This is a genomic window from Brevibacillus ruminantium (genome assembly GCF_023746555.1).
GTDB classification, from domain to species: Bacteria; Bacillota; Bacilli; order Brevibacillales; family Brevibacillaceae; genus Brevibacillus; species Brevibacillus ruminantium.
The window spans coordinates 2,604,583-2,661,862 of the sequence record NZ_CP098755.1 but is presented as its reverse complement, the minus strand read 5'-3'; the positions used below and the strand labels follow the sequence as shown (position 1 = coordinate 2,661,862).

The window sequence follows — 57,280 nt, the reverse complement described above, 5'->3', positions numbered from 1 at the left end:
CTTTGCATTTTTTCTTTGCATAAAACAAATCGATGAAATAAAATACAATTAGAGTAATTACTCATAGTGAGTATACTCACTTTTGATTTTACAATACTGAGTATACTCATTATTTTTTTTGATGTCAAGGAGGATGATTTATGGCGGATTCGAATACACCATTTACCGAGGAAATCCCTTCTGCGGATGATTTATTTAAAGCATTAACCAAAACAACTCATTTTCTTCACCGTCAATTCGAGATGCAATTATCCTCATTTGACGTGCCAGAATATTTGACAGGACCCAGGTTACGCGTACTTATTGCTGTTTCAGAATCAGGTAAAATAAGGATGAGCGATTTAGCGTCTAAATTAGGCATTAAAGCACGTACAGTTACCCAATTTGTTGATGCACTTGAGCAAAAAAATCTTCTTATCAGGCTTCCTGATCCTAATGACCGCCGCGCTACGTTCTTGCAGGTCACAGATATTGCTGCACCTCTTATAAAAAATGCCCGTTCAGCAACAAATGAGGTGACAGAAAAACTGTTTGAGCCTTTACCGATGGAGCTTCGCATTCAACTGCTCAATATTCTCTCTCGTCTTGTCGATTATAGGAATGTTTGCATATTCGACGATAAGGAACAGTAGAAAGATAATCCTCAAGCTGTCCAGAGCGATTTGAACAAGAATTTTCATCTCAAAAACGATTGTTTTTGAGATTTTTTATATTGAACTGAATTGTCATCTCGCCCCTTGTTTTTGGTTGATTAGGAAAACTGATGGGAACCTTTGAGTGATCAGCCCAGTCATTGTCACTTGCTCCAACATACAATGTTCAGGAAGTAAAAGGTAAAAGGAGTGAAATCAAATGGCATTTCGTCCACCTTCGGGACTGTTTCCGGGAACTCCTTCGAGACCATTTCCGGGAGCTCCTCCTGGACCGCAGCAATTCCAGCCACCAACATTTTCTCCCCCACCATTCATACCCGCACAGCCTGCTCCATTTGCTATTGATCCCGGTGCAATTGCTGGTTGTTTGTTTCGCCTGACGTATGTTTGGCTTGCAAATGGTGAACAATTCTGGTTTTTCCCTGTTTTTTTAGGTCCTAGATCCGTTGCAGGTTTTCGGTGGAGCGGTAGATTTTGGAGATATACCGGATTTGATTTACGATTCATTCTTTCATTTTCCTGCTTTTAAAAATTGGGCTCTCAAAGAACTTAAAACGGTTATCTCATGAACTTTAAAGAAAGATAAGGACTAGCATGGTCTTTGATCCCCTTATCAGCCATTGAAAAATGGCTGTTTTACATACGGTCAAATTTTCAATGCCCCTATCATTTACGTCTGCTCTGGCAACGAGTGGGTACCCACGTCTATTTTTGCGGTCCTGAGGCAACGGTGCAGCAGTTTCAGGAAGCTGCTAGGAACTTTGGGCACCCTGAGCAGAACATTCACTTTTAATTATTCACGCCACCCGACCCCATGCTGCGTGAACCCTTTGTCGCAGAGCTTTGGCAAAACAAGCGCACAAATTCGGCTGGCCGCGACCAATGCTTTGCTGGCCGCTGGCATTAAGGCTCCGTACCCTCGTCGAGTCGGCAGATGTGGTTCCTGCGCTATGCAGAGAATCGTTTGAAACGAATAGTTGTGGATTCTCGTTATTTTCATCGCTATTTCTTGTGAGCTTCGGTCAAACACCCATTTAACGGGAAAGCCGATTACGGGCAATTGAACCGCACCCCTTGGCTGGTTTGGGAACAGTTATATCCGATGTTTTCGCAAGGGGTGATGTATGAGCAGAATACTAGATTTTTAGGCTCACCTCTTTTTTAACTATCAAATATTGTAAGACGCGCTCAAAAGCAGTCCGATTAATCAACAGAATTGTTGTAGTAAAAACGGTGTTTGCTACATTTACAGGCTGTCTGCTCAGTGTCGGAAGAACTGGTTTTCGCGTTCAGGTATTCACTGGTAGCGATCAGACGTTCACCATCATTACCATTCCGATCAATATCGTTATAGACATTTTTCGTTTCCCGTGCAATTGCAACTATGCTAGGTCACCGGCCCCTGTTCAACGGGGCCTATCCATATTCCTCTGTAGTCAGCTATCGAGCAGTCTCCTTGAACAATTTCTCAAATCCCTGCCCAGTACATAAACCCCGATTCTCTCACCCCTTTTGGTGTTGATGCCGCTTTGGACAGATTTCCCTGCTCTTTTTTTACTTGCAAAAGACAACATTATCGATTTACGTTCGTCAAATTAGAACAGCCAGTTGGAGGTGAATACCCTTGTGGATGAAACTATCTTCTGTCCTTTTGAACATTCTCCTCGGTATTGCAGGATTCTATGTTTTCATGTTTGTTGTAATAACTGGTGGTGCTCTTGATGGTAGCCGGCCTCCAAGTCCCTCACTCCTAGGTTATTTGGTCATCCTGGTATACTTAATCATTTGTTTAGGAAGCAACTTTCCTTTTGCCCGAAGGTCCGCTGGAATCTGGACGTATTGCCTGACAAGTCTCTTCGTATGGCTCGTTTCATTTTTCATTACTATTCTTTTATAGGTGCCTGTCTAACAGTTTTGATATACTAATATTGTTTGTTTAACCTCCATTCATAAAGGACTGATTTATGCCCAGATAGGATAGTAGATTCCTTCCATTCAATTAAGTACTTAGGAGGTCGCTAGTAAACATGAATCAAATTACAACGGAGCGATTATTATTAAGACCGATGCAACTTGATGATGCTCCCTTTTTATTTGAATTTTGGTCTGATCCTATGGTCTCAAAACATATGAACATCGAAACATTTAGGGATGTTTCGCAGGCTGAACAAATGATTGGATTGCTCCAGGGACTTTCCAAAGAAAATAAAGCAATCCGCTGGACAATCCTCTCGAGACTCTCAAATGAGATTATAGGGTCGTGCGGCTTTAATTATCTAGATTATGAAAATGAACGTGCAGAAATAGGCTATGACCTGGGGTATCCTTATTGGGGGAAAGGATATGCTCCTGAAGCGCTAAGAGCTATCATTCGCTTTGGTTTTGAACACTACCGTCTAAATAGAGTGGAAGCAAAAGTTGAACCTGAGAATCTCAATTCGATAAAGGTCTTAAAAAAATTAAGATTTGTCGAAGAAGGAACCCTCAGACAATATGAAAAGTCTAAAGGAGAATTTGTAGATCTACTGATGTTTTCCTTGTTGCGATCCGACTGGACAGAAGAATAACTCCAGCAAACTGGTATTATTCTTTATGATAAATTCGTTTATGGTTTTGGCGGCCGGGTAATTCCTGGCCCCCTTTTTTTAGTTCCGGGATACGTCCATAAAATAAATTTCTGCTAGATTGAAAATACCGATCTTTTGATTCACTCAACTTGGAGGAGGATCCAAAATGAACAATACGAACACATTACGAGGACTGAGTACCGTTAGTTTTTGGGCTGCTGATCTTGCGGCAGCAAAGAAGTGGTACACAGAGCTGCTGGGCATTGAGCCATACTTTGAACGACCAGGATATTTTGAGTTTCGTCTTGGTGACTTCCAACATGAGTTGGGTGTTATTGATAGCCGCTACGCACCCAATATCTCGGCAACAAACCCAGCCGGCGCTATTGGGTATTGGCACGTCGATGATGTGAAAGCAGTTTTCGAAAAGCTTCTTTCTATGGGAGCAACGAAGTATGAGGAACCTACAGAACGCGGTCCAGGGTTTATCACTGCTTCCGTGGTTGATCCTTTTGGGAATATCCTTGGCATTATGTACAATTCGCACTTTTTAGAGGTTTTAGGATCAACCAAAAAACCATGACCCAGCATCCTCGTACGGGTTCTACTTTTGTCCAAATGCACATTTTGTACAGTTGAATCCTAATTTTTTGTTAAAATGATGAAAATCATGTACGGATCTGGATCTGAGGTGAAAATATGCTTCCCCCTGTAAAAATCCTTATCGTCTTTCTCTGCTTTTTCCTAATCACTCGACTTATGAGTATTTTGAGATACAAAAGAAGTCCACATGCAAATAGTAGTTGGAAGGAAGACATCACTACAGCACTGTTACAAACAATTGTCTTCATTTTGGTAAGTTACTTTTTCACATAGAGTATTTTTACATACATATGTCAGAAAACCTGACATCTTCTTATGAAAACGGACATCTCTTCATGTTATAGTAGTAGCAAAGAACGGCAATATCCGAGGTAGCGATATGCCGTCACAAGAAGGGAGTCTTGCACCGTGCTGGTAATCGAAAGAACCTCATCAGAAAATTCGGATTTTCGCATGTTGGTCACCCTATTGGACCAAGATTTTCAATTTAGAGTTCAACATATTGAGAATGAACGAAAGCAATTGAGGTCGTGTTCTTTCCTCCTGTCGTTCTAGCTGGTAATATTCGGTTAATGAAGGAGGATTGACACGATGTATAAAAATTGGTTCTCCGTTCTAGGTTTCCTGATCGGCCTACTCGGTTCATTGATTTCATTAGTTGTTTGTTATGACTATATTTATGGTGAATCCTATAAAGGTCTCGACTTTTTATTATATTTGCTGATTATGCTTCCAGCACTCATCGCTTTTATTACATCTTTTGTAACCGCACCAATAATCTTGATACCATTTATTTGGTCGTTACCGTTCAGTACGTATTTGTTACTAGCATCAGATACAAAATGGTTTGCAATTTCCTGCGTGACCTATCTTCTTTCTGCTTTTTTCAAATTTCAAGGTACCGAAAACCGAATCAATTTAACAAAATGATCCTTTCGATTTATCTAAAGCGTGTCATATACTGTAATCAAAGGATGTGAAGCCAGATGGAATTCGTTTGTTATTGCAAACAATGTAACAAAGCCATATATTGCACTGGTGGATTCTTGGAAGGGGTAATCCTGGAAGATAAAACGATTATTTGTTTAAAATGCAATGAACAAAATACGATTAATCAGAAGCCGGAGGATTCGATCCATCGTTATCCACCTGCTCACAATTCTCTTTTGTAAAATCAATTTGACCCTTCGTTTTCTATAAAATGGTTCCATTGTTCTTGAATGAAATGAATCTTAAAATTGACTTTATTTATGATGTCATCGCCTGTTTCTTCGCTCAATGTCATTTTTTCGATTTCCCATCCTAACATCATCAATGTTATATCAATAGCCCAGATTGCCAAATCTCGCATGTAATCTTCTTCAGAAACATGTAACACTGTTTCAGTTATTAATTCGTAGTACCTACTTACTACATACCTCAGCAAGTCTAGATTATAGATATCTTGAAGAATGAAAGTTACATCTCGGATAGGTGACGTGACCCCCGCCCATTCCCAATCAATGAACTTGACCTGTTTATCACGCAGGAAAACATTGTCCAAGTGGGGATCTCCGTGTGCAATCGTTGCTACTTTAGGTTTATAGTTAGTTGTCATCGAGTAGAATTTATTGGCGATTCATTCAATTGTCATGAGTTCGTTAATGTCGCCCCCTCTAGTTGGCTTAGATTTTTGATAGCCCAATCCATGATAAGCCTCTTCACCGCTGTTTTCCTAGTCATGAACATGATAGGCTTTCATATTTCCCCCTCTCATTTAGCAAATCGTGTGTTACTGTAATGATTTGAATCATCTTTTCTTTCGATTAAAGGACTACATGCTATTCGCGTAAGAAATTTAATACATGGTGTAACCACACCTTTCATTTAGATTTTTTGGAGGACATAGCCCACACGGGAGGTATCGCAAGTAGATTGCAAAGCAATCTACTGAGAACTTCTTTTCATATTTTCTTTTTAGGCTTAAACTACAAAGTGCCAATGTATTTCTTAACACAACGTGGGCACTCCTTTTGGATGGAGTGTTTTTGGCAAGTAAGAAATGTAGCAAATGGCAATTAAAAATGTACCACTTGCCAACCCCTAAATTATTTACCGTGTAATAGCGATTCTTTGTATCGATGGCTTTCGCCATTGAAGACGATCAAATGAGAGTGATGAATCAAGCGATCAATAACTGCCTCTGTTAAAATTGGATCACCAAATATATGATTCCATTGGCCAAACTGTAGATTGGTCGTGATAATAATACTTTTTCTTTCGTAGCACATGGAGATAATCTGAAATAGCAGTTCTGCACCTTGTTTATGCAGAGGAATATACCCCAGTTCGTCGAGTATTAACAGATCTAGCTTCTCAATATGGTTAAAGAATCGGCTCAACGAGCCAGTCTCGTGAGCGTCTAGCAGCCGATTGACTAATCCAGCGACAGTAAAGAACTTTATCTTTTTCCCTTGCTGCTGAATGGCATTTAAGCCAATCAGAGTGGATAAGTACGTTTTCCCCGTTCCCACACCGCCATAAAAGATCAGATTTTCTTTCTCCTCTATAAATCCACCATGAAGGATATGATCCTGCGTGAGACCTTGTCCCATCTGAATATGACCCCATTCAAATGGCTTTCCTGTTATTCTTGGCAAGGAAGATTGTTTAAAGAGCAGATTGATTTTCCGTACTTCTCGTTGTTGTATCTCGTTTTCTAGTATTTTGAGTAAGTACTCTTCATTTGTAGTAGCTTCAACCTCATGGAAATGTTGCCGAACCCAACTCAACTTGAGACGCTTTGAATATTCTTTTATCAATGCATCCACTAGTGATGACCTCCCGTTCCCTTAAAAAATTCATTGTAATGGGCTAATCCTCTAGTGGCTGTTGGAACGGCAGGAACAAAACCTTTCGGTTGGATGGTATCCCTTTGTCCACGGCCATTCATGAGTTGATAATAGATCTGCTTAATAGAATCAACGGCTGGGTGACCATTCTCAGAGGCAAGCTGCAAAGCTTGCGTGGGTATTTTCATATCATCGTTTTTTAAAATGACGGATAGTAGCTGGAGAGCTTCTTGCTTCTCTGGGACCGTGCAATTCGAGAGATAGACTTGCCATTCGATTGGCAATTGTTCATAAAAACTTGTGTATTTAATAGCAGTTGGCCGTTTTGCCATCAATATCAAATATGGCTGCCAAATCACTGATTTTGGCTCTTTGCCATACAGCCTGGGATGCTGTACGATCAGCTCATATTCTTCAGTTAAAATATCGACTCGGTCAAATGAGATCTTTGCCAAAACCATACATTTGGCAAAACGGGGAGACGTTGAGTAGAGTTTATTTTCGACTCGGATATATCCGTATTTATCCGCTTTTACTCGTTCATATCGGATACAATCAAACTCTTTGGCAGGTAATTGAAGAAGGTGTTCCTTGTCTGCCAAATATAGTTCGGAAAGCATGGTTTCTTTCACATAATGAGGTCTCTCCCGATCTTTCTCGGCTTTTTTCCAAAGGGTTTCGTTTAGCTGATCAAGATTGTGTATCTGCAACTCAGGTAGCAGGAAGTTGTTGCGAACGTACTTGACCATCGCCTCTACGTGCCCTTTTTCATTGCCACTACCGGGATTGCAAAACTCGTATTCAAAGTCATAATGAAAAACGAAGTTTTGAAATTCCTCCGTCAGTTCACGCTGACCATTTGGCATGATCTTTTTCACCGCTGGTGATAAATTATCAAATCGAATGACCTTTGGAACTCCACCTATATAGTGAAAGATACGCTTTAATCCCTCCAGAAAGCATTCTCGATTCTGAGACTGGAAAACTTGAAAGTAGAACGTGTTGCTATAAGGAAACGAGAGAACGAGGAATGGCAAGGTAACACTTTCTCCCTGATATTTGAATGGTGCTTCTCCAAAATCAACTTGAGCTGATCCAGGTCTCGTTTCCAATGGCAATGCCGCAGCATCACTTGTCTCCGCTAACTGGTGCTTACGTTGGGAAACATATTGTCTGACAGAGCGAGATGATCCTGTAAATTGGTATTCCTCCACTAATTGCGTGAACAAGCGTTGTGCTGTTCTTCGGAACTTCTTTTTCTTGTTCAAGTCCTCTTTGATCCATTGATCAAGAATAGGTTTAACGGGCTCCATGACTCTAGCTTTTCGAATTTGCTTGGGCTTTTCTTGTAGATTGAAATCATCCATTTCTGCATACTTCTGAACCGTCCTTGAATCACGATTCATTTGTTTGGCAATCTTGCTATAAGCTCGCCCTTTTTTGTTTGCCTCATGCCTGATATAATTAATTTCTGCCACTGCTAACATCTCCTAACTTTATACCTCCCGTCGTCTGTAATGCCCAACAGGAGTGTATTTTGATAAGGGGATGTTGGCAAGTGGTTTTTTAATTTATGCAGCCCCTACGGGTCTGCATAAATTAACTGCCATAACCTACATTTTTAGTCTGCCATAAACAGGATGGAGCTCTGTCGTGTGTTTGGGAACATTGGTTTTTTTGCAGGAGTAACTCCTTTTTTAGAGAATGTTTGTATACCAATGTATTCCTGATTACAATGTGGGCACTTCAGATGGATGGAGCTCTAGTAACTATTTGGGAACATTGGTCTTGCAGGAATGAACTCGTTCTTTAACGAATCCATACTATGTGCAGTGACCTTTCATGGTTTTTCCGACCATAATAGGATTGGGGCTGTTAGATTACAGACCTCTGATATAACACTGGGGCACTCCACGTGTTTAGGCACTGCACAACTTAAGTAGCCATAACCCGTTTTTACGGGTTTTTTTATTTTCCAGAAATTCCTTAAAATGCAGGAGGGATTCAACCAGTTATATCGTATTTAGTTTTTAAAGGTCTATATAACAGTAATCTTCACCTTATATAAACTTAAGCAGTCAAAACCCTTTAAACGTTTGGGGCTAACTTGCGTTAGACCTCTTGAGACAATTTGGGGACAGATCACCTGGCGCTATATTCCTAACATGCTACATTGGGCAAATGAAGCTCTCACAGTAACTTGGAAAGTCAGGTGTATTACATGCTGCTTTGATAATAAAAAGGAGAACTCAGCTTATGACGGTAACTGAGCTAATGACATTTAGTGTTAGTCAAACCAATGGGCAACGAGAATCTGAAAGGCTCTTTTACCCAATCTACGTTGGTGTCGATATTGGAGCTGATTTTCATGTGGCTACCTGTATTTCTCCTGAACAGTTTCGTGATGGAAAATGGAAAAGGGCCAAAACAATGAAATTTGATGCCGACAGCTTGGGTATTTCTAACTTCTTGAACGCCCTTCAAGTTGTACAAGAGCAGTTAGGATTAAAACCAACCGACTTTTTTGTTCTAATGGAACCGACAGGTGGCCACTATTCCTTTCTCCTTCAACAAATATTAATAAACGCTGGATACTCACTTCACATGGTTGAAAATGCCTCTGTTAAAAAATTTCGTGAAGAAACACTAGGTATCCAAGAGAAATCTGATGCTATTGATGCTAGAACGATGGCTTATATGGGATGGCATAAATCTTTACATCCCGATATGAAATCTGTCCGATTGGCGAGTCCCGCCTCGTTGTCACAGTCAATTTTTCGTACGCTCATACGGGATCGCTGGTTGCTTACTACTACCTTGACACGCCGGAAAAACCAGGTGCAGCAACTATTTCGGATCACTCACCCTGATCTAAAAAGAGCGTTTAAAAAGCTGTCTAATCCTTCTGTATTACGCCTAGTCTTAAAGTATCCTACAGCATTGGATATGAAGGATTTGTCCGAAGATGAGATTCGAGAAGCCATTGTTAAAAGTGGAGCTAAGACTGTTGCAAAAAAGGCAGCTACTGAATTAGTTAAAATACTACCTAATACAGTCGCCCTTCCATTGGTTCATGTTGTTGATCGTCAAAATTGGCTTATCCAGGAAGCCTTACGGCTTCAAGAAAGTTTAGAGCGTATTGACGAAAATATTCATGAGCTCTTGCATGGTAATGTCGAGAAAGGAACTACACCACACCCCTATACACAGTTGCTTTATTCATTACCTGTCATGAGTGATGGATGGGCATGTACCCTTATCGCAATCATTGGTGATATTCAACGTTTCAGTACATATAAAGAATTTAAAAAGTATCTTGGTGTATCTGCGGAAAATAAACAGTCCGGTACTTCCGTCAAAGGAACTCATCAAACATTTAGTGGCGTTCGAGATACTCGCAGGATTCTATTTCAAATGGCGTTAATACTTATTGCACAAAGAGCTGGCCCTAATGTTTTTGCGGTGTACTACGAGCGACTGGTAGAACGTCAAATGCCCAAGAGAAAAGCCATTGGACATATGTGTGGCAAAGTTGCAAAGATTATTTACAGCGTTTTGAAAACAGGTGTCCCATACGATCCTAAAAGGCACGCAGCAGCTTGTGGTATTCCATGGAATGCGCAGTATAAGGAAAAGCCTTTAGATATCGATGTAGAGCCATTTGAAGCTGAAGCAAAAATGCTTGCTGGAATCTCAAATGAATCAGACGATATTGAGATTGATGAAGAATAGTGCAACTCATGTGCTATTCTTCTTACCATTCAGTCTCTCAATGCTTTAATTCCGCCAAATTGCAGGCTATTTACGAGAAATGGATCAATTTGAATCGGCTACACTGAATTGGACAGTTCTCTTAAGGTCTAGTAGATTAGAAACAAATCGAAAAAGGACGGAGAGAATGTCATGGCTAAACGTGAGCGTCGAGCATTTACAGATGAGTTCAAGCAGCAAATGGTTCAACTTTATGAGAACGGCAAACCACGTGCAGATATTTTGAGAGAATACGATCTGAGTGCATCTGCATTTGATCGTTGGGTAAAACAGAGTAGAACCACCGGTTCCTTCAAAGAAAGCGATAACCGTACAGATGAACAAAACGAGCTACTTCAGCTACGTAAGGAAAATCAACGACTGAAGATGGAGAACGATATTTTAAAGCAAGCGGCGCTGATCTTCGGACGAAAATAATGGTAATCCAGCAAAACGCTCATAAGTATTCCGTATTGGCCATGTGCAAGATCCTCCAGGTCAATCGGAGTACCTACTACTACGAGAGTAAAGAGCCATCATCTATCGATGATGATGAGGTGGAACAAGCAATTATCCGTATTTTTGAAGAGAATCAGCGCGTTTATGGAGCAAGAAAGATCAAAGCAAAACTTCACAAAGATGGACTGACGGTTTCCAGACGGCGCATTGGACGTTTGATGAAGAAAAACGCTCTGGTTTCGGTCTACACGGTTGCACAGTATAAACCGAATGTGTCGTCATGTAACGAATCGCCAATCCAGAACGAACTGAATCGCGAGTTTGTGAAAGAAGCACCTCTCGAAGCTGTTGTGAGTGACTTGACCTACGTTCGAGTCGCAAACAAATGGCACTATATTTGCTTGCTTGTGGACTTGTTTAATCGGGAGATTATTGGTCACAGCTGCGGAAAATTCAAAGATGCCGCACTCGTCTATCAAGCATTTGCAAGCGTAAAAGGAGATCTGCGCCAAATTCAGCTTTTTCACTCGGATCGTGGCAGTGAGTTTAAAAATCTTACGATTGATGATGTGATCAATACGTTCAATATCAAACGCTCACTAAGTATGAAAGGCTGCCCCTATGATAATGCAGTGGCAGAGGCAACCTTTAAGCTGATCAAAGCGGAGTTCGTGAGAAATCGTCAGTTTGAATCGTTAGCTCAGTTAAAAAAGGAGCTGGGAATCTATATAAAATGGTTTAACGAAACAAGGATTCATTCCACATTAGGTTATCTGAGTCCTATAGCGTACAAAGAAGTTGCACTTAAGAAATCTGTCTAGTTTGGTGTTGACAATCCAATTTGTTATAGAAAACCTGACGGTTTTTTTGTGTTAAGCATTACGCTACATTGTGTATCTTGTCATAGTCTTGTTCAGTCTCAATTTTGTCTCAATCCTTCTACCCAATAGATTTTTTGCCGACCATTCGTCGTACAATAGAATTGCCCATTGTAAACAACTTCTTATCCGTTGATGGAACGCCGTGTGCGATGAAAGTCGCCCGCACGGTGTAGGTTCGTTATAAAACCGAGAGATATAGAAGGTATAAGACGAGAATAGCAATGTAAAAAACGGAACAATCGGACAAGGTGAAGACAAACGAGTTGGAACAATTACTGTTCCTGATGGAAGTAGCCTCATACGAGTTGAAGCACAATTTGCAAGTGTAGATGATTATGATTTTCCAGATGTGTATTTGAGATCTCCTTCAAACATACGATCTAATTCAAGTAATCCCAGTGCAAATCCTGAGGTCGTAGAGGTTAATAATCCAGAAACTGGTGTTTGGCAGGTTTGGATTGTTAATAATATTGAGATCTCTACCACTTACTCTGTAACATCTAACTTGCCTATGAAGTGAACTACCCATCACTTAAAACCCTACGGTTTTTGAAGTGGGGGCTTCTCGACTTATCGTTGCTTTTAGTAGCCAACGAAAACTGACCGAGCTATCCCTCTCGTTCCAAGAGTTCTTTTTGCTATACCAACGCTAATAAGCGTAATCCTTCACGTTTGATGTTGATAGAAGCATTCCAATCTCTGTCTGCCACAAAACCACAATCACAGTGGAATTTACGCTCAGAAAGGGATAGAGACTCTTTTACTTGACCACAACATGAGCAAGTTTTGGATGATGGAAACCATTTATCTATTTTGATAAGCTTTTTCCCTTGCTCTTCTAACTTGTACCCAAGAAATGTCGTGAACATGCCCCAGGCATGATCAGCAACGCTTTTCCCGAAATGGAGTGCTTGTGACATTCCTTTCATGTTGAGGTCTTCGATAACCACGCAGTCATACAGTTTCACTAATTTGTGCGATTCCTTATGGAGAAAGTCCTTTCGTTGGTTCGCAATTTTTTCATGTAGCTTCGCTACTTTCAGACGTTGTTTGTGCCAACGACTAGAGCCTTTCTTTCTACGTGATAAAATACGCTGTTCCTTCGCTAATTTTTCCAAGGCTTGGCGATAGAAACGAGGGTAATTGGCTGTCTCACCTTCTTCACTATCGACAAATAAGCCATTCATGGAAAAATCTAAGCCAACAACAGCTTGCACTTCTTTTTGTACAGGTTGATGTTCGTATTCAGTGAGAATAGAAACATAGTATTTTCCTGTTTTTGTTCGAGAAACCGTACAAGACTTGACAATATGAAGCGACGGAATTTCCCGATGTTGCTTCATTTTCACAAGTTTCAGTTTCGGCAATTTGATATAGCCATCCAAAAGCATAATGTTTCCGTTTACCACATTGGTTGTGTAGGATTGTCCTGCCTTACGGTTTTTGAACTTCGGAAATTCAGCACGACCAGAGAAGAAGTTTTTGTATGCCTTCTGCAAATTCAGTTGGGCGTTCGCCAATGCGAGACTATCTACTTCTTTGAGCCATGCAAACTCCTCCTTATACTTAGCAGGAGTAGGAAACTTTTGTTTCTTTAGCGCTTCTTTGTCACCCTTAAATTGTTCATATGTTTCCTTTCGTTCAGCTAACATTTTGTTGTAGACGAAACGAACACAACCGAAGGTTTTGGCAAGGAGTTTCTCTTGTTCTTGCGTTGGATACAGACGGAACTTATATGCTTTGTTTGCCATATCGAATCACCTCACTTTACACCTTGATTTTCTATATATTTTTTTATCACTTCAATGGGAGCACCACCTGCCCCCACTTTCACTGGTGCTAAAAGCACCTTCACGTTTAGAAGTGGGAGACTTCTTTCGGAGGAAAGTTAAAAGTAATACCTATATTCGGATTTCAATTCCGAACCCCATGATTCCGATATGCCTTGGTACTGTTAAGCTGACACTTCTTTTTGGAGTGCAACGAAACCACTACTCTTTATCTTCAAAAAGTATACGTATTGAATCACTGCAAAAACAACGGTCGTGCTTATAGCGGCAAGGCTTCAAACCCTGTCGGCCTCTGAGATCAATAGTTTTCTCATTGACTCTAGAACGCAGACAAACACCCATTTCTCAGGATTTCCATATCTGTCATATTCACCTGAAGGAAGAAAATCATATCCTATCTGGAAAGTCGGACACTTCGGCCAACCTGTTCAGACACATATGCGTGAAACAGCTTAGAAAAGGAGTTGAGAAGTTGAATCGTTCAGCGAAAAGCACCTTCAACAGCTCTATCAAAATTGATGTCCTGATCCCAGCTATTGAGAAAGACCTTGGCACGCTTCCCTATGTCATTGACAGTATCCGTAAGCAAGTGAAGCATCCCGTCGGCAAGATCATGGTTGTATCGCCACCAAGCAAGCGAATCCAAGCCCTTTGCCGACGTAAAAACTGCACCTTCATCAATGAAAAACGCGTCCTACCGATTACAAAAAAAGACATTCACTACCAAACCAAACGCACCAATCGCTCGGGCTGGATGCTCCAACAATTGTTGAAGCTGGCGGGAGGAAACTTGACCAAGCAAAGGTATTATCTTGTGATTGACGCTGACACCATTCTCATCCGCCCTCACGTCTTTCTCGTCAACGGGAAAACCGTTTTTTACTGCCGAAACTGGAGTCGTCCTGAGTATTTTCGCACCTATAAGAAATTACTGGGAACCAGGCCAACTGCCTCGCGCTCTTTCGTTGCCCACTATATGCTGTTCGACAAATCGAAGCTCTCCCAACTGAAGCGTAAAATTGAGGCCAGGCATAAGACCAGGTGGTACTGGGCGATTATCAAGAAAACCAACAAACAGAGTTATGCCGGCTTCTCCGAGTTCGAAACTTACGGTAACTTCGTGAAAGCTCACTACCCCGGTAATCTGATTGTAAGAAGTTCCCTTAACAAAAGCCTCTCTTCAAAACCGGCATCACTTTCTCGTAAACGAATCATCAGACTGGCCCAAAATTATAGGTCCATCTCCTTTCATAAACGCCGGTGGTATATCCGGAAGAAGGGTGTGAGTAAATGAAGAGCTGCCGAGCCCTTCTTGTGATGTAAGATAGTCTCCAAACCTTGGATGAATGTGTCTGCGGTAATCTTGGACTCCATCTCCACTTTCCCAAGGCCCTCGGATTTTCACTCAATGGATTGAACTATTGTATTTACACGAGCAAAGACATATTGAGCAAATAAAAGAGCTGAAAGCGCTATGCTAATAAAAAGAGTAGTCCAACCCCGGCTGCCTGATTACGAAAACCGGATGCCTTTCAAGTAAAGGATTCGGTTTTTTCATGAATTGCAGAATGTTTAGGATTTTTGTAATCCTATCTGAAAGTGTTCCTCATTCTGCAGTTGATATGACAATACCGAACGAGAAATAATGCTGCCTCCTTTCCATTACATGAAGTCGGGGGTCTTCTCGGGTAAGAGGATAATTTTACCGCCTAATGCCAGACGATCCACGACATGACCACTTCATTTATGTCCAAACGGATCACTCGTTTACGAACGTTTGTTTGTATTATATGCGAACAACATGAGAAGATGCAAATAAAAATGTCCCACTTTTTAGCGGTGCGCTGCTATATGAGAAAGCTCAAATTGACCGACGACTCCTTGATCCGCCTCATTCAGCATCAATAATCGTCAAAAAAACTTATCTGACATTTCATGATTTAGTTTTTGGAAGTTTTTCAAGCATTTCATGAGACACAAAAGCAAAAATAAACGGCACCAGGAACATGCCAGCTGACAGGGCTCCCCCACCGTGTCTCGGATCGGGAATGGGAAATATTCCGGATAATAGGGTACCAAGGCCGTTTGAAAGAACAACGATCATTGTGAGCCACGCCAACAATGGATTGGTGCCAAGACGGTACAACGCGAGCAAAAAACCAAAAGCCGCAATTAGCGTCACAATCCCCAAGATGATAATCGCCGCATTAACCGGGTCTGGGTATGTCGTAGTAAGAATCATAGTCGATTGAAGCTAAATCTCCATAATATATTTCATCAACGGAACCCTTAGGTAAACCTAGGGGTCTTTCTTTACCCAATTACCGTTTTGTTAAATTACTACAAATCGGTGTCTATCCTACCTAACTTCTGTAACATATACTTATTTCGAGGTGACAATATGGATAAATATCCAATCTGCGCTCATTGTAAGGGTGAAGTTAGAGTCAACAAAGATTCGTATGAGATATTTGAAAAGATGCATTGGATTTGCTTCCACTACGTATTCGAACACGATTCCGATGACCCGGATGAGCCATGTAATGACCCCAACTGCCCAACAAAATGCGGTGGGAAATTAAACAAAGACTTTCCAAAGTAACTAATGTGTCACATGTGTCTTGAAATCAATTTCTTATTATTTCGTAACACTAATCAGTATCTACAGTCATTTCATCGGAGGGATTTTTTAGATGGAACTGGGGAAGATTGGATTATCGATAATCTTTTTTATACTTGGAATTATTTATATCCTTTCCCCAAAGTACGTAAGTTTATGGAATAAAAATTCCGCCCCTAGAAGTGTTTTGATTTTCAGAAGGATTAAAGGGTGCTTTTTGTTGTTAATTAGTTTTTTAATACTGATCGGGATGCAGTCTTAAGATTCTCACAGTACACATTGTGTATACTCACGCTATTACAATCTCGTGCCTGAACAGTCCGGTTTCCGCTGGCTCCATCGGTGGCGGGAAACGATCGGCTTGGGGCTGTAGGAGTTTCTTGCCACTCTTACTGGCCCCTGCATTTCGGAAACCTGCTGCATGGAAGCAGCGCCGCGTAGATGCTTGCCAACGTACGTGATTATTCCGTCTGCTGGCGGCGTCCCCCACATATGCCGTGTAATGCCCAACATCAGAACAACCAAGTGACTTGAGAGGTATTTCCCCCTGTTACGAAACAGGGTACACTCCCAAGCGTCCCAACCATCATCCCTGATTTCCGTGCCATGTCATCTATTTAAAAAATCGATTATTCTGATTAATAATTAAGATTTGAAAGTACCCCCAACAAGCCGTAAAATACTAGTATGGAGGGGTGTTTATGGTTAAAGTTCTTGAAATCATCGTCACTATTCTCCAGTTATTACTAACTGGATTTGTTGCACTATACCCCCGGGCCATATGGAATAATATTCTTAGGTGGCTTACTGATAAGGAAGAACCTTCAGAGTTTTATTTTGATATGCTCCGCATCATTTGCGGAGTGTTATTTTTCATTTTCTTACTTGGTGCGTTTATGCGATATTTCTAACTACATTTACCGTTTTGTTAAGATACTAGTTTGTATGCTGCCATGCTGATAGCCCTTGGCGCGTCTTTTTCAACGGCCCTATAGGTTTTTACCTGGTAAGGCGACTCAAGAACCTCAAAAATTCGCGCCATCCGGTACCAATTTCCATCATCTGTTTCAGTCATTGCCACCTCGCAAAAATACCTCTGCTTCAGTTTCTCCATCAGCATCCACGCATCGGCCCACTAACCCAAAAGTCCTCACCGCAATACGGACATTTCATTTCATTTCCATCCTCCCTTTCAAAATATATTGCGTATATAATATAGAGGTAGAACAGCAAGGCTGACACTATCAATAAAATAGTACAAAGGAGGAAGAAGGTATGAACTTTACTCCAAAACAGCAGTCCGTATTACTGGCATTAACCACTGAATGGCAGACACCGATGCAGATTTCTGGTCATCTTCCGAAAGCATGGGGGAATCCATCCTACGTAAATGAACTGCTTAAAGAACTAATCTCTGATGGATTGGTGCAGGCAAATCCGGTCGTACTCGGCCTGTATCGATTAACAACGGACGGCATGGCCAGAAAAGCGTTGGAATTGGGTGAGAATCAATGAAATGCTAGAATGGTTAGATGGGTTACGGCGTATTGTTGATTCAGTTTTCCAGTATCCATTCAGGTCCTCCCCTCCTGAACTAAGTTTCTCAAAGGTCTACTCCCCTAGCTAGCTTTCACAATCTCCAAAGCCTGATTCTCTGTGAAACCAGCTGCAACCAGTGCATCACAAACCTTGCCTTAAACAATTTCGAGGATTCTGCATACAGTTTGATTTGAAATGGAATCCGCTCTATAAAATCATCAATCAACATTTGCCGTTCAATCGGCGTTAGCTTTCCGTTAGGCTTGTCCATTCCTCACTCTCCTCATCACAATTTATCTTATGTTAAATTCCGACATTCAGTTTATTCAAACGATTTTCCCCTGCATTGTGAGATCTTTGTTGGCTGTTTCAAATTCTGCTTGAATGGTGTAGAGCCGCAGAGAGTAATAACCTTTGGTTTTTCGATCTCACGCCTGCACTTGCATGGGAATCTGTAGTGGATTGCCTCTCCGCATGTTCCGCAAGCGCCTATTCGTTGATTTTCTATACCTTTCAACCTCCTATTTAACAAATCGATTGTTTTGTTCAGTCTCAATTTTGTCTCAATCCTTTTACTCAATCGTTCTTTTGCCGACCATTCGTCTACAATAGAGTTGCCCATTGTAAACAACTTCTTATCCGTTGATGGAACGCCGTGTGCGATGAAAGTCGCCCGCACGGTGTAGGCTCGAACGAAAACCCTCAAAAAGAGAAGGATATAAGTCGAGAATAGCAATCTACTACCAATCCCAGCTTTAACCGGGGTAACAAAAGGGACATATATCTTTGAGATCACCTTTGAAGACAATCCCGATTGGCGTGAGAAGATTACCCATGTCTTCAATAAAACCCTTAATAGAATGATAGTGAGTGATGATATCACAACAACCGATCAAGGAAAGGTTACGATCACTCAACGAGGATATGTCTATGATCCTGGCATGTACGAGTTTGTTATCTACGCTGCAGGATATAATGTCGCATTGGTAAATATTGAAGTTCCAGTGCCAAAAGCGCCACCTGCTTTGTCAGGAAAGGTTCTGGATGAGAGAAAGTTTGAAATTACTTTTGAGGATGATCCAGAGTGGCGTGAAAGTATCACAGATGTATACGATAAAACCTCCGGCTGGTGGCTCGGAACATCCAGAGTAAACAAAACAGAAAACGGGAAGATCATCCTTGATGTCGGAAAAATCAATAAGCCGGAGTATGAGTTTTCCATTGAGGCCGATGGTTATGAGTATGTCGTAGTAAGAATCATAGTCGATTGAACCGGATGGAAAGGCTACTTCTTTGAAGCTAAAGCTCCATAATATATTTCATCAACGGAACCCTTAGGGAAACCTAGGGGTCTTTCTTTACCCAATTACCTTTTTGTTAAGATACCAGTTTATATGCTGCCATGCTGTCAGACACAATTTTTATTTTGGTGAAACCATACCCTTGTAATTTGCAAGGGTACTTTTTACTTTACACATTTTGATAAACTCTATTTCCAGCAGTGAATTATGTGCTATAATTTTCCAAAAGCGCTAAAGGAGATACTCTTGTGAACCTTATCCTAAAGGAAGTAACTTCTGAAAACTGGGAAGAATGTATTGAGTTAGAGCCCCGTGAAGATCAAAAACAGTTTATCGCCTCAAATCTATATTCCTTGGCACAGTCAAAATTTTTACCAAATTTCGAAACACTTGCCGTGTACAATGATGAAATAATGGTTGGATTTGTGATGTTTGGGATAGATCCTGACGATTCGCAATACTGGATTTATAGACTTATGATCGATTCCAGTCACCAAGGCAAAGGTTACGGTATTGAAACCATGAAACAAGTAATTGACAGAATAAAAGCAAAGCCTGTTCCCACAGATATTATGGTAGCCTATCACCCTGAAAACAAAGCTGCTGCCTCTCTTTATGAAAAACTAGGATTTAAAGTTCTTGGTAAAGCTCCATGGGGCGAAATTATGACACGTCTTTCAAATGTTGATTAAACAGTGGTATTTATCCTGCAACTTTTGAATTAGCTCGCTAAAAGGGGTTTCATGGATATTCCACTTTATAAAACGTCCCCACTGGAGGAATGGATCACAGCCAAATATCTTGAACACTCCATTAATACTCCGACCGAACTTGACATTCATCGGATTGCAAATTCGTTGTCGGGCGAAGTTGCTCGAAGGACATTGTACACTTTCAATTCCCGGATCAACTTATTGCGGACCTCCTTTCGTTCACTTGCTGGAGAAAAGATAACTGTTCTTGTGCACTCACCTTTCGCACCCCCTCGTCTTTTCGGTATAATGGATTTGGCAAACATCCATACGCTCCCGGCAAGGGGGCTTTTTCTTTTTTTCTCTTTGTTATATCCGCTGCTGCAGCTTCCTGATCAGAAATACCGATCGTCTGATAATTTGAACCATGAGGCCATTCCGACACCTGGTCAGACGATCACTAATTCCAAAAAAAGTATTGGTATTCTGATCTTGAACTATAAAACAGTTAAAAATTTTAACGGGAATGAGATATTTTCGAGTTGCCAATCGTGTTGAATGTAGGAGGCGAAAAAATGGAGAGCAATTCTTTATTGCGTACGGATAAAGAATTAGCCGAACTATATCAACGGCATGCAGATCTAGTTTACAGGTTGTGCTATATCTATTTGAAAAATCCCGTTGATGCAGAAGACGCTGTTCAATCTGTATTTGTAAAACTAATCAAATCTCAATTGGTTTTCAATGACCACGAGCATGAAAAAGCGTGGTTGACAGTAACCACCAGAAATTACTGTAAAGACGTTCTAAAAAATTGGTGGAAAACCCGTCGTGTTGCTTTAGACTCTTTACCGGAAGTTTCTTCTTGGAATGGTAATGAGTCATCGGGGAAAGTGCTTGCAAGACTGCTTTCACTTCCCGAAAAATACAAAACAGTTTTGTATCTTTACTATTTCGAGGAGTACTCGGTAAAAGAAATATCAGAGATGTTAGGACACAAAGAAAGCACGATCCAAACACAACTATCTAGAGGCCGAAAGCTCCTTAAAATTGACTTGGGAGGGAATTACCTTGAGTAACAAAAATATCAATCGGCTTTTTGAAGCTCTTACGCCAAAAAACGAACAAAAAGAAAAAATGTTTCATAACATTTTAGTGCGAAGCCAGAATGAAAGTAAAAGACACAGAGGATTTACTCCCGTGAAACGTTTAAGATTTGCAGTACTGTCTGCTGTCTTGATGGTTTGTCTAACTACAACAGCTTTCGCTGCGGCATATATGGGATTAGATAAAACATTTTTAAATTTCCTTAATCCAGTAGATAATGAGCAGGCACAATATTTGTCAAATGGCGCTTATGTGGTTGACAAACAAGTGGCAAACGAGAATGGCACACTGACCATTAAGCAAGTGATCGGCGACAGTAATCTGACCTATGTTTTAATGGACTTTACTGCCCCGGAAGGTACTGTTTTACATGCAGACCGATACCGTTTTGGTGATACAACGATTAGCTCAAAACTAGGGGGTTATAGTATCGGATATCATGTGCTGGACGATGGAAATCCTAAAGACAATAAAATTAGTTTGGTTATGAATATCCAGACCAAAAAGTCACTAGCGGGCCAAACGCTTCATTTCACATTCAAAGATTTACAAGCAGCAGATCCGGGTCCGAGAGGGCTTTTTAATGAAACAGTTATACCGGGTTCTTGGGAAACAGCTTTTAAGCTGGATTTCAAGGAGTATTCTAACCTTTATCAGATCGATCAAAACATTACCATGTTTGGTTATCAAGCAGAATTAAAAACAATCTCCATCTCGCCAATTTCCATTTCTTTAAAGATCGAAAGCAGCACTTTGAGCGAAATTTTCGAAGCCGCCGACAGCTTAAGGAAAACTGGTGAAAATGAATCTTTGGATAACTTCCCTATCACGATAAACTATAAAGATGGCACCTCAGAAACGACAAGGATTTTTACCGGATCAACTTCGGCGGATTATCTAACGAACCAAATGCTTACGATCAAAAAATTTAAAAATGTGATAAATGATAAGGAAATCGCATCTATCGTATTTTTTGATAAAGAATTTCCGATTCACAACTGAATCTCCCCTACACGAAAGTATGGTCAAATGCTCTCATGCGTGCCTAGCTTCGCTTTGCGCGCTGGGGGCTTTTTGACGCTTGCTCTTTTCATCGTCCAGTAGATAAGCCAGCAGGTCATTTTCTTTCTTCGTCAATCCGTATCCATTCGCAATTGTCTCGGCTACCTCTTGGTAAAGATGATGGAAAAATTTCACCTATAAGATATAATACTGAAGTTGGCACTTTAGAATTTGAAGTTCTTGGAGCAGGATACGCTGAGGTTCTTGTTTACAGAGGAGCATCCTGCATCCAAACTAAGTATCAAATTACTATTACTGATTAAATGATACGTTGATAGCGACTCGAACCAATGATGCATCTAACTGGAATAAATGTGTCGACATTTTAACCAAAGAAATTCAATTTCCTGGCTTCAAATACTTTGATTAATCCTCTATATCCGGCTTAACTTCGACGGGCCGGATATTTTATTCGAACACACTTTCATTTACAGAACCAGGCGTTCATAGTCTGCAAATTGTTGCTAAAGAAGGAACTATTGCTGGTGCATTAGATTTCATTTTAGATGTTCAACCAAATTAATTTTTATTACCACCTTTTTTAGGGTGGTGTTTTTTTGACTCACTTTTACAAATCGATTTTCTTGTTCAGTCTCAATTTTGTCTCAATCCTTTTACTCAATCGTTCTTTTGCCGACCATTCGTCTACAATTGAGTTGCCCATTGTAAAACAACTTCTTATCCGTTGATGGAACGCCGTGTGCGATGAAAGTCGCCCGCACGGTGTAGGCTCGAACGAAACCTCTCCCGAGAAGGGGATAAGTCGAGAATAGCAATCACAAACCTATAGTAGTTGATAAACCAATAGAGTCTATGGATCAAAATATAGTTTACCAAGGGCCATTTGATTTTTCGCCCTTCTTTAAAGACCCATATGGTGATCCTCTAACTTATTCCATTGCTATAGCTGACAGTAGTATTGCTCAAGTATCCATTAACAGTTCAACTGGTATTGCTTACATCAGACCACTAAAAGTGGGTAAAACTACTATTACTATTACAGCAAGTGGTGAAAAAAGCGGTGTAGCATTCTTTACATTCACTTTTAGCGTTTATGAAGATTAAATCCATCAACGAACCCTTAGGTAATCCTAGGGGACCTTTTTTTACTAAATTACCGTTTTGTTAAATGAAACCAATAAGGTAGTATCTAAGGTATCAAATGTAAAAAGGTGGTGATTGTGGAATGGACTGTTTCAAAGCAGTCTCGGAATTTATTTTCGCAGAACGAGAGCACATATTTTCACATCCTGACCTTGTAATTTATCATCCTGGACATTATGCAGAATTAAATGAGCAAATGATTCGCTTTTATAAACAAGAAGGCTTTTCGAAAATTACTTTATCTTCCGCCCCCAATCGATTTATGAATGGAAAGTCAGAATATGAGATGTACAAACCCATCCTTGTAGATGGCGGCATTCCTGAAAATGACATCATTCACATTACGCAAGGAAGCACCATCGACGAAATTGTAAGATACTCATTTCAAATTCCTCTTCAGCAATCCATACAGTTCAAGAATGTTCTTCTAGTCGGAAAAGCCTTTTTTATGAGACGCTTCTTATTGCTGGGTGAAAAGTATGCTCCCGAAGGTTCCGTTCTTGATGTAATGGGGCTTACTGATAATAGAGGCATTGAAAAAAATAACTGGTTGGACACTGAACATGGAAAAAATAAAGTTATCGGTGAACTGGAAAAAATCTCATTCTTGCTGAAAGGGGCTATTTAATAGTCCTTTTTACATTAAATAATTAGTAAAGAAACCTCATGTCCACTTTCGAATCTAGTCAAAATACCATATTTGAAAAGTTGTAGTAATGCCCTCGTCCCCTTCGTGACCACCTGAATATTTTGGTACCAGGAGGTGATCTCTCATGGCTGCTACACGACCGATAACAATCGGAGCAAATAGCATTGCAAAGATAGGAGACCGATTTTTCCTAATTGTTGAAGTGGAAGCAAAGGCGCCTGGTGTTGAAATCGACCCCGTATTTGCAGTTCGTACAACGCCCCAACAAGCTAGGCGTCTCATTAATGCTGGTGTAATGCGAACAATTATTCAGAACAGACGCCCACAAGCTCGTCCTGGAAAGAAAGTTGAGTTTAAAGGGGTACTATTCGCCAACGGTCGGTTTTTCTCAGTCTTTGACGTTGAAAACTCAACTGATATTTCAGTTCTTGTAAGAATCAGTCAGGAAAAAGCTCAAAGGCTTATCCGTAATGGAGCACGAATTATCAAAGTTGTTAGAAGACCTTTTTAAATTACTACAGTAATTGCTTAACCCTGCAAAGGAGCAAACGGTGCCTGCTGCAGGGCTTTTTATTAACTATTTTGTTAACCGCACTTTTCTTTTAGCCTCAAGACCAGCTTGCGATCTGGTTCAAATTTTTCTGCTTCTTCCTTGTCTATGTCAATTGTTTGATCTAAGTGATTTGATATAATATCAAGCAGCTTTTGCCTTTCCTTTCGGTTCAAGTAGATAGTGCCCAATCCACTTTCCTCCCTACACATTTTGTTAAGCTCCACACATGCCTTCGCATTCGTTGATGAAGTCGTTAATCAGATCCATTTGCTTGCCCTTCCAGTCTGGCCTTGAAAACAATCTGGTCTAGTGGTTGAAGTGAACGATGTAAGAAAGTTTTCTTATTGAGTTTGGGCAATCCGTTCCTTTGTATCCCCTTCTCAAACTTAGCAGCCTCCAGGAACGACTGAGGGTCGTTTTCCTTCATACCCAGCCACATCTTGTCATTATGGAACGGGCAGCCGATGTAGCTTGATTTTGGTGGCTTTGGGTCGCCATTTTCTTTCATCCAAACCAGGCAATCTCCCCGGCTCATGTCTTTTTCAATGAGTGGATAGTAGAGGGTTTCCCATTTGTGGCGACTCGCCTTCACCTTCTGGAACTCATCCGTGCTGAACCCCATCCACTTCGTTACTTGGTGCTTTATCCTTTACTTCTACACCACGCCGACATCAACCTGGCGAAAATTCCCAAAAAGAAATGGTTTTGATCATATCCGTTTGCACGATTTACGGCATACAGCAGCTACACTCTTGATTGAAGCAGGCGTGAATTTAAAACCTGTCCAGGAGCGCCTCGGGCACACCAAGTATCAGACTACAGTAGATTTTTACGCACACGTCACTAAAAAAGTCTCCCGTGAAGCGGTTACGAAATTGGACAAGTTTGACCCCCGAAAACACTCACTATAATTTCCCCCCCAATTCACCCCCAATTGGTGTTTCCCCCAGTTTTTTCCCCCACCTAGAGGATGAAGACAAAAAGAAAAAACCTTGCTGCAACAAGGTTTTCAAGGCTTTTCGTATGGAGCGGGTGATGGGAATCGAACCCACGCTACTAGCTTGGGAAGCTAGAGTTCTACCATTGAACTACACCCGCATGAATCGCCGGTCCATTTTTTTAAAAAAATTAGATCGGCGCTTCCCTAATTTATCACAGGGAAAAAGAGCCTGTCAATGATGCACAACGCCTTTCGCGCTGTTCACTCATGAGCCGCCATCCAACTGGCCCAGGATCTTTTCCGCCCATTCCCGAAAGACAGGCAAAGCCTGCTCGACATCAGGGAACACGCGTTCTTCCTCGCAATGATAATTCGGAAAATCCGTGATTTTATTCCTACGGATGCGAACTGTGTCAGCCTCGCACCGGATATCCAGGAAGTAAGGAACGGCATCGTCTAAGCCGTATTGGTTCTCCAAATATTCATAGGTACGCACCCATTCGAGTATCCGCACTTCGTTTGGCCGTAAACGGAGCACCTGCTCCAAAGACATGATGGTTTCATTTCCGTAGTAATGCAATGATCTCATTCCTTCTTAAAAAGCTGGCGGTAGAATGAAAAGCGGACAGGACTTGTCATGCTCCCATCCGTGCTCATCTTTCTACCGCTTTTGCCTCATTTCATTAGATAGAGGAAAGCAAATTCCGCAGCTCCTGGATGATCACTTGTTGGTAACCTGTGCCCTCTCCGTATTGAGCGAGCATTTCAGCCCGGGCTACCTTGATCTTCTCGTCGTAATCGGGTGCGGTACGATCCGGATTCTCCTGTTTAAATGCTGTCATCACGGCCTGCACATGTTTGGGACGCGGTCCCCATTGGGCCAGCACGTGTCCACCGGTATCGGCAAAGATGACAACAGGAATAGCCCGGCCGCCCATGGTCAGGAATTGATCCATCAGATCGAGATGATCTTCCATGATCATGATCTCCGTTGGCATTTCGGTTTCTTCCAATGCTCGCAGCACGACAGGTACGTTGCGCACCACATCTCCGCACCACTCGGCCGCCAGGATCAAACAGCGAAGGTCGTCACGATGGCGCAGCGAAGCAAAAAACTCCCGATCCTCTTCATTCTCCCAGGTAAATGCCTGGTACCACTCTTTGAATGCTTCCTGATTTTTGTTCATGCCTTCGATGAAAGCCTTTGGCGACACGCCGCTTCTAAATTTGCCTACTACATTTGCAGACATTCTCTTCCCTCCAAACCATATTCTCTTCTGATGGTAAGATTCACCGTCATGGATGAAAATCCTTTTTGCCTAATGTGGAAAGAAACACTTTGGACAAATGGTTCAGGCGAAACAGCATGCGTCTTTAGCTGTCCGGGCCTAAACTTGGGTGACGTCTATTCGTCTGATCCCTTTTTTTCTGCCTCTTCTTTCGCCAGCTCCATCATTTTTTGCATCAAAATGTGCTGCGGCATATGCATTAGTCTCTCCAGGGGTACTTGCAAGGCTTCTGCCAGCTTCACTGCCGTTTCTGGAGAAATGGCCAGTGGTCTCATCCGGTCATCTTCCTTTCCCGTTTATGTACTCAGTATAATATAGCACGCTGCTGCCCGCCAGATACCAGCAACGGAGTAAAATGGTCGTTGTTCAGCCAAGGAACTACCTGCATAGCATCCAGCTGCGAACAGTGGTGAACATCTTCTGCAAAGCCGAGTTCTCTCAGCTCGCGTCCACTCCCGCAATCCCAAATGAACGCTTCAAGCTGGGGTCTTGATGAAAGAAAAGCAGCTTCGCACACCTGTGCCTCTGGCGATTTACTGCCCGACAATTTGCAGAGGATCGCACCCGCTCCCAGGTAATCCTCAATTGCAGGCCGCAGATCATTTTCATCCGGTTTTCCCTGCTGCCAATGCTCTCCGCAGGGAATGACAGTGATACCAGCTCCCGTCATGGTATGCAGGATATGGGCATGCTCGGCTACCGCTGATGCATTTAACAAACCGCCCAGCAAAAGAAAGGAAGCATCCGCCGCCAGCCACGCCGCGTGCGCACCATTTAAAGAACAGAGGACATATGATTGTCCCCGATCTTGTGGCCCATAGGAAATCGGTGACAAAGAGGGGGTGCCTTGTCTGACAGCCTCTACCCTTCCGAGAAGTAATTCGGCCCCGAACTGTTTGGCGTATGCCTTCGCCTTTTCACCAATGGGCGGAGGATACGGATAGATGATCGCACCATGGTGAAGCGCGGTAATGACTGTTGAAGAGAAGCTCAATACATCCACCACGATGGTAATATCCCCGCGCTCGGCTGCTTCTCTGGCCCCCCGTTTTCCCCATTCCACTTTGCACACATACGATTCTTGAGCAAACATGTATATACCTCCCCCAAAAATAGAAGTATCGTGATTATCTCGTAGTCCGCCAAAAAGAAATAGACTATATTTTACATCACTGTTAAGATGGATCATAGGGTCTACCTAAAACGAAAACCAAATTTTTCCATCCAAAACAAAAAGGAATATCCTTTGACGGATGTTCCTTTTTCATTAATAATCCCGATGGTTAGCTGAAATCAGTCATTCCCCCTGAATTCCCCACTACTTCCGCGGACCGGTCAGAATACAGGGTACGCCGAAGCCGATTGCCCCAGGCTGGGACATTTTCTCTACGTACTCCATCCCGCGTGCACAGGGCTGTTTGCATACCATACATGTTCCCGACGTCACAATTTTTAGATTGACTTGATTTGGATGCTGCTTCGCATCTTTTTTCAGTCTTCCCTTTTTCGGCTTGGACACTCCTATCCCCCCTCTTCCTCCCTGTCGGTTTTATCATATGAGGCGGAGGTTCCCTGTCTCCATAGGCTGTGGCACAAAAAACTGCCCTTCTACCCAAATTGGGCCGCGCCGTTTGTCCATTAGGTATTCTCCCTGCTGCATGATATAATTGTTGGGATGTTTTGAAGATAGCGTCTCCTTTTCGGGAGGCTTGGTAACGAGGGAGGATCATGTATCAGACGAGAACGGAACGGATGAAAGCAAAGCGAAAGAAGAGACGCAAGCTGTTAACCATGTCATTGTCCACCCTGATTTTTACCCTGTTCGTTCTGACTGCCTGTTTTCTGTTTTTTCTAGGGAAAGGACTCATGGACAAAGGGGAAGAGCCAGCGCAGCATGCCGCTCCCGAAAACACGGGAGATAGTCAGGAGCGGGCACCCAGCGTTACACTTTCTTTTGTCGGTGATATGATTTTCACCGGACATATTGAGACCCGATTGAAGGAACATGGATTGGATTTTCCTTTCGTCCACACTACTTCGCTTTTTCAACAAGATGACTACACCATTGCCAATCTGGAAACGCCCATCACTGAGAATGGCACCCCGGCTTCTCAAAAGGAATTCGTCTACAAATCCTCGCCTGAAGTCGTTCCTGCCATAAAAAGAGCTGGTGTGGATCTGGTCAATTTGGCCAACAATCATTCGATGGATCAAGGTGTGGATGGGCTTCTCGATACCTTTCGTCACCTGGAAGAGAACCACATCAAATACATAGGTGCCGGACGAGATGCCGATCGGGCTTACGCACCGATCTATGTGGAGAAAAATGGAATGAAGCTGGCGTTTCTCGGTTTTAGCCGAGTCATTCCTGAGGTGAGTTGGTACGCCGGTAAAAACAAACCGGGTATTGCCGCTACATACGACCCCAAACTAGCGGTCGCTTCGATCCAAGAAGCCCGCTCACAAGCAGATCTGGTGGTCGTCATCGCTCACTGGGGAAAAGAACGGGAAGATTATCCGGTCGATCATCAGATCGAGCTGGCACGAGCTTACATCGACGCTGGCGCAGATCTGGTCATCGGTGGCCATCCTCATGTCCTGCAAGGCTTTGAACAGTACAACCAAAAATGGATTGCCTACAGTCTGGGCAATTTCATCTTTACCCGCTCCAATGAACCAAAAACCTGGGAAACCATGGTGCTGCGAGCCACCTGTACCAAGGAGCGAGAATGTGACCTCACGATGATTCCCTTCCACGCAGAACTGGGTCAGGCCGTGCCGATGAATGAAGAAAACGGACATCAATTGATCAAAAGAATCGAGTCCATCTCAAAAGACGTTCAGATTTTTCCAAACGGTCGTATCTTGCCTCGCTCCTCATAGAAAAGACCGCTGCCTCACTAGCGCAGCGGTCCTGTTTTTTCTTCCAACAACTGTTTCAGCTCGGTTTCCAGAGTGGCACCATCAACCATGCCGATGATTTTTTTCCGAATAATCCCTTGTCGATCCACCAGATACGTGGTGGGAAATGCCTGAATCCAGTAGCGGTTGGCGACTTCTCCTGTGATGTCCATCGGGATCGGGAAGGCGAGCTCATACTGCTTCACGAACGCCTGCGCACCCTCTGGACTGTCGTTTTTGGTTACATTCACACCGAAAAAGTCAATCTGTTGTCCATATTTTTCATGCAGTTTACGAAGATCCGGCGCTTCCATCTTGCAAGGACCGCACCAGGAAGCCCAAAAATTGAGGACCAACGGTTTTTCTCGTTTTCCCGCAACCTGATACGTTTGCTGGTCTAAACCGGTCAAAGTAAAATGCGGAGCGGCAAACCCAATCTCCGGCTTTTGTTTGACCTCGACAGCTTGCGTTTCCTCCGACGGCTGCCAAATGACCGCTCCTGTGAACACGGTTATGATGATTGCGAGCCATAGTCTTTTCATCTTGTCACCTCGGGTTAAAATCCGGTAAAGCCCCCGTACAGTTTAATCAGGACCTGGGTGATATCTGTCATTTTGTTTGTATACAACAAAATGCCGAACAGAATCATCAGTGCTCCCCCGACCTTCATCAGACGGTCCGAATACTTCATGAACGCTTTGACTTTGCTGATGAAGAACGTCATGGCGAAGAAAGGAATTGCAAACCCAGCCGTATAAGCCAGCGTGTACGAAAGCGCCATTCCTGGGTCATTCACACCAAGGATGATGATGCCCGAGAGGATCGGTCCTACACAAGGCGTCCACCCGGCTGCATACGTGATGCCGACCAAAACGGACCCTGTATACCCGATTGGCCGTGATTTCAGGTCCACTTTCCAGGTCTTCATCATCCAATCCATCTTAAACACTTGGAGCATGACCAAACCGATTATCACCAGTAATATGCCCCCTAACTGGCGAATTAAATCCTTTTGTGAAGCAAAAAGGTTTCCCAGCCAGGATGTGGATAGCCCCAAAGCGATAAATACAATCGAGAAACCGAGAATAAAAAACAGGGTGTGGAGAAGTGCCTGTCTTTGAAATACGGCTCTTCCCTTCTTGACTTCGTCCATGGTAATTCCTGTGATGTAAGAAACAAAAGATGGGTACAAAGGAAGGCAGCATGGCGAAATAAAAGAGAGAAAGCCAGCACCAAAGGCTAAAAAAACAGATAGGTTTCCACTCATATATACCTCCGAGGGGGTAATGGTACTCTTATTGTACCGAAACTTCCCAGCAGTCAAAAGTAAAACCGGCACTTTGCCTTAAAACGTTACCAATTTATTTACATAATAAATTTTATGTTAACAAATTGCTCGGTTATTTACACGATATCTGCTTTCTGGCTTATCTTTATCAATTCGAGATTGGGAGTCGCACCTCAAACCGGGCACCTCCCAATCGAGAGGAATTCTCTGCGAAAATTTCTCCTCCGTGGTCCAGGATGATGCGCTGTGTGGTGGACAGGCCAAGGCCAGTCCCGTCCGGTTTTTTCGTGTAGAACGGGATGAATAGATTTTTCAGTACCTTTTCTTCCAGACCCGGACCATCATCTTCCACAGTCAAAACCACCTGGTTGATCGAAGCATAGACAGAGATGCGAACGGTTGAGCCCTTCATAACCAGAGCCTCCATTGCATTCTTGAGAATATTCAGAACTGCCTGCTTGATGCGTGCACGAAAACCGTATATGTACCATTCATCTCCAGACCAATCCAGTTCCAAGCGAATACCGCGCCGGTTGGATTCCGGCTCAAGCAGACGTATGACACCCAATACCTCGTCCATCAGCAAGAAGCGCTCTGCACTGATTTTATCGTCCCGATATCGAGCCAGCACAAGGACATCATTCAGAAGACCATCGATTCTTTCAATTTCCGTTAATATCACCGAAAAATAAGAGCTATTCTGCGCATTTTCAGTCTGTTCCTTCAAAAGTTGGATAAATCCTTTGATAGACGTCAGTGGATTTCGAATTTCATGAGCCATGCCAGCTGCCAGCTGTCCAACGGCAGCCAAAGCTTCGCGCTTGGTCAGCTCATCCTCATAGCGCTTGCTGTCTGTAATATTTCGGAGAACCGAAATCGCTCCCCATAATTCTCCCTGATGGTAGATAGGGCTTGTACTGACGGTTGTCAAGGTCCCGTTGGTGTCAGCCACATAGTGACCTGATTGTCCTCTTTCAATCACCCACTGTACGAATCTTTCGTTTTCTCTGGGCCGAAATGTTTCATCTATATTTTTCCCAATGATCTGTGCCCTCTCCACCTGTTGAAGCTCGGCAAATGAATAGTTCGCCTCGATTATCCGCAGATTTCGATCGATGATCAGGACGGCGATATCCGTGGATTGCAGGACAAGCTGCACCAGCTCCTGCTCCGCCACTTGGGAAAAGTCCTCTTTGGTTAAGGAATTCGCTTGCATCTCCAGCTGTTTTCGCTGTTCCTCATCCTCTTCGTAGGTTTGGATAAACACATCGATCAGCGTATCTACGAATTGGAAGAGGTCCATTTGAATTTGATACAAACCCAGTCGTTCTTCCTCTGTAAATATGAGTCGGTGCGTATCTCTTCGAATCTGTTCCAGCAACGAGTCTCGGCATACACGTACCCGTTCCAGTATACATGCCAGTGCAATGCCTTGCTTGGAGCGAAACAATGCGATTTCCCTGGACTGCTGCACCACTCTCTGCCTGTCCCCTGTTTCGATATACTCCGCGAGAGCCAAAATGAACGTTTCCAAAAGAGACAGTGTATACGAGCGTTCTTCTAGTATCAAGGCCGAAATGCGATTGTGGTCAGATAGTAAATCGTATGTGTTGGCTGCCAGTCCAGGCGCCAGACTTGATAAGTGTTTTCTTATTCGTTTTCTCACTCTATACTGGCTCCTTTGTCTCACACTTCATAAACTGCATAATTTGGAAAAACATACATATCATATTTATTCCATAAACATGCAGGAAAGTAAAGCGACGTGACCATCCTTTTCTGGATAATTCACGCCGCTCCGAAAATTCTTAAACGTTCAGTAAACGTCGACCGTTTTCAATCAATTGTTTTTGCTGTGAATCCTGCTCTCCAAGTACATCCAATTGACTCATCAGCCTGAATCGTTCACCTTCCAAGACTCCCCAATCGAGAAGCAACTCCACGATTTCCAAGCGGATCAGCCAGTCCTCTGGATAGGAAGCTTCCACCTCATGGATCAAAGCTTGCAGCCGTTTTGTCACCGATGCAAGCTCCTTATGCTCCTCTCGAAGCTGCCGAACCTCTCGGTAGATCTCCTGCTGCCGAAGCTGTTCAGGAGTATAATTCGGTTGTTTTGCCGTGATGGCGGAAGGCTTGTGCGTCCCTGTTGCAAAAGCTTCACGATCTGCAGCTCCTGCGAAAACGGAGACAATTCGTTCCCCAACCGCCATGTCGTAAAGACCCCATTCGGCCTGGAAGAGAACCATGTCCTGATACGTAACCGTGCATTGGTCAAATCCAATGAGAACGATTTGTTCCTTTTCTCGCAATATATAGCGGACGATCCCCTCAACCATGACGCCTGAAGCAAACTGCAAAGACGTCTTGTGGTCAATCCGTATCCCTTTTTCCGATAATGCCTCATCCGAGAAGCACTCAAGCGGAACGCTCTCTCCCGCCAAGAGACCAATCGGAGAGCCAAAGCCTTCCTGATGATACGCTTTTCCGTGGCCGGGCAATTCCTGATCATCGACTGCCAGTGCGGTTGGCCCCGCCGTTTTGAGATATACGGCTTTGCCTGCCCCGTCAAATACCAGCTCTGACAGATTGCCACTCACCTGCAATCCTGAGCTGTAGACAGCTGTCGTCGTTTGCGGCATTTTTTGTGCCTGTATCAAGCTTTTTGTTCCCCCGACAGATATAGCCATCCGTTTGGCGTACTCCTCCACCGCATCAATCAACTCTTGAAAATCACGGCACACAAATAGCTGCGGCTGAGGCTTGGTAATGTCATAATCCGTCTCGATGCAAGCCTGGAGGGAAAACGGAATCTTTTTCACATCATCTTTCAGACAGCTGATGCTCTCCCCCACTGAAGACAGAAGACCTGCTCCGTAAATACGCGGATTTTCACAATCGCCGATCAACCCGTACTCCACCGTCCACCAATACAGCCGAGCCAGTTCATTTGCTTCGGAGACTTCGATAACGGCCTTTGCTTTTACCTCCAGCTCTTCCTCGGCTTGACGGATAATCTCTTCCGTTGAATCAGGATCTTCTTTCACAATGGAAAGGTAGCGAATGGCTTCATATAATTCATAATCTTCTTTAGAAGACAGGGCGCGAGATCCGATTTCACCAAACTTTTTCAGAAATGCCCGGTACTTCTCGTCGAGGATGATGGGTGCGTGACCTGCCGCTTCATGTATGATGTCAGGTGCGGGTGTGTAAGCGATATGGTCGTACTGCCGGATATCACATGCAATCGGCAATATTTGATGAGCCTGAAAATCAAAAAAGGCGACTGCCGGGATAAACCCGTTGATGGTGACTGCCCCCCAGCCAATCGTCGAAAGGCATTCGTTCATTTCCGCAATATTGGGAATGCGCTCGACGCTGATTCCGGAGAGACGCAAACCTTCCAGATATGCTTGATGCGCCGTTTTTCCCAAATAATGATGGTTTTGACGCATCACATATCTCCAAACAGCATGGTCGATCGGCGTGTACTTTTCGTAATCCTGTTCGACCACGAACTCACGTAAATGAATTGGTAATTGGACGAGCGAAAATTCAGGTTCTACGCGACTCATACTCACTTCCCCCTCAAAGGATAGTAACCATGTAAGCGTTTTCCATGCTCACCTTATCATATCATGAACAAGTTACAAATTGTGCAAAAAATGTTTATTGCGCAACTTATTTCAATAAAGAAACAGCATTCGCCTGCTTGATGGGCAAACGAATGCTGTTTTTCTCTATGCAAATGCTTTTACGTTATAGGTACGCAGCTCGGATTTGACCGGGCTATTCGGATTGCTGCCTGCATGGGAGCGTTTAAAGGCATCGCTCTGCGTCCAATTGATATAGTCCTGTTCACTGGTCCACTTGGTAAACACGGTGTACTCGTCACCTTCAGTCGGAGCAAGAAACAAAAATTCCAGGAAGCCGGGGACTTCTTTCATACGTTCTCCCCCTTGGCTGAATGCACGTTCTAAATGCTCCCGGTAGTCTGCCGGTACGGTCAAACGGTTCATGGATACATACATGTGCGACACATCCTTCTATGTAAGTTTCTTTGATCTATTATATCCGAAAAAAAGATGAAAACAAAACGGGCATGACTGTTTGTTTACACGTCTTTCACAGAAAACCGCAGACCCTATTGATCACGTCTGCGGTTTACTTGCTGTTCCAGCATAATGTCCAGTAACAGTATATCTTGCAGCGGGTCCGACGGGTCTGTAGTCAGAAGAGAGGCCACTGCGGCAATAGAGCAGCGAACTGCGTGGTAGGAGTAAAAAGCATCCCGCTCATCCTCACTCGACAGCGATAGATCCGACTGCTCGTAGATCGGGTAGGGAAAGTCCGCTTCCACTCCGGCGCGATCCAGCACGATCAACGCCTGCTTGATGGCCAGGAGAGCTGCACTGACACTGATCCCGTACTCCTGTCGCACCTCATCCCACACCTGAAAGGCTGATCGCTCCACCCGCTCTGAATTTGGTCTCGTAATGATGCCCGATTTGCGCCCCTCCTGAAGCAGCCAATCCACCAAAATATCCTGACGCGGCGGAAACGCATAGACTTGCAATTTTAGCTCAAGCTCGGTCGGATGGTCTTTGGCAAAACGGGCGTGAGCGATGGACATTTCATACCGTCGCGAAGGGTGTCCTGGCACCGTTACAAAGACGGTATCCTGACGGATCGCTGCTACCTGCAGCTTTGTGCGGGCAGGAATCCGTGCCTGCGGCGCTCTTTCGCGGCGAAGATTGCCTGGAATCAGCTCTGTTCCGAACAGATGATACTCAAGAGGAGAATCGATCCAGGGAATGGGTTCCCTTGATAAAATTTCGTACAGTCCATTAAACGTGATCCATTCGCTCGGCCTTTTTTGAAAACGTACCAGTACCGCATGACGCTCATCCTCCGGCTGCACCATTTCCGCATCCGTTGGTGGGGTGTCAGGCACGAGTCTTTTATGTTCAACCAAGGCACAATCGAGAAGCTGCAGCCGCTCCAGAAGCTCTCTTTTGCTTACCCACTCATAACCAATCCGATAAATGCGTTGTTTCATCTGTTCCACCTCCCACGCCAGGTTCAGCTCCCGGTCTATCTCCAGTAAAATACGTATTAGCGTGAATGAAAGTGCCTGGTGTTTTCTACCAATTTGTTCAGTTCGCGTGCTGCCGACTCAGGAGAAACCGCTCTGCTGATTGCACTGATCACCGCGACTCCATCTGCACCCGCGGACAGAACAGCAGATGCATTCCCCAGCGTAATGCCGCCGATGCCTACGATGGGCAGTGAACCGCCTACTGCCTCACGAATCTGCTTCAAACCGACAGGGCCAATCGGTTCTCCAGCATCTGCCTTGGAAGAGGTGGCATACATCGCTCCGACTCCAATACAATCGGCACCGCCTCTCTGCGCTTCCAACGCTTCTTCCACTGTACCAGCCGATACGCCGATGTACATCGCTTCCCCGACACGCTCGCGCACCGCATCAAGTGACATGTCCTCCTGGCCGACATGAACCCCGTCCGCATCTAGTGTAATCGCCAGATCTACATCATCATTCACGAAAAAAAGCGCATGATAGGCCGCGGCAAGCTTCTTCATTTCTTGACCCAATTGCACTTTCTCTGCCTGGTTTAACCGGCTGCCTTTATCACGCAGTTGCAAGCTACCGGCGCCTCCTTGCAAAGCTTGCTCCGCGATCGCAAGCGTCATCTCTGCAGAATAGCCGCAGTCTTGACTGCCGACGACGAAATAAACACCCAGCTTTTGCCGCAATTTCTCACGATCTCTCATCCCGTATTCTCCTCCCAGTGATCCAGTGCTTCTCGATAGGCTCGGGCGGCCTTATAATAATCCTCCGCATCTGTGATGCCGGACAATACAGCGATCCCCTTGCATCCCGCTCCCATCACTTGGGGTACAAGTTCAGGCCGTATTCCGCCAAGGCCGATAACCGGTATGTCAACCCTTGAAACGATCGTACGGAGCTCTTCCGTCCCTCTTGGCGCAAGCCCTGGTTTAGACCCGCTGGCAAAAATATGTCCATACAACAGGTAATCCGCCCCCTGCTCGGCAGCCAAGCAGGCTTCCTCCAAAGAATGAACGGAACGGCCAATCAGTTGGTTCGACCGCAAAATTCGCCTTGCTGCTTCCGGCGATAAACTGTGATAAGCGAGGTGGGACCCACCACAACCGTATGCGGCTGCCACATCGACCCGATCATTGACGATAATCTGGACGCGCGGAATAATCCCTGCCAGCGCCTCCACCCACTCCGCAATTTCTTGTGCGGTCCGATGCTTTTCACGTATGTGCAAGTACGTCATGCCGCCCTTATTGGCCGCTTCCGCCATCCGCAGAACGTGGTCCCGCTCATGCCGCCCGCTGGTGATGACATGCAGTTCAGGACAGGCTGGCCGCATGCTGATCTCCGCCTCCCGACAGTGCTGCCAGACACTCCTGAAGCCACTCCGCTGTTTTGGAATCTTGGTCTTGCGGCGCTCTGGCAATCAACTCAGACACCAATCTGCGCAAGAAAAAAGCTTGAGGCAAGGTCAACGGTAAGGTTACCTTCTTTGGCTTTTGAACTTGCTCCTCCAGCTTCTGCACGCCCGCCAGCAGAATGTCAGCGATCGATTCCACCATCTCGCCTACCTGTTCATGCTTGCGCAAATCATCGTAAAAGCCATCCAGCATCCGGCACAGGATCAAGAAAGCCTGCGTGGACAGCGTAATTGGTTGTGCATCCTGTATAGATTCAGTCATTTTTTCCCCTCCAAGCTGCAAAAGCAGGCAAATCCTGCTCAGGAAACTCAGCATATTATAGCACATCTTGCCGGGAGGCCTGTACACCTGCAAGGCAGCAAATCCAAAGCAAAGCAATCAAATGACCCGCAAAGCAGCAGATTTACTACAAAGCAACAGTATCACCACAAGGTTGCAGTATCGCTACAAGGTTGCGGGATTGGTTCAAAGTAGCAAACCGCCCTCCTGTTTTCTCATTAAATAAGCGAGCCGCTACCTTACTCGCGGCTCGCTTGCAGATTCGATTGATTTCGTTCGTTACTGTTTGTTGCGGTCGTTATGGTTGGACTGGCGAAGATTCGTGTTTTTATCGTTTTCATTCAGCGTCTTTCCGCGATTTTTCCCAAGATCCTTGCTGTTATTATTTTTTCCCATACGCCCACCTCCCTTCGCCCGACTTCAACTGGTATCGTCTCCAGTCCTCCCTGCTTTTATCAGCAGAGTCGTCAGACAAAGGAACGCTGTTCAAGACCGCCGTCGAATCCATGCGTACGCGATGGCAAAGGGAATACGCCAACCCAGCAAAAACGCAAGCATAATAAAGTAAGCGACAGCGGTAAAAAGCCAGGTAGGCGGTACGCCCGTCCAAAGAAAACGCAGCAGCAACCCTATCGGTGCAGCAATCGTCCACATCAGAAGCGCGAACCATAATTGTTTGCCTGCTCTCTCCCACGACTGCCGTTGATAAGGATGGAGAAATAGGGCAACCAATATCCAGGCGAAAAGAAAGGGGCCGAGCGTTTCCAGCATGCCGGAAAGGTTCGTTGACAGTCCATGCGCCAATTTTCCATAATAAGTAAATAACCAGAAGGCAACCAGATCTCCAGCGAGAAGCACATAACCGGCTGGAGCGCTTATCCATCGTTTCATCAGACAATCCTCATCTCTTCAAATAAGCTGACATGCTCATTGTATACATGAGGATCGGGCATTCACAATCCATTTCGAAGCTTATTCACCAAACAGCAACAATTGCAGTTTTTCATCTACCTGCGGCCATTCCCGGTCCAATATGCTGAAAAAGACCGTATCCCGAATATAACCGTCACGAACGATCATATGGTTGCGCAGGACACCTTCATGAATTCCCCCGATTCTTTGAATCGCCCGTTGTGAATTCAGGTTGCGGGAATCTGTTTTCAACTGGACACGGATACATCCCAGCTCTTCAAAACAATGACGCAGCAACAGCCATTTGCACTCTGTATTGATCTTTGTCTTCCAGACCGAGGGGGTCAGCCAGGTAAATCCAATCTCCAATCCGCGGTCACGCCTGGATATATTCATAAAACGCGTACTTCCGATCACGCTCCCGTCCCTCTGGCTGACGATGGCAAAAGGCAAATCGGTCCCAGCTGCCTGTGCCTCCAAAGCAGTATGGACAAAAGATCGGGCATCCTCGGGCTGACGCATCACGATCGACATATACGTCCAGATCTCCTCATACTTGCCGGCCTCCCACAGTCCCACCTGATGTCTCTGATCCAAAGGTTCGAGACGGACAAGATTTCCTTCCAGTGTCACAGGATGAATCGTAAGCATGACAGTTCTCCTTTCAACTGTTCTGCCTTTCCACGCAAACAGAACAGTTTATCGAAATTTTTCCAAGGATAGTGCGGAAACCTCTTTCTGTCAAGAGCTTTCGTCAATTCCGTTAATTCCGGGAAAAAGGCTAGAATCATCAGGCTTGTTCGTGTACAGTAGAAGGGAATTGATGGCGATGTGGAGGTTATTGAAACATGCACGCAAATTTGCGTTCTTTCATGGAACAGTTGCGCAAAAGCGGTCAATTGATAGAGATCAATGCACCAGTCGATCCCTATCTGGAATTGGCAGAAATTCACCGCAGAGTGATTGAAGAAGGCGGGCCAGCCCTGCTTTTTACCAATGTAAAAGGAAAAGACTTTCCCGTGGTTACCAACCTGTTTGGTACGGTAGAACGAGTAGATATGGCGTTTGGACCGAAACCGGAAAACGTAGTCCGTGAGTTGGTCCATGGAATGGACAAGCTATTGCCACCGAAATTGAAAGGTCTTTGGGAGCTTCGTTCGCCTCTTTCCGCTGTCATGCGGACCGGCACTAGAACGGTTTCTGCTTCGCAAGCTCCTGTAACTCAGATCGGAACCACCTCTGTAGATATGACTGAGTTGCCCGCACTGACCACTTGGCATGAGGACGGCGGTCCATTTGTCACATTGCCGCTCGTCTATACGGAACATCCGGATACCAAAGACCACAACCTGGGGATGTATCGCATCCAGATTTATGACAAGAACACAACTGGCATGCACTGGCAGATTCACAAGGGCGGCGGCTTCCATTATCATGAAGCGGAAAAACGGAATCAATCCCTGCCCGTCACACTGACGATCGGCGGTCCGCCGGCATTAATCGTCTCGGCAATAGCCCCCTTGCCCGAAATGGTGCCGGAGTTGGTGTTCGCTTCCCTGTTAATGGGGGAAAAGCTGAATATGACCGAAGTTCCCAACCATCCGCATAAGATCGTGGCAGAAGCTGAGTTTGTTTATGCCGGTGAGGTGCCCCCTCATATCCGTCGTCCGGAAGGTCCTTTTGGTGATCATTTTGGCTATTATTCCTTGGTACATGATTTCCCTATTTTCCAGGTAAAGCAAATGTGGCGACGCAAAGATGCCATTTACCCGGCGACCATTGTTGGAAAGCCGGTGCAGGAGGATTTCCACATTGGCGAATATTTGCAGCGCTTGCTCTCTCCCCTCTTTCCTGTTGTGATGCCTGGACTGCGTGAGCTGTGGACGTATGGCGAAACCGGTTTTCACGCACTTGCGGGTGCAATTGTGCGGGAGAGCTATTACAAAGAAGCAATGGCCCACGCTTTCCGGATTATGGGAGAAGGGCAATTGACTCTGACCAAATTCTTGATGGTAACAGACGTCCCATGCAATCTTTCGAATTTCAAGGAATTTTTGGAGATCATTCTCGCCCGCTTCCAACCGGAGCGCGATCTCCTGATTGTAAATGACACCTCTGGCGATACCCTTGATTACACCGGACGGAAATTTAACCATGGCTCCAAAGGGATCATGCTGGGAATCGGCGATCCTGTGCGCGAATTACCAGCCGAGTATCGCGGAGAAGGAATTCCCGGTATCGCAAAAATCGAAGCCTTCAGCAAAGGCTGTCTCGTCATCTCAGGGCCTACCTTTGAAGAACGTCCAGCGTTTGGCGAGGAAATTCTCGCGTATGTCAATGAGAATTTGAAAGAATGGCCGATGATTTGTATTGTCGATGATGCGTCGATTGCGAACAAGCAGAGCCTGTTTTTATGGACGGTCTTCACCCGTTTTGATCCGGCCCATGACCTGTACGCAAAATCGACAATCGTTCGCAATAAAATCCGCTACGAGGGCCCATTGGTGATCGATGCCCGGATGAAGCCGTTCTACCCCGATGAGGTGGAACCATTGCCTGAGATCGTACAGCTTGTCGATCAACGGTGGAAAGAATACTTTCCCAAATAAGAACAAAAGAACCGTGTGAGAAATGTCAAAGTGCTCGGAGAAGTTTCGAGCACTTTTTTTCTTTTTCATTATTCGAAAATTCTGTAATTTGATGTTGGACCACCCAATATAATGTAGCATCCTGTGACCGAAAATGATCAGTTGGTCGGGTACCTGTGTCACCACAAAGGAGGGATATACCATGAAAACCCAAGTAGATTCCGGCGGCATCGTCACACTCACGAAAGAAGGTGAAAACCTGATCAAAGACAGCCCTCTGTTTAACGAAGGGCTGCGACCAACTACGATGGAGGAACACAGTTGGACATCGTACAACTTTGCCAGTCTCTGGATCGGGATGTCCATCTGCTTGCCTGCGTACTCGCTTGCCGCCGGATTGATTGCACTTGGCATGAACTGGTGGCAAGCCATCATTACCATTATCCTGGGGAACTGTATTGTCCTTATTCCGATTCTTCTTAATTCCCATGCTGGCACCAAATTCGGTATTCCTTACCCGGTCTATGCCCGCCTCTGGTTTGGCTCAAAGGGAGCCCACATCCCGGCCGTTGCACGCGGCTTGGTGGGTGCAGGCTGGTTTGGCATCAACTGTTGGTTTGGCGGCACAGCGATTGACACCTTACTGATGTCCATGAGCAGCTGGGGAAACGTCACTGGACATACCTGGATCGCATTCATCGGGTTCTGGGCACTCAATGTCTGGATTGCTTACAGGGGTCCTGAAACCATTCGAAAAATGGAGTTCTGGGCTGCCCCAACACTGATTGTCATGTCGCTTGCTTTGCTCGTCTGGGCCTTGACGAAGGCGGGCGGATGGGGTCCGATGCTTTCTGCCCCTTCAAAATTTAACACGGCCGGAGAATTTCTCGTGGTCTTCTTTCCCTCCTTGACCGGCGCCATCGCCTTCTGGGCTACCATGGCGCTTAACATTCCTGATTTTTGTCGCTATGCAAAAAGCCAGAGGGCACAGATTATCGGCCAATCGACATCATTGCCGACCACCATGGGAGGATTCTCATTTATCGGGGTTGCAGTGGCATCTGCCACCGTCGTCATCTACGGGGAAGCGCTCTGGGACCCCGCAGCCGTCCTGGCGAAGTTCTCCCCCTTTGCCATTTTCCTTGGTACCATTGGAATTATTCTGGCCACATTGACGACCAATGTAGCTGCAAACGTCGTCGCCCCTGCTCGAGCCATCGAAAACCTCGCCCCGCGCAGAATGACCTTTGGAGCCGGCGCCATCATCACAGGAGTAGTCGCTCTCGTCATGCAGCCTTGGTATATCCTTGATAATTTCGGAAATTATATTTTCCTCTGGTTGGGCACGTATGCTGCCCTGCTCGGCCCGATCGACGGGATCGCGATCGCAGACTACTGGATGGTGCGAAAGCGGCGCATTCATCTCACCGAGTTGTACCATCCAAATGGCATCTATTCCTATAAAGGCGGTTATAACTGGCATGCAATCTGGGCGCTCGCTATTGGAATCGCCGTACCATTTATCAGCCGGCTGATTCCAGGACTTGGATTTATCTGGGATAACGCGTGGACCGTCGGACTGTTCGTCTCCCTGATTTTCTACACATGGTTCATGAAGAACAGCTCCAGCGTCATGAACGAGAAAGAATACAATAAGATTACCGCTCATGTCGATACCCAAGCATCCTGATCATCTGCAAGAAAAAGAAAAAAAGAGAGGCTCTGTTATCGGGCCTCTCTTTTTCGTTGATGTTCGGAGATTACAGTTTGAAACGGCTGATCGATTCCTGCAGCTCGTGAGAAAGCTTGTTCAGATTTTCACTGGAATAAGCAATCTCCTGCATGGCAGCAAGCTGTTCTTCCGCGTTGCTGGCGACACCCTGAGTATGATCGGATGCTTCCTGTGCCAGTCGATTCATCTCATCCATCGAAGAGACAACCTCTTGGATGCTGGCAGACATTTCTTCTGTCGCTGCCGATACTTCCTGAATCTGGTCGGCGATGGTTTGGGACGAAGTCACGATACGTTGGAATGCCTCACCGGCTTGACGGACGATGGTGCTTCCAGCTTCCGCCTCTTGGGTACCTTGATCGATTGCGCTAACGACTTGTGCCGTTTCCTTTTGGATATCCTGGATCAGGCGCTCGATCTCGCGAGCCGATTCCTCAGACTGCTCTGCCAATTTGCGTACCTCATCGGCCACGACTGCGAATCCGCGGCCATGTTCACCGGCACGCGCTGCTTCGATTGCGGCATTGAGCGCGAGCAGATTGGTCTGCGAAGCAATACCGGTAATAACCTGGACGATTTCGCCAATGGCATCCGATCTGACGCCGAGCAATTGAACCAGTTCAGAGGCGCGGCTCACAGCGTCGTTAATGGCATTCATCTGATTCACCGCTAATTGGACATGCTCATTTCCTTGTTCAGCTTCTTTGGCAGCTTGTCCGGAGAATTCCGAAACGGAGCCGGAAGTCTCGGCGATACGCTGTACGGCCAAAGCCATTTCTTCCATGACGCGCACACCCTCGGAGGTACGCTGTGTATGTACCTCAGATCCGGAGGCGATTTCTTCAATGGCGGTGGCAGCTTGCTGTGTAGACTGCGCAGTCAGCTCTGCACTTGCATGAAGCTGCTCGGATGAGCTGGCTACCTGCTCACTTGCCACTTTTACCTGCTCAATCAAATGACGCAGCTCGGAGGCGAGACGGTTGAAAGCAGTTCCCAGTGTACCCGCTTCGTCTCTTCCCGTGTAAGCAACCGGTTCGACTTTCAGGTTGCCGGACGCCAGCTCTTCCAGCCTGGAAGCAACATCGCGCAAAGGATTGGAGATCATGCGTGCGATCATAAACCCAAGTCCCAGTGAAAGGACAATCGCCAGGATTGCGATGGACGCCATCACCAATTCGACAAAACGTGCGTCATCCGCATTGGTTTGATTCATTTCTTCTGCACGGCTGGATTTAAAATCTGCCCATGATTTAAGCTCTTGGTTGATCCCATTCAGCGTTGACTCTGTCGCACGGAAAAACGCAAAGGCTTCATTTGGATTTTTCTCATCAATCAAATGAATAACGACCTTTTGATCGCTCCGGTATTTCTCCAAAAGCATTCTGAGAGTTTCGAGAATTTCAGTCTCGTTTTCCGTCTCAACGGATTCCTGCAGCAGTTGCAGCAAATCGTCGGACTGGACGACTAATTCCTCGTATTGTTGTTTATAATCTCTCATTTTTGAAGGGCTTGTCTCCAGCATCATTTTATAAATAAGACCTTCAATTTGCCGGGTTTCCGTACGCAACTCATTAATCCATTTCGTCGGGAGCAGCTGCTGATGGTACATATTCGTCATGCGAGCATCCGATTTCATCAAGTTGATGTAGCCGGTCGCTCCCACCCCTGCCAAAAAGACACTCATCAAAACGACGAGGTACATCAGTTTGGTGCGGGTCTTCACGTTTCGCAGCAGATTCATCCGTTTTTTCACAAGCTCGTTTTTGGGAAGCTTTACATCCTTCCTGGGTTTTATTTTGCGGAATAATTTCATGTCACAAGGCCATCTCCTTTGTTGCATAATGTGGTTGATGAATAAAGTCGAATATTGTCTAATTCTACCAAAGGATGATGAACAAGTCGATAGTTTTACGACGAAACTCCCAAATCAAATACAGAATAAAGTGTAATATCTGAGATTTGCTGATCTGGCCTATAACAAATGTAATAGGTCAATTCTTCAGCAATCTTGTATGATATACCTAAAAAACCCTTATCCTCCAAATACTTGCGGATCTCTTCTCCAGTCCAATCCAACCATTCCTTTTGGTCCATCCCCTCTGAAAGCAGCGCCAAATCCTCAGCCGAGTGTCGGCTTTTTAAAGCATCGAAGCGCAGTTGGTTTTCCCCATACTCTTCGTCGAGATCAAACATTTGGTCGACGGTCAGCTCCTGAACCAGAATCGCCGCTTGATCCCAGGTCGTCTCTGCATGACAGATAGCGTATTGGGCTGCTATTTTCATATTGCTGACCAGATAAACGCCCGAGCCAAAAACGGCCTTGGCAATCGCACCGTTCACAAACTGTCTTCGTTCATGGCGCTCGTATCGCTGGGCTTTGATCACTCTTTGCGCTTCCTGATACTCGACACCCCGGTATACGATTTTTTTCATCCCTGCACCTCCCCCATCTGATCTGATTTTTACTCGGCCGCGTCCCCCAAAAAGGGAAAAGAGGCGGCGTTCATGCTCCGCCACCCTGCTTTTCCAAATAATTAAAACATGATCCTGTTGCTGGATTTGCCTGATTAGCTCTCAAAGAGTCAAGGCAATAATTTCACCATGTCTTCATAGGTCTCCGGTCTGCGATCCCGGTAAAATTGCCAGGTATCCCGCACTTGATGGATCAGGTTTTTATCCATTTCTCCGATGATGATCTCATCGCGATCCTTGCTTCCGATGGCTGTAAATTGACCACGCGGGTCAACGAGATACGACTGGCCGTAAAACTCTCCCATATTCCACGGCGCTTCCACACCAACCCGGTTAATCGCCGCCACGTAATACCCGTTGGCCACGGCATGGGCCGGCTGTTCCAGCTTCCAGAGGTATTCCGAGAGTCCCGCCACGGTAGCCGAAGGATTGAAGATGATCTCCGCTCCATTCAGCCCAAGCAGCCTGGCCCCTTCAGGGAAATGACGATCATAGCAAATATAGACGCCGACTTTGGCAAAGGCCGTGTCAAAAACGGGATATCCCAGATTTCCGGGTTTGAAATAGTATTTTTCCCAGAAGCCGCAGCCGTTTTCACCGACACCCACATGTGGAATATGCTGTTTTCGGTATTTCCCCAGGTAGCTCCCGTCAGCGTCGATAACAGCAGCCGTGTTGTAATAGGTTCCGATTCCGACTCGTTCGTAGATCGGTACAATCAGTACCGTTCCCAGCTCTTTGGCCAAATCCTGAAACAGCCGGACAGTCGGCCCGCCCGGAATTTCTTCAGCCGCTTCGTACCACTTCGTATTTTGCTCAGCGCAGAAATAAGGGCCGTAAAAAATCTCTTGCAGACAGATAATTTGTGCGCCCTTCTCGGCCGCTTCCCGGACCATTTTCACGTGTTTTTCAATGGCCTTTTCCTTGTGGACGTGAACCGGCTGATCGCCGTGTACATCATTTTTCGCCTGGATCAGGCCGATGCTCACCTTGTTTACCATCCTCGATACCCTCCTTCCCTAACTTATGGCTGTGCAAAAGTAGACCGCTTGAGGTAATTACCGTTCCCTGCCTGACCGACAAACTGCTTGTCGCGCACAACAAAAGATCCGCGGGAAAGAACTGAAATGACTTCGCCGTAGACTTCTTTTCCTTCAAAGGGATTGTAATCCACGTTCATGTGATGGGTCTGGGCAGAAATCGTCCGCTTCACTTGGGGATTAAAGATTACGATATCTGCATCGGAGCCAACTGCGATCGTTCCTTTTTTCGGGAACAGCCCAAACAGCTTCGCGCTCTTGGTCGATGTGACATCTACAAATTGATTGAGACTGATCCGTCCCTCCCGTACTCCATCTGAATAGAGAATGGCGAGTCGATCCTCAATCAGCGGTCCACCGTTGGGAATCTTGGTAAAGTCATCGCGTCCCAGCTCTTTTTGTCCCTGAAAGTTAAACGGACAGTGATCAGAGCCAACCGTCTGCAAAATGCCATTTTTCAAAGCGCTCCAGAGCACCTCCTGGTTCCATTTTTCCCGCAGCGGCGGAGACCAGACGTATTTCGCCCCTTCAAAATCCGGCTGGTCCATGATGCTGATGTCCAAAGCAAGGTACTGCGGGCAGGTCTCGCCGTAGATATTCCAGCCTTTTTCCCGGGCCTCTGCGATGCGCTGAACGGCCGATGCGCAGGAGACATGGACAACATAGAGCTGCGAGTCTGCCAAGGCTGTCAGGGCGATTGCCCTTCCTGTCGCCTCGCCTTCCGCTTCAGGAGGTCTGGTATAGGCGTGATAGATCGGCTCAGTATTTCCTTCCGCCAGTGCTTTTTTGGTCAAGTAGTCGAGCACATCCCCGTTCTCGGCATGGACCTGGACCAGAGCGCCCAGTTCTTTTGCCCGAACCAGTGTCTTGAATAACGTCTCATCATCCGCTTGAAAGACATTTTTGTATGCCATAAAGACCTTGAGAGAGGTAATTCCTTCTGTGTCGATCACGCTTTCCAGCTCTTCCAGCACCTGATCATTGGCCTCCGCAATCATCAGGTGAAACCCGTAGTCGATGGCTGCTTTTCCGCGGGCTTTTTCGTGCCAGGTGGCAATCGCCGAGCGAAGCGATTCCCCTTTTTTGGTCAGACAAAAGTCGATCACACTGGTCGTCCCTCCGAATGCCGCTGCCCGGGTGCCGGTAAAAAAGTCGTCAGCCGTCACAGTTCCTCCAAACGGCATATCGAGGTGTGTATGTGGATCGATTCCGCCTGGCAGTACATAGCATCCGCTCGCATCAATCTCTTCCGCTCCTTCCCCAGAAAACTGATGACCAATCGCAACCACCTGTTCTCCCTCGATCAACACGTCTGCTTGATAGGTGTCTGCTGCTGTCACTACCGTACCGCCACGAATCCATTTTTTCATCTCTGACCCTCCCCTTCTGCCGACCCATTTTGAGCTTTCACATCTGCGGCATTCACTTTTTCGTCAGTACAGGCTATGCGGGCTGCCTTCGAAACATTACTCGCTCTTGATCTCGCAGCTACCACCGGCGGCCAGCGCAGCCTGGCGCTGATTCCAGGTGAGCGGCGGCTGTTCTGTAGGGATCTCCACCATTTCGATCGTTCCTTCTACCGGACAGACGATGGAGCAGAGGTTACAACCGACGCAATCCTCTTCCCGTACCACAAGCCTTTCTTTTCCGGTCATCTCATCCGTCACGATATCAATACATTGATGGGACGTATCCTCGCAGGCGATGTGGCATTTATTGCAGTTGATACAGGTCTCCTCGTGAATGCGGGCGACGATCTTGTAGTTCAAATTCAGATTGCCCCAGTCGGAGTAGGTATGAACGGCTTTTCCCACAATATCCATAACCGAAGGGATTCCGCGCTGATCCAGATAGTTGTTCAGTCCATCAATCATGTCTTCGACAATGCGGAACCCGTGATGCATGGCCGCTGTACAGACCTGGACGCCGCTTGCTCCCATCAGCAAAAACTCAACCGCATCCTGCCAGGTGGAGATACCGCCAATCCCGGAAATGGGAATCCCTACTTGGGGATCACGGGCGCATTCGGCAACCATGTTGAGGGCGATCGGCTTGACCGCAGGACCGCAGTAGCCGCCGTGCGCGCCTTTTCCGTCAACATGAGGGATCGGGAGCCAGGAGTCCAGATCCACTCCGATCAGACTGTTGATGGTATTGATCATGCTGATGGCATCTGCTCCACCCTGCGACGCCGCCCGCGCTGTGAAGCGGATGTCCGTAATGTTGGGTGTCAGCTTGACGATTACCGGCGTCTGGGCCACCTCTTTGACCCATTCCACCTGCTGCCTGATCAGATCGGGATGCTGTCCCACGGCCGAGCCCATGCCCCGCTCTGCCATGCCGTGCGGGCAGCCAAAGTTCAGCTCCAGCCCGTCTACACCGATGGCCTCCACTTGTTTGACAATCTCGTGCCACGCTTCCCGCTTGTGCTCTACCATCAGCGAAGCAATCAAGGTGTGCTTGGGATAGAGCCTTTTCGTCTCCTCCATCTCTTTCAGGTTTTCTTCCAACGGACGGTCTGTAATCAGTTCGATATTATTAAAGCCGAGTACTCGTTGGCCGCCGTAATGAAGAGCTGCGAAACGGGAGGTCACGTTCATAATCGGTTCGCCCAAAGTTTTCCAAACGGCACCTCCCCACCCCGCTTCAAAAGCGCGCTGTACCTGATGCCCGGAGTTGGTGGGCGGTGCCGAAGCCAGCCAAAATGGATTGGGCGACTCAATACCGGCCAAATTGATGCGTAAATCTGCCATTGCGCTACGCCTCCTTCTACCTGGCGAATGATCTTCGACCATAGCCATCTAGCATTTCCGTTCGAAAAGCCTTCCGATCTCTACCTGTCCTCGAAAAAAGTTCACTACGCCATCATACTGGCTGAGTCAGATCGCTGAGTGCAGTGTGTATGGCATGAGCCGCACGGACTCCGTGATTGGCTGCGTCCACCACCATGGCATCGGTCTTCCCGCCACCGAAGATGACATCACCTGCCGCAAATACTTGCGGGTGAGAGGTGCGGTATGTCCCTTCTTCGATGGCAACGATCCCGTTTTGATGCTGCAGTCCGAATGCCTCGATCAAAGGGAGATGGCGGGTCTGCCCGATCGCCTTGACGACAAAATCAACCTCGATTACGAACTGGCTGTCCGGAACCTGCACCGGCTTTCGCCGCCCTTTCCCATCCGGTTCACCCAGCTCCATACGAATCAACTCCAGGCCCGTCACACGTCCGTTTTCCCCCAGAATCCGGGTAGGCGCCACCAGCCAGCGGAATTCGACGCCATCCTGCTTGGCGAATTCGTACTCAAACTGGTAACAGGTCATCTCCTTTTCCGTCCGTCTGTAAAGAATCTGTACCTGCTCGGCTCCCAGCCTTCTGGAGGTAGTGGCTCCGTCGATCGCAGTATTGCCTGCACCGATCACGACGACTTTTTTCCCGATCATCTGGCCCGTCAGTGGTTTTGTTTTGGTCTCTTCCACCAGGGAGATGGCATCCAGCACCCCGCTTAAATCCTCTCCCTCGATTCCGAGCTGCGGCACCGCCCCCATGCCCACCGCAAGCAGGATTGAGTCATGCTGTTCCAAAATCTCCTCGGGCTGCACATCTACCCCGACTGTGGTATTGGTGCGAAACTCGACGCCCAGTGCCTTCACCTGTTCTACTTCCCACAGCGATATCTCTTGGGGCAGACGGAAAGAGACAATGCCGTACGTATTGAGTCCCCCCGCCTTTCCCTTGGATTCATAAACCGTAACAGCATAGCCGAGACGAGCCAGCTCACGGGCTGCTGAAAGGCCGGCCGGACCTCCTCCGACAACCGCTACACGCTTCCCGTTGCTTTTACCTGGCTGAAACAGAGCTGCCTGATTTTTGATCGCCCAGTCTGTTGCATGCCGCTGCAATAGACCGATCATGATCGGTTTAGAGGCGTGGTTGAGTACGCAGGCGCCCTCACACAGTTCTTCTGTCGGACAAACGCGGGCACAGCTGGCTCCCACCGGATTGGCATCCATAATGGTTTTGGCTGATCCCAGCAGGTTGCCTGTCGCGATCTTTTTAATAAACGAAGGGATATCAATCGACGTCGGACAGGCCTTGATACAGGGGGCATCATAACAAAACAGGCATCTGTTTGCTTCATCCATCGCTTCCTTTGGCTTCAAGGAGGGAACCACTTCCGTAAAATTCGCTTGCAGCGCGTCAATCGTCTTGGTTTCATCGAGGGGAACGCTCATTTTGCAACAACCTCCTCAGGCGTTCTGAAATCGCTTCCTTGCTATTAATCAATGTAGGAATATGCGGTTTTATGATTCTTTCATCTCATTTTTTAATAGCCAGGCCATGAAACGAATCATGCTTCCCGGTCATGAATGATTTCATTTTTGAATAGGCTGTTACCAGAACGAGTTTGGAGAGGATGGCATGAAAAACTATGAGGCTTTGATTGCCAAGCTCCGGCAGCAAATGGCAGAAGCGGACGCAAAGGTAAAGCAACTGGAAGCCGAACGGGCCCAATTCGAAGAGCAGCGTCAGAGACGGGCACATTACCTGTCCTCACGCGATATTTTGGAGCTGCTGGTAAACAGGGGCAACGGGACGGGCAGTATGGCCTCGATAAAAAGATGGGCTGATGACGGTCACCTGGGGCCTGTAATCGATGAACGGCTCGAGTTTCCCCTGCTGGCCGGAAAGCAGGGGAAAAAACGGAATCTCTATCTCCGTTTCCAGGTATATCGATTCCTGCATGAGAAAGGGCTTCTTTCACCAAAATTCGATGTACTGGACCGCGTCCAGTTGATCTTGGACGAAAAGCGGGTTTGGGCCGTCATTACGGCATTTGATTTTCGTGAGGCTGAGTTAGTGGATGACCTGTTTGTGTATCAGGTGCAGGTGGAGGGCACAGGAGAAGTTTATAGTGACATAGCAGAAAACGCGCTTTACACCGACAGAGGGAACCCCCAGACGATTCCCCGATCATAAGGAGGCGTTATGGAGACGGCAAGCCTGATGTTGACCAATACCTTTGAAAACCAGGAGGTTTCACGGCAGATTCGCGACTTTCACAAAAAAAAGGGGCAGCCCCTCACTGTTCGCTTCAGCGAAGAACTGACCCATATTGTCTTGGAAGCCGCTTGCTTGTATCTACCTAGTCGCAAAGCGCTGGGAAAAGAAGCGCAGATCGAAGGAGTGCTGAAGAAAAACGGCACGCATTACGAAATTCATCCGCGCAGCAAGGGGAAAACGATCAATCTGCATCTCGATTCCGAGCTAGTCGCCGAGCTGGAACAAATCCGCACAAAGGTATCCAGCAAGACGCAACACGAAGTGATTCTTGAGATGTTTATCCGCGGACTCCGTGCCTACCAGCAAGAGCGGGACAGCGAGACTACTCCCGAGAACCCCAACTAATCTCTATTTGTACTCACCCTTGAGATAGTTGTGGAATGGTTGATCCACCCAAAATTGATACGTGTCAATGGTGAGCGATGAGTCGATTTTTTTCAATCCTGCTACCACTTTCGCCGAGTCCTCATTGAGTGAAAACGATTGTGCCAGATATCTTCCTTTTTTCAGCACGTTATTTGTAATGACCGGATATTGATCCAGCTTGGTCAGCGAGTAGTACAGCGGCTGCCACCAGGAAGCTTTCAACAAACCGGTGGCATCCTCCTGGTCTTTTTTCGCGTACTTCAGTACTAGCGGCTGAAACTGCTCTTTTTCTTTTGCCGTGGCAAATTCAAAGCTGAGATCGTATTCTTTCGAGTATGCGATATGGTTTCCGTTTTCAATCGGGACAACCTGGTAATCATCTGTCTGTACGGGCTCTCCCCATTCTTTCAAATAAACAAAGGCAGAGGTTTTCGGTTCAAGCTGTACTTTTGCCTCGATGCCCTCACTTTTTAAGAGTCCGATCAACTGTACAGCATGAATGATATCGCTGTGTCCATAGGTGATCGTCCGAGCCGGATCAAAATGGGGATCAAATTTTGTGTCTTTGAGATTGTATCCCGTGATCAGGTCTTGCTTCAATCCTTCATCGACGACCTTTTGCAAGTCTTCCGTTTTGATCAGCTGGGATTCGTTCCAAGCCTGGACGAGCTTTCCGTAAATGTCTGGCTCGCTGATGTAGCCGAGGAAGTTTTGCTGCTCTCCGTGGAATTCAGCTACCTTGCCGAGCAGTTCATAAGCGAGTTCGGCAGAGGTGTCCGCTTCCAGCTTGGTCCCGGTGAGTTGCTTCGCGGAAAGGATGCCGGTATCCAGAGCAACAGCGATTTCCTGCGCTGCCTCCTTGGCAATGTTTTTGTCAGCTTTATATGTCAAACCAGCGGCCTTCCAGGATGCGGCCACTTTTTCATCCGAATAGGTGTAAGCCAGTTCTTTGAGCTCAGCAGCTTGTACCGTTGCACCTACGGCTTCCCAGACCTGCAGCTTGCCATTTGCCTCTTCTTTTGGGAAAAAGACATTGGCCTTCTCCTCATCAGCGGCTATACTGGAAGCAGCAAGAATTGATTGCAGAGCTTTTTCAAACTGCTGTTTGGTGACTGCTCCTTTGAGCGCGATGCCATATTGCTTCTCAATAAAGGCTGCGGCTTCTTTTGCGTTTGATGCCTGAGCTGCGATGGTTTGGACAGCAGCCAATGCCGGATGCGCTGGCGCTGCACTGACGGTTGTTCCTGTCGCCGTGAGGGCAAACGCAGACAATAACGCGGCCGACGTGGACAGGTGCAAAATGGAGCGTGTTTTTTTCATGGACATTCTCTCCTCATCTCATACACAATCCGATAATTCCAATGTGTTTAGTATGTATTTATTCTATTTACGATAACATGTTCCCCCCTGCGCGTCAATACCTTTCATGCCATGCTTTCCCAACAAAAAACCCGGCCCCCCTTTTGGTTCGCCTGATCGGCTTCCCTGAAGAAGGTCGGGTTTTATGATGTTTAATATTGGAATCGCCTCTTTATTTGTTCGCTTCTTTAGGCGAGTTCAGCAAAAGCTTCACGTAGCACCTGTGCAATGAAATCGATATCCTCGCTCGTCGTCGTAAACGGTGGAGAAAGGGTGAGGACATTATTGAATCCCGGGATGGTGTCGCCGTTACGGCCGATGATCAGCCCTCGCTGTTTACAGGCTCCGATGACTTTTGCCAATTTGTCAGGCGCTGCCGGTTCTTTTGTTTGGCGATCTTCCACCATTTCGATACCCATCAAGAATCCAAAGCTGCGGATATCGCCGACATGGGGATGGTCCTCCAAAAACGAGAGCTTCTCCCGCAATTCCTCACCGAGGCTTGCTGCACGTTCGATGAGTTGTTCTTCTTCCAACAGCTCCAGGTTTTTCAAAGCGAGCGCACAAGCCGCAGGATTGCCGCCAAATGTATTGACATGACGGAAGTGCAGATTGACTCCCTGCTCGTTAAATTTGTCTGCAATCTCCGCTCTTACGGCAGTTGCCGAAAGCGGCAGGTAGGCGCTGGTGATCCCCTTTGCCATCGTCACAATATCCGGCTTGATGCCAAAATTCTGATGGCCAAACTTTTGACCGGAACGGCCGAAGCCACAGATCACCTCGTCCACGATCAAGAGGACGCCGTATTTGTCACAAATCTCGCGAACCTTAGGCATGTACTCGGGTGGGGGAACGATCACGCCGCCTCCCGTAATTGTCGGTTCCATGATGACCGCAGCCACGCTGTTGGCGCCCTCCCAGTTGATGACCTCGTCATATACCTGTGCGCATTCCAGGTTGCAGTTGCCGTAGGATTTGCCAAAAGGACAGCGGTAGCAATACGGTGGCGAGACATGGAGAAAGCCAGGCGCCAGAGGTTCGTATTTTTGTTTGCGGATGGACTGGCCCGTCGCAGCCAATGCCCCCATTGTATTTCCATGGTAGGCCCGATGGCGGGAGATAAATTTATAACGGCCAGGCTCTCCGTTTTGATGATGGAACTGACGTGCAATTTTAAAAGCCACCTCGTTCGCTTCGGAACCGCTGTTGGAGAAAAAGACGCGGTATTCTTCGCCCAGCCACTCGCTAACTTTTTCCGACAGCTTGATCGCCGGAACATGGCTTTGTGTCAGCGGGAAATAGGCCATCTCCTTCAACTGCTCATAAGCTGCATCAGCCAGCTCCTGGCGGCCATAGCCGATATTGACGCACCACAGCCCTGACATGCCGTCCAGATATTTATTGCCGTCAATATCCGTTACCCATGAACCTTGTGCTTCCGTGACGATCATCGGGTTCGGATTGTACGGCGACATATGATGCCACATATGCGCGCGGTCTTTTTCCAGCAGAGCATTTTTGTCAGCGGTTTTCGTTTGTTGACCCTGGCTCATATTCGTTCCTCCCTTTCGCTATTTCACGAATACTTTCTGAGAACCGATACTGGTATCACCATCGTCGAACCATCTGGATGTGATCGTCTTTTTCTTGGTAAAGAAATCAACCCCGTCCTTGCCGTTGGCGTGCAGGTCGCCGTAGAAAGAATTTTTCCAACCGGTGAAGGCAAAGAAGCCCATCGGTGCCGGTACCCCTACGTTGACGCCAACCATGCCCGCTTCGACACGCTGGACGAACTCCCGGCCCCATTTTCCGTTTTCTGTATAGATCGTAGCGCCGTTTCCAAAGCGGGATCGGCTGATTGTCTCCAGACCCTCTTCAAAGTTCTTGACGCGCATCACACTGAGAACCGGAGCAAAAATTTCATCGCGGACGATGACCATTTCTGCATCTGCCTTGTCAAAGATCGTTGGACCCAGGAAATAGCCGTCCGGTTTAGACTTGGCATCCTCTCGACCATCCCGGACCAGCTCAGCTCCAGCAGACAGCCCTTGCTCGATAAATCCATGTACCTTATCCAGATGGGATTGGCGGATTACCGGTCCCAAATCAATGCCTTCCTCCAGGCCATTCCCCATTTTGAGTGCATTGGATTCTTCGATCAGGTGATGGATCAGCTCGTCGGCGATATCCTCCACCGCTACAACAGCGCTGGCTGCCATGCATCTCTCCCCGGCACAGCCAAATGCCGAGCTCACGATTGTTTTGGCTGCCCGCTGCAAATTCGTATCGGACATGACCAGATGGTGGTTTTTCGCACCAGCCAAGGCCTGAACGCGTTTCCCATGAGCTGCCGCCGTTTTGTACACGTACTCGGCCACGGGCTGCGAACCGACGAAAGAAATCGCTTTGACATCGGGATGTTCCAAAAGTCCGTTGACCACATCATGCGCGCCGTTGACCACGTTGAATACCCCGTCCGGCAAACCTGCTTCTTTCAACAGCTCGGCGACACGGCTGCTGGAGAGCGGCGTCCGCTCAGAGGGCTTCAGAACAAAAGTGTTTCCTGCTGTAATGGCAATCGGGTACATCCACAGGGGTACCATCAACGGGAAGTTAAATGGCGTGATGCCGCCAACGACGCCGAGCGGGAAGCGGATAACCTGACAGTCGATATTCCTGGCGATATTCGGCAGGGTCTCTCCCATTAGCAGAGTCGGCATGCCGGCCGCAAACTCTACCATCTCCACCGCACGCAAAATCTCAGCTTGCGCTTCTGCCAGATTCTTGCCGTTTTCCAGCGTGATCAATTTCGCCAATTCATCCTGGTGCTCCCACAGCAAATGCTGGAAGCGGAACATGACACGAGCTCTGTCAACCGCAGGAGTTTCACTCCATGCCGGAAATGCCGTCTTGGCTGCTTGCACTGCCTTGTCCACGTCATCTTTGGTTGACAGCGGTACCCGGGACAGCAATTCTCCTGTTGCGGGATTGGGGATATCCTCATAGCGATCTGTGAGAGATTCCACCCATTCCCCGGCGATGTAGTTTTTCAGAGTAGGACCAACTGTTGTTGTACTCATCCTTTCAGCTCCTTTGCGAACGCTTGATTGATAATTCTATCTTATCTGAACATTCCTAACCGCATCACTAGACAAACTGACAGGAGTTCGTTAGTATTCATGTTACATACTGTCTATGAGGAGGATCGGCATGAACAATGAATGGCGCTTGACCGTAGCAGATGTCGTCAAACGTCCTTTGTTTCAACACGCGGAAGTCGTCGCGGGCAGTCGGGGGCTATCTCGGGCCGTGCGCTGGGTTCACGTATTGGAAGCTGCCCATACGGTCCAGTACCTGAACGGAGACGAGTTGATCCTCTCGACGGGCCTCGGCTTTGGGGAAGCAAAAGAGAAACGCCTCGCCTACCTTTCCCAGCTAATTTCCCGCAAAGCGGTCGGACTCTGTATTGAACTGGGTGATTACATCCCTTCAGTACCTGATGATATGCTGGAGCTGGCTAATCATCACGACTTTCCCCTCATTGTTTTCCAAAAGCCCGTCCGCTTCGTAGACATTACCCAAGACCTTCATGAACTGTTGATCAATAACCAAATGCAGGCGCTGCGCCGTCTGGAAACCTATTCTCGCAGCTTGCAGCAATTAAGCTTGCAAACCCAAGGCATTCCCAAGCTGCTTCAACACTTCCAAACCAGTGTCCACACCCAGGTCTTTTTCTTTCCGCTCGACGGAAATCCTCTTTACGTCCCGCCTTTGCCGCAAGCTGTCCAGGCGGAGCTGTCCACCCTGATCCGTTCGTCCCTGCCGGAACATGACCAGCAAGAAATGAGCGGGGGAGCTCTTCCTCTCTCCGACAAAAAGAAGCTGGTTTACCAGCCAATCACGGTGATGGGACATCTCCTCGCATACGTTGGATTCATTTTATTTGACCGCGACACGGATGAGTACCTGTTGCTCACACTGGATTACACCGTCAGTGCCATGGCTCAAATCCTGATGCGCAAGATGTTCGCAGAGGAACAGGTCTTGGCTGCGGAGAACAAACTGTTTGACGATCTGATCGCCAACCGGACACTGCCCGAAGAGCAAATGCGCTCCCTGCTCGGTTTGACAGGAAAAGGGAAAACGCCTGTCTACCACACCTTGATCCTGTCGCTCCATCGCGGCGGGGAGGAATTCTCTTCTCCCCTGCCGCCGCATGAACTGACCGGTGTTTTCCGCTCTTTGTTGACCCGCCTCGGCTTTCGCCCCTTTATACGATGTATGGGGAACCGCTTTTACCTGTTGATGATTAGCCCCACCAATCAAACTGACATCCGCCGAAATTTGGACAAAGCGATGTCCGAGATGAGACGGATGTGCCGCCAGG

The 57,280-nt window shown here is 46.3% G+C and carries 57 protein-coding genes, 1 tRNA gene and 1 pseudogene (1 of these 59 cut by a window edge); 24 read left to right on the top strand and 35 right to left on the bottom strand.

Annotated features, from left to right (window positions below; all coding sequences use genetic code 11):
* The first annotated feature begins 140 nt into the window (after positions 1–140).
* On the top strand, positions 141–632 hold the full coding sequence (locus tag NDK47_RS13115; protein WP_251875565.1) for a MarR family winged helix-turn-helix transcriptional regulator: 492 nt from the start codon (positions 141–143) through the stop codon (positions 630–632).
* Positions 633–852: 220 nt separating this feature from the next.
* Positions 853–1,182, top strand: a complete 330-nt coding sequence (locus NDK47_RS13110; RefSeq protein ID WP_251875563.1) for a transporter — start codon at positions 853–855, stop codon at positions 1,180–1,182.
* A gap of 264 nt (positions 1,183–1,446) precedes the next feature.
* Here NDK47_RS13110 and NDK47_RS13105 read toward each other — a convergent pair whose 3' ends face one another.
* Entirely contained in the window at positions 1,447–1,713 is a 267-nt protein-coding gene (locus tag NDK47_RS13105; protein ID WP_251875561.1) for a hypothetical protein, read from the bottom strand.
* Between the two features lie 967 nt (positions 1,714–2,680).
* On the opposite strand from NDK47_RS13105, the gene NDK47_RS13100 reads away from it, so the two are divergent.
* The 3 genes from NDK47_RS13100 (at position 2,681) to NDK47_RS13090 (ending at position 4,753) form a co-directional block, all read left to right on the top strand.
* On the top strand, positions 2,681–3,220 hold the full coding sequence (locus NDK47_RS13100) for a GNAT family N-acetyltransferase (RefSeq protein WP_251875559.1): 540 nt from the start codon (positions 2,681–2,683) through the stop codon (positions 3,218–3,220).
* Positions 3,221–3,386: 166 nt separating this feature from the next.
* A complete protein-coding gene (locus NDK47_RS13095) occupies positions 3,387–3,803 on the top strand; it encodes a VOC family protein (RefSeq protein WP_251875557.1) in 417 nt (138 codons plus the stop codon).
* Between the two features lie 611 nt (positions 3,804–4,414).
* Positions 4,415–4,753, top strand: a complete 339-nt coding sequence (locus NDK47_RS13090; RefSeq protein WP_251875555.1) for a hypothetical protein — start codon at positions 4,415–4,417, stop codon at positions 4,751–4,753.
* A 244-nt stretch (positions 4,754–4,997) separates the two neighbouring features.
* On the opposite strand, the gene NDK47_RS13085 is transcribed toward NDK47_RS13090, so the two are convergent.
* From NDK47_RS13085 to istA, 3 genes are all read right to left on the bottom strand, one after another.
* On the bottom strand, positions 4,998–5,420 hold the full coding sequence (locus NDK47_RS13085) for a phosphotransferase family protein (protein WP_407653416.1): 423 nt from the start codon (positions 5,418–5,420) through the stop codon (positions 4,998–5,000).
* A 490-nt stretch (positions 5,421–5,910) separates the two neighbouring features.
* Positions 5,911–6,633, bottom strand: a complete 723-nt coding sequence (istB, locus tag NDK47_RS13080; protein WP_122915621.1) for an IS21-like element helper ATPase IstB — start codon at positions 6,631–6,633, stop codon at positions 5,911–5,913.
* Positions 6,633–8,141 (bottom strand): IS21 family transposase, encoded by a 1,509-nt coding sequence (gene istA / locus NDK47_RS13075; RefSeq protein WP_024985313.1) that lies wholly within the window; start codon positions 8,139–8,141, stop codon positions 6,633–6,635. The genes istB and istA overlap by 1 nt, the downstream gene beginning before the upstream one ends.
* A gap of 769 nt (positions 8,142–8,910) precedes the next feature.
* Between istA and NDK47_RS13070 the strand changes: the two genes are divergently transcribed.
* Positions 8,911–10,386: an IS110 family transposase gene (locus NDK47_RS13070; RefSeq protein ID WP_251875552.1), complete on the top strand. Its 1,476-nt coding sequence runs from the start codon at positions 8,911–8,913 to the stop codon at positions 10,384–10,386.
* 171 nt (positions 10,387–10,557) lie between these two features.
* Positions 10,558–11,684 (top strand): IS3 family transposase gene (locus tag NDK47_RS13065; protein ID WP_251875550.1). Its coding sequence is split into 2 segments (ribosomal slippage): positions 10,558–10,807 and positions 10,807–11,684, totalling 1,128 coding nucleotides; the frame shifts between segments, so codons are not numbered across the junction.
* Positions 11,685–12,382: 698 nt separating this feature from the next.
* Here the strand turns inward: NDK47_RS13065 and NDK47_RS13060 are convergent.
* The gene (locus tag NDK47_RS13060) at positions 12,383–13,495 is read right to left on the bottom strand and encodes a transposase (protein WP_251875548.1); all 1,113 of its coding nucleotides are present in this window, start codon (positions 13,493–13,495) and stop codon (positions 12,383–12,385) included.
* 511 nt (positions 13,496–14,006) lie between these two features.
* Here NDK47_RS13060 and NDK47_RS13055 point away from each other — a divergent pair.
* Together NDK47_RS13055 and NDK47_RS13050 are read left to right on the top strand one after the other, a co-directional pair.
* Positions 14,007–14,828, top strand: a complete 822-nt coding sequence (locus NDK47_RS13055; RefSeq protein WP_251875546.1) for a DUF6492 family protein — start codon at positions 14,007–14,009, stop codon at positions 14,826–14,828.
* Between the two features lie 109 nt (positions 14,829–14,937).
* A pseudogene (locus tag NDK47_RS13050) lies at positions 14,938–15,015 on the top strand (DinB family protein); the annotation flags it as partial.
* A 452-nt stretch (positions 15,016–15,467) separates the two neighbouring features.
* On the opposite strand, the gene NDK47_RS13045 reads toward NDK47_RS13050, so the two are convergent.
* Entirely contained in the window at positions 15,468–15,725 is a 258-nt protein-coding gene (locus NDK47_RS13045; protein ID WP_251875544.1) for a hypothetical protein, read from the bottom strand.
* Positions 15,726–17,429: 1,704 nt separating this feature from the next.
* Here NDK47_RS13045 and NDK47_RS13040 point away from each other — a divergent pair.
* Complete coding sequence (locus NDK47_RS13040) at positions 17,430–17,669, top strand: hypothetical protein (RefSeq protein ID WP_251875542.1); 240 nt, start codon at positions 17,430–17,432, stop codon at positions 17,667–17,669.
* Positions 17,670–17,784: 115 nt separating this feature from the next.
* Here NDK47_RS13040 and NDK47_RS13035 read toward each other — a convergent pair whose 3' ends face one another.
* A complete protein-coding gene (locus NDK47_RS13035) occupies positions 17,785–17,964 on the bottom strand; it encodes a hypothetical protein (RefSeq protein WP_251875540.1) in 180 nt (59 codons plus the stop codon).
* A gap of 475 nt (positions 17,965–18,439) precedes the next feature.
* Between NDK47_RS13035 and NDK47_RS13030 the strand changes: the two genes are divergently transcribed.
* The 7 genes from NDK47_RS13030 to NDK47_RS13000 all read left to right on the top strand — a co-directional run bounded on the left by NDK47_RS13030 (position 18,440) and on the right by NDK47_RS13000 (position 24,119).
* Entirely contained in the window at positions 18,440–18,964 is a 525-nt protein-coding gene (locus NDK47_RS13030; RefSeq protein ID WP_456151384.1) for a hemoblobin-interacting domain-containing protein, read from the top strand.
* A gap of 278 nt (positions 18,965–19,242) precedes the next feature.
* Positions 19,243–19,686, top strand: a complete 444-nt coding sequence (locus tag NDK47_RS13025) for a GNAT family N-acetyltransferase (protein WP_251875536.1) — start codon at positions 19,243–19,245, stop codon at positions 19,684–19,686.
* Positions 19,687–20,261: 575 nt separating this feature from the next.
* Positions 20,262–20,765 carry an RNA polymerase sigma factor gene (locus NDK47_RS13020; protein ID WP_251875535.1) on the top strand — a complete coding sequence of 168 codons (504 nt, stop codon included), beginning with the start codon at positions 20,262–20,264 and terminating at the stop codon, positions 20,763–20,765.
* Complete coding sequence (locus NDK47_RS13015) at positions 20,758–21,795, top strand: DUF4179 domain-containing protein (protein ID WP_251875533.1); 1,038 nt, start codon at positions 20,758–20,760, stop codon at positions 21,793–21,795. The genes NDK47_RS13020 and NDK47_RS13015 overlap by 8 nt, the downstream gene beginning before the upstream one ends.
* Positions 21,796–22,668: 873 nt before the next feature.
* On the top strand, positions 22,669–22,920 hold the full coding sequence (locus NDK47_RS13010) for an Ig-like domain-containing protein (RefSeq protein ID WP_251875531.1): 252 nt from the start codon (positions 22,669–22,671) through the stop codon (positions 22,918–22,920).
* 121 nt (positions 22,921–23,041) lie between these two features.
* Complete coding sequence (locus NDK47_RS13005) at positions 23,042–23,587, top strand: YdcF family protein (RefSeq protein WP_251875529.1); 546 nt, start codon at positions 23,042–23,044, stop codon at positions 23,585–23,587.
* Between the two features lie 145 nt (positions 23,588–23,732).
* The gene (locus NDK47_RS13000) at positions 23,733–24,119 is read left to right on the top strand and encodes a hypothetical protein (protein ID WP_251875519.1); all 387 of its coding nucleotides are present in this window, start codon (positions 23,733–23,735) and stop codon (positions 24,117–24,119) included.
* A gap of 74 nt (positions 24,120–24,193) precedes the next feature.
* On the opposite strand, the gene NDK47_RS12995 is transcribed toward NDK47_RS13000, so the two are convergent.
* The gene (locus NDK47_RS12995; protein WP_251875517.1) at positions 24,194–24,349 is read right to left on the bottom strand and encodes a hypothetical protein; all 156 of its coding nucleotides are present in this window, start codon (positions 24,347–24,349) and stop codon (positions 24,194–24,196) included.
* A gap of 65 nt (positions 24,350–24,414) precedes the next feature.
* The gene (locus NDK47_RS12990; RefSeq protein ID WP_251875515.1) at positions 24,415–24,753 is read right to left on the bottom strand and encodes a hypothetical protein; all 339 of its coding nucleotides are present in this window, start codon (positions 24,751–24,753) and stop codon (positions 24,415–24,417) included.
* A 16-nt stretch (positions 24,754–24,769) separates the two neighbouring features.
* On the opposite strand from NDK47_RS12990, the gene NDK47_RS12985 reads away from it, so the two are divergent.
* Positions 24,770–25,072, top strand: coding sequence for a tyrosine-type recombinase/integrase (locus NDK47_RS12985; protein ID WP_251876141.1), 303 nt, complete (start codon positions 24,770–24,772; stop codon positions 25,070–25,072).
* A 113-nt stretch (positions 25,073–25,185) separates the two neighbouring features.
* Here NDK47_RS12985 and NDK47_RS12980 read toward each other — a convergent pair.
* The 6 genes from NDK47_RS12980 to NDK47_RS12955 all read right to left on the bottom strand — a co-directional run bounded on the left by NDK47_RS12980 (position 25,186) and on the right by NDK47_RS12955 (position 27,909).
* Positions 25,186–25,259: transfer RNA gene (locus tag NDK47_RS12980), tRNA-Gly, on the bottom strand.
* A 107-nt stretch (positions 25,260–25,366) separates the two neighbouring features.
* Positions 25,367–25,681, bottom strand: coding sequence for a hypothetical protein (locus NDK47_RS12975; RefSeq protein ID WP_251876139.1), 315 nt, complete (start codon positions 25,679–25,681; stop codon positions 25,367–25,369).
* A 103-nt stretch (positions 25,682–25,784) separates the two neighbouring features.
* Positions 25,785–26,351 carry a thioredoxin family protein gene (locus tag NDK47_RS12970; RefSeq protein WP_251875513.1) on the bottom strand — a complete coding sequence of 189 codons (567 nt, stop codon included), beginning with the start codon at positions 26,349–26,351 and terminating at the stop codon, positions 25,785–25,787.
* 155 nt (positions 26,352–26,506) lie between these two features.
* Positions 26,507–26,665: a YycC family protein gene (locus NDK47_RS12965; RefSeq protein WP_251875511.1), complete on the bottom strand. Its 159-nt coding sequence runs from the start codon at positions 26,663–26,665 to the stop codon at positions 26,507–26,509.
* A 29-nt stretch (positions 26,666–26,694) separates the two neighbouring features.
* A complete protein-coding gene (locus NDK47_RS12960) occupies positions 26,695–27,483 on the bottom strand; it encodes a 2-phosphosulfolactate phosphatase (RefSeq protein ID WP_251875509.1) in 789 nt (262 codons plus the stop codon).
* Positions 27,484–27,708: 225 nt separating this feature from the next.
* The gene (locus NDK47_RS12955) at positions 27,709–27,909 is read right to left on the bottom strand and encodes a hypothetical protein (protein WP_251875499.1); all 201 of its coding nucleotides are present in this window, start codon (positions 27,907–27,909) and stop codon (positions 27,709–27,711) included.
* A 209-nt stretch (positions 27,910–28,118) separates the two neighbouring features.
* Here NDK47_RS12955 and NDK47_RS12950 point away from each other — a divergent pair, with 209 nt between their 5' ends.
* Positions 28,119–29,273, top strand: a complete 1,155-nt coding sequence (locus NDK47_RS12950) for a CapA family protein (RefSeq protein WP_251875497.1) — start codon at positions 28,119–28,121, stop codon at positions 29,271–29,273.
* A gap of 17 nt (positions 29,274–29,290) precedes the next feature.
* Here the strand turns inward: NDK47_RS12950 and NDK47_RS12945 are convergent, their stop codons facing one another.
* From NDK47_RS12945 to NDK47_RS12895, 11 genes are all read right to left on the bottom strand, one after another.
* On the bottom strand, positions 29,291–29,833 hold the full coding sequence (locus tag NDK47_RS12945; protein WP_251875495.1) for a TlpA family protein disulfide reductase: 543 nt from the start codon (positions 29,831–29,833) through the stop codon (positions 29,291–29,293).
* Positions 29,834–29,847: 14 nt separating this feature from the next.
* A complete protein-coding gene (locus NDK47_RS12940) occupies positions 29,848–30,558 on the bottom strand; it encodes a cytochrome c biogenesis CcdA family protein (RefSeq protein ID WP_251875494.1) in 711 nt (236 codons plus the stop codon).
* 169 nt (positions 30,559–30,727) lie between these two features.
* On the bottom strand, positions 30,728–32,245 hold the full coding sequence (locus tag NDK47_RS12935) for a two-component system sensor histidine kinase NtrB (protein ID WP_251875493.1): 1,518 nt from the start codon (positions 32,243–32,245) through the stop codon (positions 30,728–30,730).
* A 142-nt stretch (positions 32,246–32,387) separates the two neighbouring features.
* On the bottom strand, positions 32,388–34,151 hold the full coding sequence (locus tag NDK47_RS12930; protein WP_251875492.1) for an aromatic amino acid hydroxylase: 1,764 nt from the start codon (positions 34,149–34,151) through the stop codon (positions 32,388–32,390).
* A gap of 165 nt (positions 34,152–34,316) precedes the next feature.
* A complete protein-coding gene (locus NDK47_RS12925) occupies positions 34,317–34,607 on the bottom strand; it encodes an antibiotic biosynthesis monooxygenase family protein (RefSeq protein ID WP_251875491.1) in 291 nt (96 codons plus the stop codon).
* Between the two features lie 113 nt (positions 34,608–34,720).
* Positions 34,721–35,635: a hypothetical protein gene (locus NDK47_RS12920; protein ID WP_251875490.1), complete on the bottom strand. Its 915-nt coding sequence runs from the start codon at positions 35,633–35,635 to the stop codon at positions 34,721–34,723.
* Between the two features lie 56 nt (positions 35,636–35,691).
* Positions 35,692–36,372, bottom strand: coding sequence for a thiamine phosphate synthase (thiE, locus tag NDK47_RS12915; RefSeq protein WP_251875489.1), 681 nt, complete (start codon positions 36,370–36,372; stop codon positions 35,692–35,694).
* Positions 36,369–37,001, bottom strand: a complete 633-nt coding sequence (locus NDK47_RS12910; protein ID WP_251875488.1) for a thiamine phosphate synthase — start codon at positions 36,999–37,001, stop codon at positions 36,369–36,371. Before NDK47_RS12910 ends, thiE begins: the two co-directional genes overlap by 4 nt.
* A complete protein-coding gene (locus NDK47_RS12905; RefSeq protein WP_251875487.1) occupies positions 36,982–37,344 on the bottom strand; it encodes a hypothetical protein in 363 nt (120 codons plus the stop codon). Before NDK47_RS12905 ends, NDK47_RS12910 begins: the two co-directional genes overlap by 20 nt.
* A gap of 504 nt (positions 37,345–37,848) precedes the next feature.
* Positions 37,849–38,253, bottom strand: coding sequence for a DUF3054 domain-containing protein (locus NDK47_RS12900; protein ID WP_251875486.1), 405 nt, complete (start codon positions 38,251–38,253; stop codon positions 37,849–37,851).
* 81 nt (positions 38,254–38,334) lie between these two features.
* Complete coding sequence (locus tag NDK47_RS12895; RefSeq protein ID WP_251875485.1) at positions 38,335–38,925, bottom strand: GNAT family N-acetyltransferase; 591 nt, start codon at positions 38,923–38,925, stop codon at positions 38,335–38,337.
* Positions 38,926–39,122: 197 nt separating this feature from the next.
* Here NDK47_RS12895 and NDK47_RS12890 point away from each other — a divergent pair, with 197 nt between their 5' ends.
* Positions 39,123–40,883, top strand: a complete 1,761-nt coding sequence (locus NDK47_RS12890) for a menaquinone biosynthesis decarboxylase (RefSeq protein ID WP_251875484.1) — start codon at positions 39,123–39,125, stop codon at positions 40,881–40,883.
* 181 nt (positions 40,884–41,064) lie between these two features.
* Positions 41,065–42,552: an NCS1 family nucleobase:cation symporter-1 gene (locus tag NDK47_RS12885; RefSeq protein ID WP_251875483.1), complete on the top strand. Its 1,488-nt coding sequence runs from the start codon at positions 41,065–41,067 to the stop codon at positions 42,550–42,552.
* Between the two features lie 70 nt (positions 42,553–42,622).
* Here NDK47_RS12885 and NDK47_RS12880 read toward each other — a convergent pair whose 3' ends face one another.
* The 6 genes from NDK47_RS12880 to NDK47_RS12855 all read right to left on the bottom strand — a co-directional run bounded on the left by NDK47_RS12880 (position 42,623) and on the right by NDK47_RS12855 (position 50,339).
* Positions 42,623–44,407: a methyl-accepting chemotaxis protein gene (locus NDK47_RS12880; RefSeq protein ID WP_251875482.1), complete on the bottom strand. Its 1,785-nt coding sequence runs from the start codon at positions 44,405–44,407 to the stop codon at positions 42,623–42,625.
* 95 nt (positions 44,408–44,502) lie between these two features.
* The gene (locus NDK47_RS12875; protein ID WP_251875480.1) at positions 44,503–45,027 is read right to left on the bottom strand and encodes a hypothetical protein; all 525 of its coding nucleotides are present in this window, start codon (positions 45,025–45,027) and stop codon (positions 44,503–44,505) included.
* A 149-nt stretch (positions 45,028–45,176) separates the two neighbouring features.
* The gene (locus NDK47_RS12870; RefSeq protein WP_251875478.1) at positions 45,177–46,067 is read right to left on the bottom strand and encodes a nitrilase-related carbon-nitrogen hydrolase; all 891 of its coding nucleotides are present in this window, start codon (positions 46,065–46,067) and stop codon (positions 45,177–45,179) included.
* A 23-nt stretch (positions 46,068–46,090) separates the two neighbouring features.
* Positions 46,091–47,476: a dihydropyrimidinase gene (hydA, locus tag NDK47_RS12865; protein ID WP_251875476.1), complete on the bottom strand. Its 1,386-nt coding sequence runs from the start codon at positions 47,474–47,476 to the stop codon at positions 46,091–46,093.
* Between the two features lie 96 nt (positions 47,477–47,572).
* The gene (preA, locus tag NDK47_RS12860) at positions 47,573–48,859 is read right to left on the bottom strand and encodes an NAD-dependent dihydropyrimidine dehydrogenase subunit PreA (RefSeq protein WP_251875474.1); all 1,287 of its coding nucleotides are present in this window, start codon (positions 48,857–48,859) and stop codon (positions 47,573–47,575) included.
* Positions 48,860–48,971: 112 nt separating this feature from the next.
* Complete coding sequence (locus NDK47_RS12855; RefSeq protein WP_251875472.1) at positions 48,972–50,339, bottom strand: NAD(P)-dependent oxidoreductase; 1,368 nt, start codon at positions 50,337–50,339, stop codon at positions 48,972–48,974.
* Positions 50,340–50,526: 187 nt separating this feature from the next.
* On the opposite strand from NDK47_RS12855, the gene NDK47_RS12850 reads away from it, so the two are divergent.
* Together NDK47_RS12850 and NDK47_RS12845 are read left to right on the top strand one after the other, a co-directional pair.
* The gene (locus NDK47_RS12850) at positions 50,527–51,084 is read left to right on the top strand and encodes a hypothetical protein (RefSeq protein WP_251875470.1); all 558 of its coding nucleotides are present in this window, start codon (positions 50,527–50,529) and stop codon (positions 51,082–51,084) included.
* A gap of 9 nt (positions 51,085–51,093) precedes the next feature.
* Complete coding sequence (locus NDK47_RS12845; RefSeq protein WP_251875468.1) at positions 51,094–51,513, top strand: hypothetical protein; 420 nt, start codon at positions 51,094–51,096, stop codon at positions 51,511–51,513.
* Positions 51,514–51,516: 3 nt separating this feature from the next.
* On the opposite strand, the gene NDK47_RS12840 is transcribed toward NDK47_RS12845, so the two are convergent.
* From NDK47_RS12840 to NDK47_RS12830, 3 genes are all read right to left on the bottom strand, one after another.
* Positions 51,517–52,854, bottom strand: a complete 1,338-nt coding sequence (locus tag NDK47_RS12840; RefSeq protein ID WP_251875466.1) for a hypothetical protein — start codon at positions 52,852–52,854, stop codon at positions 51,517–51,519.
* A gap of 227 nt (positions 52,855–53,081) precedes the next feature.
* A complete protein-coding gene (locus NDK47_RS12835) occupies positions 53,082–54,446 on the bottom strand; it encodes an aspartate aminotransferase family protein (protein WP_251875464.1) in 1,365 nt (454 codons plus the stop codon).
* An 18-nt stretch (positions 54,447–54,464) separates the two neighbouring features.
* Entirely contained in the window at positions 54,465–55,973 is a 1,509-nt protein-coding gene (locus NDK47_RS12830; protein ID WP_251875462.1) for a CoA-acylating methylmalonate-semialdehyde dehydrogenase, read from the bottom strand.
* A gap of 130 nt (positions 55,974–56,103) precedes the next feature.
* Here NDK47_RS12830 and NDK47_RS12825 point away from each other — a divergent pair, with 130 nt between their 5' ends.
* Positions 56,104–57,280, top strand: partial view of a PucR family transcriptional regulator gene (locus tag NDK47_RS12825; RefSeq protein WP_251875460.1) — the 5' portion only. Its footprint extends 509 nt past the window's final position; only the first 1,177 of its 1,686 coding nucleotides appear in the window; it begins with the start codon at positions 56,104–56,106; the stop codon falls past the right edge of the window.

Bases quoted from the DNA above. Each gene is read 5' to 3' on its own strand.
- NDK47_RS13115 (WP_251875565.1), top strand. From the start codon at position 141: ATGGCGGATTCGAATACACCATTTACCGAGGAAATCCCTTCTGCGGAT.
- NDK47_RS13110 (WP_251875563.1), top strand. From the start codon at position 853: ATGGCATTTCGTCCACCTTCGGGACTGTTTCCGGGAACTCCTTCGAGA.
- NDK47_RS13100 (WP_251875559.1), top strand. From the start codon at position 2,681: ATGAATCAAATTACAACGGAGCGATTATTATTAAGACCGATGCAACTT.
- NDK47_RS13095 (WP_251875557.1), top strand. From the start codon at position 3,387: ATGAACAATACGAACACATTACGAGGACTGAGTACCGTTAGTTTTTGG.
- NDK47_RS13090 (WP_251875555.1), top strand. From the start codon at position 4,415: ATGTATAAAAATTGGTTCTCCGTTCTAGGTTTCCTGATCGGCCTACTC.
- NDK47_RS13085 (WP_407653416.1), bottom strand. From the start codon at position 5,420: ATGACAACTAACTATAAACCTAAAGTAGCAACGATTGCACACGGAGAT.
- istA (WP_024985313.1), bottom strand. From the start codon at position 8,141: ATGTTAGCAGTGGCAGAAATTAATTATATCAGGCATGAGGCAAACAAA.
- NDK47_RS13070 (WP_251875552.1), top strand. From the start codon at position 8,911: ATGACGGTAACTGAGCTAATGACATTTAGTGTTAGTCAAACCAATGGG.
- NDK47_RS13060 (WP_251875548.1), bottom strand. From the start codon at position 13,495: ATGGCAAACAAAGCATATAAGTTCCGTCTGTATCCAACGCAAGAACAA.
- NDK47_RS13040 (WP_251875542.1), top strand. From the start codon at position 17,430: ATGAACTTTACTCCAAAACAGCAGTCCGTATTACTGGCATTAACCACT.
- NDK47_RS13035 (WP_251875540.1), bottom strand. From the start codon at position 17,964: ATGGACAAGCCTAACGGAAAGCTAACGCCGATTGAACGGCAAATGTTG.
- NDK47_RS13020 (WP_251875535.1), top strand. From the start codon at position 20,262: ATGGAGAGCAATTCTTTATTGCGTACGGATAAAGAATTAGCCGAACTA.
- NDK47_RS13010 (WP_251875531.1), top strand. From the start codon at position 22,669: ATGGATCAAAATATAGTTTACCAAGGGCCATTTGATTTTTCGCCCTTC.
- NDK47_RS13005 (WP_251875529.1), top strand. From the start codon at position 23,042: ATGGACTGTTTCAAAGCAGTCTCGGAATTTATTTTCGCAGAACGAGAG.
- NDK47_RS13000 (WP_251875519.1), top strand. From the start codon at position 23,733: ATGGCTGCTACACGACCGATAACAATCGGAGCAAATAGCATTGCAAAG.
- NDK47_RS12970 (WP_251875513.1), bottom strand. From the start codon at position 26,351: ATGTCTGCAAATGTAGTAGGCAAATTTAGAAGCGGCGTGTCGCCAAAG.
- NDK47_RS12965 (WP_251875511.1), bottom strand. From the start codon at position 26,665: ATGAGACCACTGGCCATTTCTCCAGAAACGGCAGTGAAGCTGGCAGAA.
- NDK47_RS12960 (WP_251875509.1), bottom strand. From the start codon at position 27,483: ATGTTTGCTCAAGAATCGTATGTGTGCAAAGTGGAATGGGGAAAACGG.
- NDK47_RS12950 (WP_251875497.1), top strand. From the start codon at position 28,119: ATGTATCAGACGAGAACGGAACGGATGAAAGCAAAGCGAAAGAAGAGA.
- NDK47_RS12945 (WP_251875495.1), bottom strand. From the start codon at position 29,833: ATGAAAAGACTATGGCTCGCAATCATCATAACCGTGTTCACAGGAGCG.
- NDK47_RS12940 (WP_251875494.1), bottom strand. From the start codon at position 30,558: ATGAGTGGAAACCTATCTGTTTTTTTAGCCTTTGGTGCTGGCTTTCTC.
- NDK47_RS12930 (WP_251875492.1), bottom strand. From the start codon at position 34,151: ATGAGTCGCGTAGAACCTGAATTTTCGCTCGTCCAATTACCAATTCAT.
- NDK47_RS12925 (WP_251875491.1), bottom strand. From the start codon at position 34,607: ATGTATGTATCCATGAACCGTTTGACCGTACCGGCAGACTACCGGGAG.
- NDK47_RS12920 (WP_251875490.1), bottom strand. From the start codon at position 35,635: ATGAAACAACGCATTTATCGGATTGGTTATGAGTGGGTAAGCAAAAGA.
- thiE (WP_251875489.1), bottom strand. From the start codon at position 36,372: ATGAGAGATCGTGAGAAATTGCGGCAAAAGCTGGGTGTTTATTTCGTC.
- NDK47_RS12910 (WP_251875488.1), bottom strand. From the start codon at position 37,001: ATGCGGCCAGCCTGTCCTGAACTGCATGTCATCACCAGCGGGCGGCAT.
- NDK47_RS12905 (WP_251875487.1), bottom strand. From the start codon at position 37,344: ATGACTGAATCTATACAGGATGCACAACCAATTACGCTGTCCACGCAG.
- NDK47_RS12900 (WP_251875486.1), bottom strand. From the start codon at position 38,253: ATGAAACGATGGATAAGCGCTCCAGCCGGTTATGTGCTTCTCGCTGGA.
- NDK47_RS12895 (WP_251875485.1), bottom strand. From the start codon at position 38,925: ATGCTTACGATTCATCCTGTGACACTGGAAGGAAATCTTGTCCGTCTC.
- NDK47_RS12890 (WP_251875484.1), top strand. From the start codon at position 39,123: ATGCACGCAAATTTGCGTTCTTTCATGGAACAGTTGCGCAAAAGCGGT.
- NDK47_RS12885 (WP_251875483.1), top strand. From the start codon at position 41,065: ATGAAAACCCAAGTAGATTCCGGCGGCATCGTCACACTCACGAAAGAA.
- NDK47_RS12880 (WP_251875482.1), bottom strand. From the start codon at position 44,407: ATGAAATTATTCCGCAAAATAAAACCCAGGAAGGATGTAAAGCTTCCC.
- NDK47_RS12875 (WP_251875480.1), bottom strand. From the start codon at position 45,027: ATGAAAAAAATCGTATACCGGGGTGTCGAGTATCAGGAAGCGCAAAGA.
- NDK47_RS12870 (WP_251875478.1), bottom strand. From the start codon at position 46,067: ATGGTAAACAAGGTGAGCATCGGCCTGATCCAGGCGAAAAATGATGTA.
- hydA (WP_251875476.1), bottom strand. From the start codon at position 47,476: ATGAAAAAATGGATTCGTGGCGGTACGGTAGTGACAGCAGCAGACACC.
- preA (WP_251875474.1), bottom strand. From the start codon at position 48,859: ATGGCAGATTTACGCATCAATTTGGCCGGTATTGAGTCGCCCAATCCA.
- NDK47_RS12855 (WP_251875472.1), bottom strand. From the start codon at position 50,339: ATGAGCGTTCCCCTCGATGAAACCAAGACGATTGACGCGCTGCAAGCG.
- NDK47_RS12850 (WP_251875470.1), top strand. From the start codon at position 50,527: ATGAAAAACTATGAGGCTTTGATTGCCAAGCTCCGGCAGCAAATGGCA.
- NDK47_RS12845 (WP_251875468.1), top strand. From the start codon at position 51,094: ATGGAGACGGCAAGCCTGATGTTGACCAATACCTTTGAAAACCAGGAG.
- NDK47_RS12840 (WP_251875466.1), bottom strand. From the start codon at position 52,854: ATGAAAAAAACACGCTCCATTTTGCACCTGTCCACGTCGGCCGCGTTA.
- NDK47_RS12835 (WP_251875464.1), bottom strand. From the start codon at position 54,446: ATGAGCCAGGGTCAACAAACGAAAACCGCTGACAAAAATGCTCTGCTG.
- NDK47_RS12830 (WP_251875462.1), bottom strand. From the start codon at position 55,973: ATGAGTACAACAACAGTTGGTCCTACTCTGAAAAACTACATCGCCGGG.